Raw genomic sequence first — 56711 nt, forward strand, 5'->3', positions numbered from 1 at the left:
GATTGGGTGTTTGGCGACTTCCAGTCTCTCAAACCCAACCCGGATGAACACCGGATACAACCTATTGGAGCTTCACAACTAGCCGTTGTCCGGTGTCGAGCCTGGCGCCGGATCAGTTGCTTCGGGGGCCCCGCCCCAGAGGCGCTTTCCGCCCGTGTTCAGGTGCTCCAGATACAGGCGAAGGTCGAACTCCAGGCGATGATAGTCCGGCTCCATGTGCCTGCACAGGGCGTAGAACGCCTTGTCGTGCTCGCTCTCCTTCATGTGCGCCAGCTCGTGCACGACGATCATGCGCAGCCATTCGAGCGGCACTTCCCTGAACAGGCTGGCCACCCGGATCTCGCGCTTGGCCTTCAGCTTGCCGCCCTGCACGCGCGACACCGTGGTGTGCGTGCCCAGCGCGTTCTTGATCACGTGGAGCTTGCTGTCGTACATCACCTTGGACAGCGGCTCGGCCTTGCGCATGAAGTCGCTCTTGAGCTCGCTCACGTAGTCGTACAGGGCGCGGTCGGTCTGCACGGCATGGGCGCCGTCCGGGTAGCGGCTGCTCAGCAGCGCGCCCAGCTTGTCCTCTGCCATCAGCTGGCGGACCTGGTCCAGCAGGGTCGCCGGATAGCCCGCCAGGTACTTCATGCGCGGCGCTCGGTGCGGGCCGCGCAGGCCAGGCCGGTGGCCACGCCGCCGAAGAGGTCGCCTTCCACCAGCGTCACGCCTGCGAAGCTCTTGCGCAGGGCGTGCTGGAACGGCCGCAGCGCCGACGAGCCGCCGGTGAGGTAGATGGCGTCGAGGTCGCCGCTGCGCAGGCCCGCGCGCTTGACGCAGGCGTGCGCGCAGGCAATCACGTTCTGCAGCGGCGTGGCCAGCTGCTGCGCCATGTCGGCGGGCGACAGCGAGGCCACGAGCCCGGCTTCGGCGCAGGACAGGTCGATGGACGTTTCGGCGTCGCTCACCGACGCGTCGATCTTGGCCGCTTCCACCGCGCTGGCGATGCGGTGGCCGTGCCGCTCCTCGAGCACGGTCATGAGCCGGTCGTGCAGGCGCAGGTCGCTGTAGCTGGTGCGCAGGTCCTTGGCCTGGCGCACCGCCTTGGCGGCGTAGAGCCAGTTGATCAGGTGCCAGGACGACAGCTCGAAGAACACCTTGCTCGGCACCTCGCGCCCCTGCGGACCGTGGTGGCGAAAGCCGAACTGCGGCATCACGCGCTCCAGGTTCAGGCGCTGGTCGAAGTCGGTGCCGCCGATGTGCACGCCGCTGGTGGCCAGCACGTCGTCGCTGCGGTCGTCGCGCGTAGCGCGCTCGGGGCCCACGCGCACAACGGTGAAGTCGGACGTGCCGCCGCCGATGTCGACGATGAGCACGATCGATTCCCTGGTGATGCGCTGCTCGTAGTCGAAGGCCGCGGCAATGGGCTCGAGCTGGAAGGCGATCTCGCGAAAGCCGGCCGCGCGCGCCGCGACGCGCAGGCTGTCTTCGGCGCGTTCGTCGCGCTTGGCATCGTCGTCCACGAAGTGCACCGGGCGTCCGATGACCACGCGTTCGGGCAGCTGGCCGAGCTCGCGGCTGGCGCGCACGGCGAGCTCGCGCAGGAAGCGCGCGATGATGTCCTCGAAGCTCACGAGGCCGTCGTAGATGGCCGTCTTTTCCTGCATCAGCGCGCTGCCGAGCAGGCTCTTCAGCGAACGCATCAGCCGGCCTTCGGTGCCCGAGAGGTACTGCGCGACGGCGTCGCGGCCGAAATGGGTGCTGCGGTCTTCGGCGTTGAAGAAGATCGCGGTGGGCAGGGTGGTGGCCGCGCCCTCGATGGGGAGCAGGCGGGCCACGCCGTCGACCCGGCAGGCCACGGCGGAGTTGGAGGTGCCGAAGTCGATGCCGATCGTCGGCAACGACGACGGTGACGCCATGCTCAAGATTCCCTGCGCAGCGCGGGGAACAGGATCACGTCGCGGATGCTCGGCGAGTCGGTCAGCAGCATCATCAGGCGGTCGATGCCGATGCCGCAGCCGCCGGTGGGCGGCATGCCGTATTCGAGCGCGCGCACGAAGTCGTGGTCGTAGAACATCGCTTCGTCGTCGCCGCTGTCCTTGGCGGCCACCTGGGCGTTGAAGCGCGCGGCCTGGTCCTCGGCGTCGTTCAGCTCGCTGAAGCCGTTGCCGAACTCACGGCCGGTGATGTAGAGCTCGAAGCGCTCGGTGACCTCGGGGCGTTCGTCGTTGGCGCGCGCCAGCGGCGAGATCTCGGTCGGGTGTTCCATGATGAAGGTCGGCTGCCAGAGCTTCTCTTCCACCGTTTCCTCGAAGTACATCACCTGCAGGCTGGCCAGGCTGCGCTGCGAGAGCTTGTCCTTTTCTTCGCTCAGGCCGATCTTGCGCAGGGCGTTGACGAGCCAGGCGCTGTCGTCCACGCCCTGGGCCACGCCCTCGGCTTCGGTGTACTTCAGGATGGCTTCGCGGATCGTCAGGCGCTGGAAGGGCTGGGTCAGGTCGACCGGCTTGCCGCCGTAGCTGAGCTGCTGGGTGCCCACGGCCTTTTCGGCGATGGTGCGGATCAGCGTTTCGGTGAAGTCCATCAGGTCGCGGTAGTTCCAGTAGGCCGCGTAGAACTCCATCATCGTGAATTCGGGGTTGTGCCGCACCGAGATGCCTTCGTTGCGGTAGCTCCGGTTGATTTCGAACACGCGCTCGAAGCCACCGACGATCAGGCGCTTGAGGTACAGCTCGGGCGCGATGCGCAGAAACATTTCCTGGTCGAGCGCGTTGTGGTGCGTCTTGAACGGCTTGGCGTTCGCACCGCCCGGAATGGGGTGCAGCATGGGCGTCTCGACCTCGAGGAAGTCGTTGGCCACCATGAACTCGCGCAGCGCGCTCACGGCCTTGCTGCGCGCGGTGAAGCGCACGCGGGCCGACTCGTCGGTGATCAGGTCGACGTAGCGCTGGCGGTACTTCTGCTCCTGGTCGGCCATGCCGTAGAAGTCGCCGGGCAGGGGGCGCAGGCTCTTGGTGAGCAGGCGCAGCCGGGTGACCTTGATCGACAGCTCGCCGGTCTTGGTCTTCATCAGCGTGCCTTCGGCACCGAGGATGTCGCCCAGGTCCCAGCGCTTGAATTCGGCATAGGCCTCTTCGCCCACGGCGTCGCGCGTGACGTACAGCTGGATGCGGCCGGTGGCGTCCTGCAGGGTCGCGAAGCTGGCCTTGCCCATCACGCGCTTGAGCATCATGCGGCCCGCCACGCTGACGGCCACGGCCTGCGCCTCGAGCGCCTCGGGCTCGGTGGCGCCGTGCGCCTCGGCGAGCGCCGTCGCGCGGTGGCCCGGCTTGAAGTCGTTGGGGAACGCGACGCCCTTGCCCTCGGCCTGCGCGGTGCGCAGCAGCTTGAGCTTTTCGCGGCGTTCGGCGATGAGCTTGTTGTCGTCGACGGCGGCCACGGTGGCTGCCGGTGCCGCTGCGGGCGTGGGAATGTGGGGGGTCAGGTGATCGGACATGGGAGGCGGGTGGCGCGCATCAGGGAGCGTGCGCGGGGCTGGCATTTTAGCCCATGGCTTTTCGAATAAAAGCTGGCGCCAGCGCCCGCCGATCCTGCGACGTGCGCTACAAAAAACAGAGCGAACTATTCAGTGATGCCCGTGCGTGCGAGCAGATCGCTGACCAGCTCCAGGCGCATCAGCGGGCTGTCGAGCGTCATCAGGCGCTGGCGCAGCTCGCGCTGCATCGGCACCAGCTCGCACCAGCGGTTGGCCACCCAGCCGCAATCGTCCAGGCGGTACGGCTCGCCGATGGGCAGGCGGGCCGTGGCGTCCTGCGCGCGGCGCCGCTCTTCGAGCGTGTCGATCAGCCGCCGCAGCGCGGTGCTGGTGTGCTTCAGGTCGTCGGGAATGTCGAGCGCGACGTCGTCGGGCACGGCCTCCACTTCGGCGACCCACAGGCCGTGCTTCTGCAGCTCGGTCTGGCGGATGCGAAAGCGCTGCGTGCCCACGCACTCGATCTGCAGCAAGCCGCTCTGCGGCGAATCGAACTCGCGGATTTCGGCGAGGGTGCCGATGCTGGAAAAGCGCTCGGCGTCGGAGCCGGCCTTGCGGACCTCGCTGCCGCTGGTGAGGCTCACCACGCCGAAGGGCACGCCGGCCTTGCGGCACTTGCCGATCATGTCGAGGTAGCGCACCTCGAAGATGCGCAAGGGCAGCAGGCCGCCGGGGAACAGGACGGTTCCGAGCGGGAACAATGGCAGTGAATGCAAAAGGGGTTGTGTCGTCATCGAAGAACCTTGCGTGGCTATCATCGCATTCCGCTCACGGCTGCGCCCTCATGCTCTATCAGATCCCCTCTTTCCTCCTCGACGTGATCGTCGGCCTGCTCGGCGGCGCCTGCCTGCTGCGGCTCTACATGCAGTACCACCGGGTGCCGTTCGGCAACCCGCTCGGGCGCTTCATCTTCGCGATCACCGACTGGATCGTGCTGCCGCTGCGGCGCATCGTGCCCTCGGTGAAGCGCTGGGACCTGGCGAGCCTGATCGCGGCGTGGCTGCTGGTGATGCTGAAGTTCCTGCTGCTGTGGCTGCTCATCGGCAACCTGGGGCACATCGTGACCTTGCCGCTGGTGTCGCTGGTCGGGCTGATGCAGCTGGCGGTCTCGGGGCTGACCGCGCTGCTGGTGGTGTACGCGGTGCTGTCGTGGATTCCGGGCGCGTCGCCGATGCTGCTCGACCTGATCTCGCGGCTGGCCGAACCGCTGGTGCGGCCGTTTCGCCGCTTCATTCCATTGATCGGCGGGGTCGATCTGTCGCCGCTGGCGGCCATCGTGGTGCTGCAGATCGTGGCGATCGTGCTGAGCAACCTGCTGGTCTTTGCCTACCAGCTGACGTTCTGACGGTCTGACCTTCCGCCCAGGCGGCAAGCAAAAAGGGCCCGGGTGCGATGCACCCGGGCCCTTTTTTCGTCGTGTCGTGCTTGCTTCAGCTGACCGCGTCGGCCGGCTGGCGCAGCAGCATGGCCAGCGTGCTGGCGATGGTCTTGCGCAGTTCGCGGCGGTCGCTGATGAAATCGATGGCGCCCTTGGTCTGCAGGAACTCGGCGCGCTGGAAGCCTTCAGGCAGCGTCACGCGCACGGTCGACTCGATCACGCGCGGGCCGGCAAAGCCGATCAGCGCCTTGGGCTCGGCAATGACGACGTCGCCCACGAAGGCAAAGCCGGCACTCACGCCGCCCATGGTCGGGTCGGTCAGCACGCTGATGTAGGGCAGGCCCTTCTTCGCCAGGCGGGTGAGCGCGGCGTTGGTCTTGGCCATTTGCATCAGCGAAAGCAGGCCCTCTTGCATGCGCGCGCCGCCGGTGGCGGTGAAGCAGATGAAGGGCACCTTCTGCTCGATGGCGGTTTCCACCCCGCGCACGAAGCGCTCGCCGACCACGCTGCCCATGCTGCCGCCCATGAATTCGAACTCGAAGCAGGCCACGACCACGCTGATGCTGTGGACCGAGCCGCCGAGCACGACCAGCGCGTCGGTCTCGCCGGTGTTCTCCAGGGCTTCCTTCAGGCGCTCGGGGTACTTGCGGCTGTCCTTGAACTTCAGGGCGTCGACCGGCAGCACTTCCTGGCCGAGTTCGTAGCGGCCTTCGGCGTCGAGGAACGCGTCGAGCCGGGCGCGGGCGCCGATGCGGTGGTGATGGCTGCAGCTGGGGCAGACATTCTGGTTGTGCTCGAGGTCGGTCTTGTACAGAACGGTCTCGCAGGCGGGGCACTTGATCCACAGGCCCTCGGGCACCTGGCGGCGCTCCGACGGGTCGGTTTGTGCGATCTTGGCGGGTAGCAGTTTTTCAAGCCAGCTCATGGGCAATCCTTGGTTCTCGCGACAGGCAGGCCTTCGCGACGATTAGCTCCCCTGGGCCGCGTGCGGAACACGGCCCAGGGGACGGAGGCAACCGCGATTATCGGCCAGCCGCGTTCTTGGGGGTAGCCGCCGGCAGCGCGTCGAGCGCTTCGCGGATGCCCGCCAGGAATTCGCGCACCGCCGGCACCACGCGTTCGCGCGGCTGGTCTTCGATGAGCTGGATGATCCTGGTGCCGATCACCACCGCATCGGCGGCCGAGCCGACCGCCTGCGCCGTGCGCGCGTCGCGAATGCCGAAGCCCACGCCCACGGGGATGCTCACGTGCTGGCGAATGCGCGGAATCATCAGGCCGACCGCCTCGGTGTCGAGGTGGCCGGCACCGGTCACGCCCTTGAGCGACACGTAGTACACGTAGCCGCTGGCAATGCGCGCCACCTGGGCCATGCGCTCGTCGGTGCTGGTGGGCGCCAGCAAGAAGATCAGGTCGATGCCGGCTTCCTTCAGCTCGGCGGCGAAGGCCTCGCATTCCTCGGGCGGGTAGTCGACCACCAGCAGGCCGTCGACGCCGGCCGCGGCCGCGTCGCGGATGAAGGCCTTCTTGCCGTGCACCAGGTCGTAGCGCTCGACCGGGTTGGCATAGCCCATCAGCACCACGGGCGTGGTCGTGTCCTTCTGGCGGAAGGCGGCCACGATGGCCAGCACCTGCTTCATGCCGATGCCCAGCGCCAGCGCCGCTTCGCCGGCCTTCTGGATCACGGGGCCGTCGGCCATCGGGTCGGAGAAGGGCACGCCGAGCTCGATCACGTCGGCACCGGCCTCGACCATGCCGTGCATCAGCTCGGGTGTGATGTCGGCGAAGGGGAAGCCCGCGGTGACGTACGGAATGAGGGCGCGGCGGCCGTCTTTTTTCAGCGCGTCGAAGGTGCTTGCAATGCGGCTCATCACTTGCCTCCCTTCACGCTCAGGCCGCGCATGGAAGGGCGGTCGTAGAAGTCGACGCCCGACAGGTCGGCCACGGTGCCGATGTCCTTGTCGCCGCGGCCCGAGAGGTTCACCAATATCGACTGGTCGGGGCGCATGGTCTTCGCGAGTTTCATGGCATAGGCCACGGCGTGGCTCGATTCGAGCGCGGGAATGATGCCCTCGGTGCGGCACAGATAGTGGAAGGCCTCGAGCGCCTCCATGTCGGTGATGCCGACGTACTCGGCACGGCCGATGTCGGCCAGGTACGCGTGCTCGGGGCCCACGCCCGGGTAGTCGAGACCGGCGCTGATGCTGTGCGTCTCGGTGATCTGGCCGTCTTCGTTCTGCAGCAGGTAGGTGCGGTTGCCGTGCAGCACGCCGGGACTGCCGCGCAGGATCGATGCCGAGTGCTTGCCGCTGTCGAGCCCTTCGCCCGCCGCCTCCACGCCGACCAGGCGCGTGCCGTTGAACGGAATGTAGGGGTGGAAGATGCCCATCGCGTTGCTGCCGCCGCCCACGCAGGCCACGACCACGTCGGGCTGCTTGCCCTCGGCTTCGCCGGGGATACCCGCGGCGCCTTGCTGTGCCGCGAGCATGGCCGGCATCTGGTCGATGCACTCGGTGCCGATCACGCTCTGGAAGTCGCGCACCATCGTCGGGTAGGGGTGCGGGCCGGCCACGGTGCCGATGATGTAGAAGGTGTTTTCCACGTTGGTGACCCAGTCGCGCATGGCCTCGTTCAGCGCGTCCTTCAGCGTCTTGCTGCCCGACTCCACCGGCACCACGGTGGCGCCCAGCAGGTTCATGCGGTAGACGTTGGGGCTCTGGCGCTTCACGTCCTGGCTGCCCATGTAGACCACGCATTCGAGGCCGTAGCGCGCGCAGATGGTGGCCGTGGCCACGCCGTGCTGGCCGGCGCCGGTCTCTGCAATGATGCGGGGCTTGCCCATGCGGCGCGCGAGCATCGCCTGGCCGATCACGTTGTTGATCTTGTGCGCGCCGGTGTGGTTCAGGTCTTCGCGCTTCAGGTAGATCTGCGCGCCGCCCATTTCGCGGCTGGTGCGCGCGGCGTGGTAGATCGGCGAGGGGCGACCGACAAAGTGCTTCAGCTCGTAGTGGAATTCGGCCAGAAAGGCCGGGTCGTCCTTGAACCGGGCGTACGCGTCGCGCAGTTCGTTGATCGCGTGGGTGAGTGTTTCGCTCGCGAAGGTGCCGCCGTAGTTGCCGAAATGGCCGGTGGCATCGGGTTGTTGATAGTTGCTTTGCATGATTTCCGATCGATGGGCCGCAGCCCGAATCGATCGGCTGCGGCGGCTAACTGGAGAAGGACGCGTCGGCGGCTCTGACCGCTGCGACGAATTGCCGGATCTTTCCGGCGTCCTTGAGGCCCTTGTTCCCGGGGCCGTCGATTTCGACGCCCGAGCTCACATCAACGGACAGCGACTTGCAGCGCGTCCGCAGGATGCGAATGCCATCGCTCACGTTTGCAGGTGTGAGCCCACCACTCAAGACGAGGTGAGCGTCGACGGCGGGTGGAAGAAGTGACCAATCGAAAGCCTTGCCGCCACCGCCATAACCTTCGACGTGCGCGTCGAGCAGGATGGCCTGGGCGTGGGAGTAATCGGACGCGTATTTTACGAGGTCGAAGCCGATCCCGGCAGCCCCCAGCGGAATGCGGGCGGCGCGCATGTAACGAAAACGCCCCGGGCCGCTGGATTCCTCGCACTGTGCAGGGGTCTCGTCGCCGTGGAATTGCGCGATGGCGCCCTTCACGAGCGAGAGCGCGGCCATGACCTCCTGCGGTGGCTGGTTCACGAACAGCAGCACCGGCGTGATGAAGGGCGGCAGGCGCGAGGCCAGTTCGGCGGCGCGCGCTGGCGTCACGGCGCGAGGGCTCTTCGGGTACAACACGAAGCCGATGGCGTCGGCGCCGGCTTCGACCGCCGCATCGACATCGGCCTCACGCGTGAGGCCACAGATCTTGATGCGGGTGCGGGACAGGGTGCTGGGCAGGGGCGCGGTCATGGCGGGGGATCATACGGAGCCCCGCCGGCCTGCAGCGTGGCCTCGGCCGGCAGACCCCACTTGGCGTCGTACAACGGGCCCACGAAATACAGGCCGTCCGCGGAGAAGGTCGGGGCCGCGACCTTGCGGCTGCGCGCCTCGAGCACCTCGGAGATCCATTCGACCCGCTCGTCGCCGCGGCCGATGCGCACCAGGCAGCCCATCAGGTTGCGGATCATGTGGTGCAGGAAGGCGTCGGCCTCGAACTCGAAATGCCAGCGGCAGCGCTCGCCTTCGCCCACGCGTGTGATCTCGATGCGTCGCAGGTTCTTCACAGGCGACTTGGCCTGGCAGGCGGAGGCGCGGAACGAGCTGAAGTCGTGCGTCCCGATGAGCACGGCGGCGGCCTGGCGCATGGCATCGCCGTCCAGCGCGTGCATCGACCAGCCGACCCGGCCGGCATCGAGGCTGGGCCGCACCGGCGATTGCGAGAGCACGTAGAGATAACGGCGGGCCAGGGCGCTGGCGCGGCAATGAAATTCGTCGGGCACCGGGTGCGCCCACTGCACTGCGATGTCGTCGGGCAGGAAGCGGTTGGTGCCGCGCATCCAGGAGAAGGGGTCGCGCTCGATGAGGGTGTCGAAGTGCACCACCTGCATCAGCCCGTGCACACCGGCGTCGGTGCGCCCGGCGCACAGCGTGCCGATGCTGCCGGGCGGCTGCGCGGTGAACTTGGCGAGGGCCGCCTCGAGCTTGTCCTGTACCGTGCGGCCCGAGCGCTGGCTCTGCCAGCCCTCGTAGGCCTGGCCGTTGTAACGGATACCGAGCGCCAGCCTCAAGACGCCCGCCTCACGAAATCAGTAACCGGAACAACCAATCGCTCAGCGCAACTCGGCGAGCAGTTGGCGGGCTTGCGACTTGAGATCGCCGGCGCTTTCGGCTTCGACTTCCTCGACCAGCGAGCGGGCGCCTTCGACGTCGCCGATGGCTTGCAGCTCGCGTGCGAGCGACAGCTTGACCGCATGCGGGCTTTCGTCGTCGCCCTCGTCGTCATGCGAGAGACCGTTGGGCCGCGTGATGACCTCAGCCTCCGGCGTGCGGGCCGGCAGGCCGGCCAGCGCGCTCATGTCGAACTCGATGAAGCCCGAGTCGGCAGGCAGCGCATTGCGCAGCATGGCGGGACGGGTGTTGTCCACGTCGCTCAGCGAACCGGGCAGCGTGTTGGCGGTCAGCGCGCCGGGGGCGGTGTCGAAGTCGTTTTCGAGATCGACAGGCAGCGAAGCGTGGCCGTTCGACAGCGGCGCGGCGGGGCGTGCTGCGGTCGGAGCGGGCGCGTAGGCGGACTTGGGCAGGCTGGCGCCGACCGGCGCGTGGGTTTGCACCGGGGCGGGCGCCGGCACCGGAGGAGCGGGAGGTGGCGGCGGCGGTGCGGTCAGGTCGAGGTCGAAGTCCAGCGGAGCGACCGAGGGCACGAAAGCCGGCGGTGCGGATGCCGCGGGTGCCGCTGGGGGCGGCGGTGCCGCCGGCTTGGCGGCTGCGGCCAGGGCGCCTGCGAAGGCAGCCGTTTCGGCGGCGCTGGCGCCACCGCTGCGGGGCGCGCCCGATTCATACAGTGGGTTGCCCGGGTCGAGGTCCTTGCCCATGTCGACCACGCGGTTCCAGTCGGAACCGGCGCCGTTCGTCAGCTTGTGCACTTCGGTGGCCAGGCTTTCGTAGGCGCGCACGTCGCGGCGCTTGGCGTGGATTTCGAGCAGCTTCAGGTGAATGGCGGTGCGGTCCGGGTTTAGGCGCAGCGCTTCACGCAGGATTTCCTCGGCCTGCAGGTCGCGGCCATAGGCCAGGTACACGTCGGCTTCGGCAACGGGGTCCACATCGCCCGCGTCGAGTTGGCTCGGCGAGTACGACAGCGACGAAACGGTGGAGTCGCCGCGGTTCTTGGTGTCGACCGATTCGCCGCCGCTGGCGCCGAAGAACGAGTCCTTGGGAATGCGGCTCTCGAGGAACACGCTTTCGCTCATTTCCTCGCGGCGACGGCCCAGCACGCGGTACAGCAGGAAGCCGATCAGCAGCGCGATGAGCGCGCCGCCGGCGAGCATCAGCGGGTTGTCGAGCAGTTCTTCGAGGAAGGTCGGCTCGGGGGGCGGCGGCGGTGCGACAACCTTCTTGGCAGCAGGCTTCGGGGCTGCGGCCGCGGTTACTGCGGCGCTCGCTGCGCCTGCGGCGGGGGCGGCAGCGGCATCGGTGGCCGATGGCGTGGTGGCAGCAGCAACGGCAGCGGCTGGTGCCGTTGCTGGTGCGGCAGTCGCTGCGGTAGCTTCGGGTGTGGGGGCTGCAGGTGCGGGTGTCGGCGCCGCAATAGGCGCTGCCGCGGCCGGCGCGGGAGAAGCAGCCGGTGCCGGTGTGGGCGTTGCGGCCACCGGTGCCGGCGTAGCGGGTGCTGGCGTTGCAGGTGTTGGAGTCGTCGTCGCGGCGGTGGACGGTGCCGGCACCGGGATGCCAGGCGCCGCTGCGGCGGGCGCTGCAGCGGCAGGTGCCGATGCGCCGGTGCCCGTAGCAGCCTTGAGCTTGTTCAGCTCGTTGATGTTCTTCGACAGTTCCGCTACGCGGTTGCTGCTGTCCTGCGCCTGGCGCGCCTGCGCCATTTTTTCGTCGGCGGCGCGGGTGGAGGCGCTGCCTTGCGAGATGGTGAGCTTGTCGGGTGCGCTGGTCGCGGCGTTGCGATCTTCGACGTTGGCTTGCAGCTTGCCCGAGGCATTGCGGCTCGCCGCGGCGACGTTGGCGGTGGGTGCGTTCTCGGCCAGGCGCTGACGGTAGGAGCCGAAGTCGCGGCTTTGCGCGGTGACGGTGCGACGTGCTTCCGCGGGTGTTACCGCGGCCGCTTCGGCGGCGCTGGGCAGGTCGAGCACGGCGCCCGCGCGCATGCGGTTGACGTTGCCGCCGACGAACGCGTCGGGGTTGGCCAGCAGCAGCGCGACCAGCATCTGGTCGAGCGACACGTCGGCGGGCTTGTGCGCGCCTGCGATCTTGCTGGCGGTATCACCGCGCTGCACGGTGACCTGTTCACCGCTGCCGCCGCCACTGGAGCGAGCCGGTGCGGCTGCCGTGACAGGCGCCGGGGCTGGCGCTGCGACGGGTGCCGACGGCGGCGGTGCCACCGCAACGGGGGGCGCGGCGCGCTCGCGGCGTGCGCGTGCTGCCGGGGCAGGGCGCTCGACGGGCGTGGTGATTTGCGGGGCGATGGGCGCAAGCGCGGCGGCCGATGCGCTCGAAGCCGCCTGGCGCGTGGCCGGCGGATCGAGCAGCACGGTGTAGTCGCGCACGATGCGGCCCGAGGCGCCGTTGGCTTCGAGCAGCAGGTCGATGAACGGGTCGTTCAGCGGGCGGTTGCCGCTCAGGCGCACTACATATTGGCCGCCTGCACGGCGTTGCAGCGTCGCCTTGACGTCGCTGAGCGCCGAGTTGTAGGGAACGCCGGCGCTCTTGAAGGCTTCGGCGGTGGCGATGTTGATCTTCAGACCGTCCGCCTCGCTGGCGGCCATTTCGGTCACGTCGATCTCGGCGCGCAAGGGTTCGCCCAGCGCCGACTGCACCTTCAGCTGACCCAGCGTGAAAGCGCTGGCGTCGGTGCTGGCGATGCCCAGGGCAACAGCTGCCGCCGCGCCCAGGATGGAGAGGCGCCAGCCGTTCGATGGCAGAAGCGGGCGAACGGCCGATGGGCTGGCCGCGGGCAACAGATGTCTTGTCATGCTGATAGGGGCGGCTCAGGCCCAGAATTTGTAAGAGGACGTTAGCACCATCGCTGCACACTGACAAGGCAGTGCGCCTGTTCTACCCAGTGCGCGCATACTTACGATGACATTCAGCGTCGCCATTTAGCAACAAATCATGTTTCAAAAGGCGCCGAGCGGACCATATCAGGCTTCAAGCAAGATTCGCAGCATGCGACGCAGCGGTTCGGCGGCGCCCCACAGCAACTGGTCGCCGATGGTGAAGGCGCCCACGTATTCCGGCCCCATGGCCAGCTTGCGGATACGGCCGACCGGAATGTCCATGGTGCCCGTCACCGCCACCGGCGTCAGGTCCTTTACGGTGGCTTCGCGCGTGTTCGGCACCACCTTGGCCCACGGGTTGTCGGCGGCGATCAGCGCTTCGATGTCGGCCAGCGGCACGTTCTTCTTGAGCTTGAAGGTCAGGGCCTGGCTGTGGCAGCGCATGGCGCCGATGCGCACGCAGAAACCGTCGACCGGCGTGGCGGCGGTGCCGAAGCCCGCGCCCTGGCCGAGGATCTTGTTGGTCTCGGCGCCGCCCTTCCACTCTTCCTTGGACATGCCCCACTCGGCGTCGTCCTGGCTCTTGCCCAGGCCCAGGTCCTTGTCGATCCAGGGGATCAGCGAGCCGCCCAGGGGCGCACCGAAGTTGGCCGTTTCGGTAGCGCTCAAGGTCTGCTGCTTGTGCAGCACCTTGCGGTCGATTTCGAGGATGGCCGACTTCGGGTCGTCCAGCAACGCACGCACCTCGGCGTTCAGCGTGCCGAACTGGGTCAGCAGTTCGCGCATGTGCTGCGCGCCGCCGCCCGAGGCTGCCTGGTAGGTCATGCTGGTCATCCACTCGACCAGGCCGGCCTTGTAGAGGGCGCCCACGCCCATGAGCATGCAGCTCACGGTGCAGTTGCCGCCGATCCAGTTCTTGCCGCCCTTGGCGAGCGCGTTCTCGATGACCGGCAGGTTGACGGGGTCGAGCACGATGATCGCGTCGTCCTTCATGCGCAGGGTCGACGCGGCATCGATCCAGTGGCCGTTCCAGCCGGCGGCGCGCAGCTTGGGAAACACCTCGCTGGTGTAGTCGCCGCCCTGGCAGGTGATGACGATGTCGCACGTCTTCAGTGCATCGATGTCGTTCGCATCCTTCAGCGCGGTTTCGTTCTTGGCCATCGCCGGGGCCTTGCCGCCGGCGTTGGAGGTCGAGAAGAAGATCGGCTCGATGAGCCCGAAGTCGCCTTCGGCCTGCATGCGGTCCATCAGGACCGAGCCGACCATGCCGCGCCAGCCTACGAGGCCGACCAGAGGTTGAGATGCGTTCGCCATTTCCATTTGCCCTTTAAAAAAAGAAAAAATCTGTCTTTTCTTGCCCCCGACTCGTCGAGCCGGGGAGGGGCGTGACGAAGCGGGCTGCGGTTAGCCGGTAATCGTCTTTTTGGTGATTGCTGCTACCACCGCGTCGCCCATTTCGCGGGTGCCGACGCGCTTCGTGCCTTCCGACCAGATGTCGCCCGTGCGCAGCCCGGAGGCAAGCACGTGCTTCACCGCCGACTCGATACGGTCGGCAGCCTCGGGTTGGTTGAGTGAGAAGCGGAGCATCATGGCAGCGGACAGGATTGTAGCCAAAGGATTGGCAACCCCTTTGCCTGCAATGTCGGGCGCGCTGCCATGGCTGGGCTCGTACAGGCCCTGGTTGCTCGAATTGAGCGACGCCGAGGGCAGCATGCCGATCGAGCCGGTGAGCATCGCGGCCTCGTCCGAAAGAATGTCGCCGAACATGTTGCCCGTGACCACCACGTCGAACTTCTTGGGCGCCTTCACGAGTTGCATGGCCGCGTTGTCGACGTACATGTGGTCGAGCTCGACGTCCGGATATTCCTTGCCCACCTCGGTGACGATGTCCTTCCAGAACTGGAAGGTCTCCAGCACGTTGGCCTTGTCCACGCTGGTCACGCGCTTGCTGCGCTTGCGGGCGGCCTCGAAGGCCACGCGCGCGATGCGCTCGACCTCGGGGCGCGAGTAGCGCATCGTGTCGAAGGCTTCCTCGGCGCCCGGAAAGTGCCCGTCCGTCGCGGTGCGGCGGCCGCGCGGCTGGCCGAAGTAGATGTCGCCGGTCAGCTCGCGAATGATCAGGATGTCCAGGCCCGCGATCAGCTCAGGCTTCAGGCTCGACGCGTCCACCAGCTGCTCGTAGCAGATGGCGGGGCGGAAGTTGGCGAACAGGCCCAAGTTCTTGCGCAGCCCCAGGATGGCCTGCTCGGGGCGCAGCGGCCGGTCGAGCTTGTCGTACTTCCAGTCGCCGACGGCGCCGAACAGCACCGCGTCCGATTCCTTGGCGAGCTTGAGCGTGGCCTCGGGCAGCGGATGGCCGTGCGCCTCGTAGGCCGCGCCGCCGACCAGCGCCGACTCCAGCTCGAACTTCAGGTCGAGCACGTCGAGCACCTTGACGGCTTCCGCCACGATTTCGGTGCCGATGCCGTCACCCGGGAGAACTGCGATTTTCATTTTTGTCGTGTGTTGAAGAGATGAAAGAGGGGCGTGCTCAGGCGTTGGCGAGCATCGTATGCGCGAGCCATGGCTTCTGCGCCAGGCGCTCGGCCTCGAAGGCCTTGATCTTGTCCTTGTGGCGCAACGTGAGGCCGATGTCGTCCAGCCCGTTGATCAGGCAGTACTTGCGAAACGCCTGCACGTCGAAAGCCAGCTCGCCGCCGTCGGGCTTCACCACCACCTGGCGCTCCAGGTCGATGGTCAGCGAATAGCCCGGAAAGGCGAATGCCTCGTCGAACAGCTGCGCCACCTGCGCCTCGCTCAGCACGATCGGCAGCAGGCCGTTCTTGAAGCTGTTATTGAAGAAGATGTCGGCATAGCTCGGCGCGATGATCGCGCGAAAGCCGTACTGGTCGAGCGCCCACGGCGCGTGTTCGCGCGACGAGCCGCAGCCGAAGTTCTTGCGCGCCAGCAGCACCGAGGCGCCCGCGTAGCGCGGCTGATTCAGCACGAAGTCGGGGTTGGGCTTGCGGCTCTTCGGGTCCTGGCCGGGGAAGCCGGCGTCCAGATAGCGCCACTCGTCGAACAGGTTCACGCCGAAGCCGGTCTTCTTGATCGACTTGAGGAATTGCTTCGGAATGATCGCGTCGGTGTCGACGTTCTCGCGGTCCATGGGGGCCACGAGGCCCTTGTGCACGGTGAATTTCTGCATGTGATGTCTCCAGTTCAGGCCAGATCAGGCAAAGGTACGAACGTCGACGAAGTGGCCGTGCACCGCGGCGGCGGCGGCCATGGCCGGGCTCACGAGATGGGTGCGGCCACCCGCGCCCTGGCGGCCTTCGAAGTTGCGGTTGCTGGTGGATGCGCAGCGCTCGCCGGGCTCCAGCCGGTCGGCGTTCATGGCCAGGCACATCGAGCAGCCGGGTTCGCGCCATTCGAAGCCTGCGGCCTTGAAGATCACGTCCAGGCCTTCGCGCTCGGCCTGTTCCTTCACCACGCCCGAGCCGGGCACCACCATCGCGAGCTTCACGTTCTTGGCCACCTTCTGGCCGAGCTTCTTCACCACGGCAGCAGCTTCGCGCATGTCCTCGATGCGGCTGTTGGTGCACGAGCCGATGAACACCTTGTCGACGAAGATGTCGTTCATGGCCTTGTTGGGCTCCAGGCCCATGTAGACCAGCGCGCGCTCGATGGCGCCGCGCTTGCTCGCGTCCTTTTCCTTGTCGGGGTCGGGCACGCGGCCGTTGATGTCGACCACCATCTCGGGCGAGGTGCCCCAGGTCACCTGCGGGGGAATTTGCGTGGCGTCGAGCTCGACCACGGCGTCGAAGGTCGCGCCCGGGTCCGACTGCAGCGTGCGCCAGTAGGCGGCCGCCTGCTCCCACTCGACGCCGGTGGGCGCCAGCGGGCGGCCCTTGACGTAGGCGATGGTCTTCTCGTCGACCGCCACCAGCCCGGCGCGCGCACCGGCCTCGATGGCCATGTTGCACACCGTCATGCGGCCTTCCATGCTCAGCTCGCGAATCGCCGCGCCGGCGAATTCGATGGTGTAGCCCGTGCCGCCGGCGGTGCCGATCTTGCCGATGATGGCCAGCACGATGTCCTTGGCCGTGCAGCCGAGCGGCAGCTTGCCCTCGACCTTCACGAGCATGTTCTTCGCCTTCTTGCCCAGCAGCGTCTGCGTGGCCATCACGTGCTCGACCTCGCTGGTGCCGATGCCGTGCGCCAGCGCGCCGAACGCGCCGTGCGTGGAGGTGTGCGAATCACCGCACACCACCGTCATGCCCGGCAGCGTCGCGCCGCTCTCGGGGCCGATCACGTGCACGATGCCCTGGCGCTTGCTCAGGAACGGAAAGAACGCGGCGGCGCCGAACTCGGCGATGTTGTGGTCCAGCGTGGTGACCTGCTCCTTGCTGGTCGGGTCGGCGATGCCTTCGTAGCCGCGCTCCCAGCCGGTGGTGGGCGTGTTGTGGTCGGCCGTGGCCACCACCGAGCTGATGCGCCACAGCTTGCGGCCGGCCTCGCGCAGGCCTTCGAAGGCTTGCGGGCTGGTGACTTCATGCACCAGGTGGCGGTCGATGTAGAGGATCGCGGTGCCGTCTTCCTCGGTGTGGACGACGTGTTCGTCCCAGATCTTGTCGTAGAGCGTGCGTGCCATGTCGGTCTCTTGTCTTTCGTGGGGAAATGGATTGTCTTGTCTGTGCGGCGTCGGATCGGTCGAATTCGTTTCAGGCCGCAAGTTGTTCGGTGCCGTCCGCCGCGGCGTGCAGGTGGTTCACCAGCGAGCGCGCGGCCACCGGCAGCGTCGAGAAGTCGCGCGCCACCAGGCGGATTTCGCGCGCCGCCCAGGCGTCGTTCAGCGCCACGCTCACCAGGCCGCGGCCGATGCCGTTGCGCATGAGCTCGAAGGCGCGCTGCGGCATCACGCCGATGCCCAGGCCGTTCTCGATCATCCGGCACATGGCGTCCAGGCCGGTCACGTGGATGCGCAGCTTCACGCTGCGGCCCGCGCTCAGCGCGGCCTCGTGCATCGCGACGTAGATGGAGCTGTTGGTGTGCAGGCCCACGTGGTCGAAGGCGAGCGAGTCGATGAAGTCGATGGCGCCCTGCGCGGCCAGCGCATGGCCCGTGGGCACGATCAGCGCCAGGCGGTCGTGCCGGTACGACAGGCTCTGCAACTCGCCCGCGCCGCCGGCCACATGGCACACGCCGAGGTCGGCCGCGCCTTCCTGCACCGCGCGGATCACCTCGCTGCTCAGGTGCTCTTCCAGGTCGATCTTGATGGCCTCGTGGGCCCGGGTGAACACGCCCAGGTCTTCCGGCAGGAACTGCACGATGGCCGATATGTTCGCGTGCACCCGCACATGGCCGCGCACGCCGTCGGCGTATTCGCTGAGCTCGCCCTGCATCTTTTCCAGGCTGTAGAGCACCGAGCGGGCGTGGTGCAGCAGGCTTTCGCCGGCGGGCGTGAGGTCGACGCCGCGCGCATGGCGATAGAGCAGGGTGGTGCCGAGCGTGGCTTCCAGGTCCGACAGCCGCTTGCTGATGGCCGACGCCGCGATGAACTCGCGCTCCGCCGCGCGGCCGATGCTGCCCAGCTCGCACACGGCCACGAACAGCTGCAGCGACGTGAGGTCGATGCGGCGTGCAAAGTTGCGTTCGGACGTGCTCATGGGGCGGGCTTTGGAAGGCTTGGGCATCGCGTCTGGCGATGAGTTGGCTATTTTCTTCCTGTTTTCATGCCGCTGCCATCGTGATGCGAGATGGCATTGCTGCCCGCCCGCGAAGAGGGGCATGCCGAACGGGCAATAAAAAAGCTGCCCGAAGGCAGCTTTTTTAGGGGCGTGAACCGGTCCTGGAGCAGTTCACCAGTCCACTGGCCGATCAGCGCGCGGTGATCGGCTTCACGTCACGCTTGGGCGAGCCTTCGAACAGCTGGCGCGGGCGGCCGATCTTGTACTCGGGGTCGCCGATCATTTCGTTCAGCTGGGCGATCCAGCCGACCGTGCGGGCCAGCGCGAAGATCGCGGTGAACAGCGGCACCGGGATGCCGATGGCGCGCTGCACGATGCCCGAGTAGAAGTCGACGTTCGGGTACAGCTTGCGCGACACGAAGTATTCGTCTTCCAGGGCGATCTTTTCCAGTTCCTTGGCCAGCTTGAACAGCGGGTCGTTTTCCAGGCCCAGCTCGGTCAGCACTTCGTTGCAGGTTTCCTGCATCAGCTTGGCGCGCGGGTCGTAGTTCTTGTACACGCGGTGGCCGAAGCCCATGAGCTTGACGTTCGAGTTCTTGTCCTTGACCTTCTTGATGAACTCGCCGATCTTCTCCACGCCGCCTTCCTTCTGGATGTCGTAGAGCATGTTCAGCGCCGCTTCGTTGGCGCCGCCGTGGGCAGGGCCCCACAGGCAGGCCACGCCGGCCGCGATGGCCGCGAAGGGGTTCGTGCCCGACGAGCCGCACAGGCGCACGGTCGAGGTCGAAGCGTTCTGCTCGTGGTCCGCGTGCAGGATGAAGATGCGGTCCAGCGCGCGTTCGAGCACCGGGTTCACCTTGTACTCTTCGCACGGCGTGGCGAACATCATGTGCAGGAAGTTGCCTGCGTAGCTCAGGTCGTTCTTCGGGTACATGTACGGCTGGCCGATCGTGTACTTGTACGCCATGGCCACCAGCGTGGGCATCTTCGCGATCAGGCGGATCGCGGCGATCTCGCGGTGCTCCGGATTGTTGATGTCCGTGCTGTCGTGATAGAAGGCCGACAGGGCGCCCACGAGGCCGGTCATGATGGCCATCGGGTGGGCATCGCGGCGGAAGCCACGCAGGAAGAACTGCATCTGCTCGTTCACCATGGTGTGGTTCGTCACGACCTTGGTGAAGTCTTCCTTCTTGGCCTGGTCCGGCAGTTCACCGTACAGCAGCAGGTGGCAGGTCTCGAGGAAGTCGCAGTTGGTCGCGAGCTGCTCGATGGGGTAGCCGCGGTACAGCAGCTCGCCCTTGTCGCCGTCGATGTACGTGATGGCCGACTGGCAGGCGGCGGTCGACATGAAGCCCGGGTCGTACGTGAACATGCCGGTCTGTGCGTACAGCTTGCGGATGTCGATCACGTCGGGGCCCACGGTGCCCTTGTAGATCGGCAGGTCGACGCTGTCGCCGCCGTTGCTGAACGACAGCGTGGCCTTGGTATCGGATGCTTTCATTTCGGTTTACTTTCAGAGGTGGATTCAGGACGACGAAGGAGAGATGGCGGGGCGCTGCGCGCCGTCGGTGCGCATCAGCTGCAGCAATGCGACCACCTCGGCCCCGGCCCATTCGGGCTCAGGCTCCTTTCTTCGCAGAAGGAGGTCGAGGAGGTCGTTGTCCGACAGGTCCATCAGTGTCTCCATCGCTCCCGCTTGACCCACGGTCATGCGGAATTCGTGCCGCTCGAAGAAGCGGGCGATGAACAGGTCGTTCTCGAGCAGTCCGCGCCGGCAGCGCCATTTCAGCTTGCTCAGCGCACGTTCGCTGAGCGGCTGGGTGGAGTCGGCGGCGGTTTGCATGGTGGCGTCTCTTGGCAATGACTCGGAATCAGATGGCGCGACGCACCATCAGTTCCTTGATCTTGCCGATGGCCTTGGTCGGGTTCAGGCTCTTCGGGCACACGTCCACGCAGTTCATGATCGTGTGGCAGCGGAACAGGCGGTACGGGTCTTCCAGGTTGTCCAGGCGCTCGGCGGTGGCTTCGTCGCGGCTGTCGGCGATGAAGCGGTAGGCCTGCAGCAGGCCGGCGGGGCCCACGAACTTGTCGGGGTTCCACCAGAAGCTGGGGCAGCTCGTGGAGCAGCTCGCGCAAAGAATGCACTCGTACAGGCCGTCGAGCTCTTCGCGCTCTTCGGGCGACTGCAGGCGCTCCTTCTCGGGCGGCACGCTGTCGTTCTGCAGGTACGGCTTGATGGAGTTGTACTGCTTGAAGAACTGCGTCATGTCCACGATCAGGTCGCGAATGACCGGCAGGCCCGGCAACGGCTTCAACACGATCGTGCCCTTGAGCGTGAGCATGTTGGTCAGGCAGGCGAGGCCGTTCTTGCCGTTGATGTTCATTGCGTCGGAACCGCAGACGCCTTCGCGGCACGAGCGGCGGAACGACAGCGTCGGGTCTTGCGCCTTGAGTTTCATCAGGGCGTCGAGCAGCATGCGTTCGTGGCCGTCGAGTTCGACCTCGACCGTCTGCATGTAGGGCTTGGCGTCCTTGTCCGGGTCGTAGCGGTAGATCTGGAATGTGCGCTTCATCGTAGTGACCTTGTGAATGCTTTTACTTGGCTGACGTTAGCCGTTGCTTAGAACGTGCGGACCTTCGGCGGAACCGAGGCCACGGTGAGCGGCTGCAGCTTGACCGGCTTGTACGAGAGGCGGTTGTCCTGGCTGTACCAGAGCGTGTGCTTCATCCAGTTGGCGTCGTCGCGGCCCAGCGGTGCGACCGGGTCGTCCGCGGGACGCTCGTAGTCTTCGACCGTGTGCGCGCCGCGGCATTCCTTGCGTGCGGCGGCCGAGACCATGGTGGCCTGCGCCACTTCGATCAGGTTGTCGACTTCCAGCGCCTCGATGCGCGCGGTGTTGAACACCTTGGACTTGTCCTTCAGGCCGATGGCCTTGACGCGCTCGCGCACGGCGGCGATCTTGACCACGCCTTCGTCCATCGAGGCCTGCTTGCGGAACACGGCGGCGTGCTGCTGCATGACGGCGCGGATCTCGCCGGCCACGTCCTGCGCGTACTCGCCGGCGGTGCTGTCTTCGAGCTCGTTCAGGCGTCGCAGCGTGCGGTCGGCGGCGTTGGCCGGCAGCGGCTTGTGTTCCTTAAGCTTGTCGTTGAACTGCACGATGTGGTTGCCGGCCGCGCGGCCGAACACCAGCAGGTCGAGCAGCGAGTTGGTGCCCAGGCGGTTCGCGCCGTGCACGCTCACGCACGAGCATTCGCCCACGGCGTAGAGGCCGTTCACCACGGCGCTGTTGTCTTCACCCTTCTGGATGACGACCTGGCCGTTGATGTTGGTGGGAATGCCGCCCATCTGGTAGTGGATGGTCGGCACCACCGGAATGGGTTCCTTGGTGACGTCGACGTTGGCGAAGTTGATGCCGATCTCGTACACCGACGGCAGCCGCTTGTGGATGGTGTCGGCGCCCAGGTGGTCCAGCTTCATGTGGATGTAGTCCTTGTTGGGACCACAGCCACGGCCTTCCTTGATTTCCTGGTCCATCGAGCGCGAAACGAAGTCGCGCGGTGCCAGGTCCTTCAGGGTGGGCGCATAGCGCTCCATGAAGCGTTCGCCGTTGCTGTTCAGCAGGATGGCGCCTTCGCCGCGGCAGCCTTCGGTCAGCAGCACGCCCGCGCCGGCCACGCCGGTGGGGTGGAACTGCCAGAACTCCATGTCCTGCAGCGGAATGCCCGAGCGCGCGGCCATGCCCAGGCCGTCGCCGGTGTTGATGAACGCGTTGGTCGACGCGCCGAAGATCCGGCCCGCGCCGCCGGTGGCCAGCAGCACGGTCTTGGCCTGCAGGATGTGCAGGTCGCCGGTTTCCATTTCGAGCGCGGTCACGCCGACCACGTCGCCTTCGTCGTCACGGATGAGGTCGAGCGCCATCCATTCGACGAAGAACTGGGTGCGGGCCTCGACGTTCTTCTGGTACAGCGTGTGCAGCATCGCGTGGCCGGTGCGGTCGGCCGCGGCGCAGGCGCGTTGCACGGCCTTTTCGCCGTAGTTGGCGGTGTGGCCGCCGAAGGGGCGCTGGTAGATGGTGCCGTCGGGGTTGCGGTCGAACGGCATGCCGAAGTGCTCGAGCTCGTACACGACCTTCGGTGCTTCGCGGCACATGAACTCGATCGCGTCCTGGTCGCCGAGCCAGTCGGAGCCCTTGATCGTGTCGTAGAAGTGGTAGTGCCAGTTGTCTTCGCTCATGTTGCCCAGCGATGCACCGACGCCGCCCTGGGCAGCCACGGTGTGCGAACGCGTGGGGAACACCTTCGAGAGCACGGCCACGTTGAGGCCGGCGCGAGCGAGTTGCAGCGAGGCGCGCATGCCGGAGCCGCCGGCACCGACGATCACGACGTCGAATCTGCGCTTGGTGATTTGTTCTTTTGTGTAGGTCATGGTGGGGTCAGATCTTCCAAAGCACTTGAATGGCCCAACCCGCACAACCGACAAGCCAGACGATGGTGAAAATTTGCAGCACGAGACGGATGCCGACAGGTTGGACGTAGTCCATCCACACGTCGCGCATGCCGACCCACACGTGATAGAGCAGGGCGACGATGACGGAGAACGTCAGCACCTTCATCCACTGCGCGGCAAAGATGCCGGCCCACAGGTCGTAGCCGATGGGGCCGCGGGAGAAGATCAGCTGTGCAAGCAGGATGATCGTGAAGAGCGCCATCAGGCCGCCCGTGATGCGCTGGCTGAGCCAGTCGCGCAAACCGTAGTGGGCGCCGACGACGACGCGCTTGGAGCCGTAATTCACAGACATGGTTGGCTCCTTCTCAGTACAGGCCGAACAACTTGGCGCCGAGCACCAGGGTGAGCAGGATGCTCAGGGACAGCGTGACCAGGGCGGAGCTGTGACCGAACTCCTTGGTGACCGCTGCGTGGCTCACGTCCATCCAGAGATGGCGCAGGCCGGCGATGAAGTGATGCAGGTAGGCCCAGATCAGCGCGAGCGCGACGAGCTTGAAGAACCAGCCGGGCGCAAAGCCGATGCCGACGTTGAAGGCACCCTTGAATCTGGCGAAGGAGTATTCAGATGACAGCGATGTGTCGAACATCCAGATGATGAACGGCAGCAGCAGGAACATGATCACGCCGCTGACGCGATGCAGGATCGACACGATGCCGGCCGGCGGCAGCCGATAGGTCGTGAGGTCGGTGAATGCGTTGATGTTGCGGAATTCGCGACGCGGCGGCCGGGGGGGAGTTGCAAGCTCTGTCATTGGGGGAAGTGCTTTCGTGGCGTGGAGACTTGTTGGCTTGTTCTGAGAGCGAACGCTTTTGTTTCTTATGCGGAAATGCAAACAACGCAAAATTCTATTGCAATGCACCATCGGGCAGCGGACGCGCACGAGTCAGCGCACCATTGCAGTCGGATGCTCTTGACCCGGTAGCGCCCTGCACGGGTTGTGTGCGCACGCTGGCGCACCGGTATTCGGCCTTCTTCGTCTGCATCATCGGGGTCAGCCCAGCTGGTTTCTGTAGTGGTGCGTGTCGGTGCGATAGAGCCCGCGGCGCAACTCCATCGGCATGTCATGGTAGGTGTGCGCGACGCGTTCCACACTCAGCAGGGGCATCTGCAGCGGCACGTCGAGCAACTGGGCCTGTTCGGCATCGGGGAGCACGGCCCGGATCTTTTCTTCGGCACGCACCATGCGCACCCCGAATTCCGTTTCGAACAGCGCGTACATCGGGCCGGGCCAGGCGCGCAGCCGCTCGGCGGTCAGGCCCTTGAAGGGCGTGCCGGGCAGCCACAGGTCTTCGAGGATGGTTGGAACGCCTGCGTAGGCGAGCACTCGGCGCACCTGCAGCACGGCGTCGCCGGTGCGCAGGCCGAGCGCGCGCGCCACGTCGGCAGAGGCGCGCAGCCGCTTGCAGTCGACGATGGTGCGCACCGCGGGGCCTTCGGTGCTCGGATCGCCGGCGTCGGGCACGAGCTTGAGAAAGCGGTACTGCACGTGCTGCTCGGCATGCGTGGCGACGAAGGTGCCCTTGCCCTGGCGGCGCACCACCAGGTTTTCGGCCGACAGCTCGTCGATGGCCTTGCGTACCGTGCCCTGGCTCACCCGGTAGCGCACCGCCAGGTCCATCTCGCTGGGGATGGGTTCGCCCGGCTTCCACTCGCCCGCCTGCAGGCTCTGCAGGATCAAGGTCTTGATCTGCTGGTAGAGCGGACTGAAGGACGGCGTCGTGGGCTCGTCGAGGGTGGAGGGCGTGTTCATGGCAGCGGTGGGTGCGCCTTGGCGGACCCCGAGAGGATATCTTATATAAGACATAAGACGACCCTCATTGAATCGGCTTAAAATATTGCGGGTCTCGCACTGCGGGAAGGTATTTCGTCCCGCAGGACCCCCTGGCGCCCCACGAGAGCGCCTACACCGTTTTCACTACCTTCTGGAGTCTTCCCATGAGCAAAAAGCCCGTCCGCGTTGCCGTCACCGGTGCCGCCGGTCAAATCGGTTACGCCCTGTTGTTCCGTATCGCCTCCGGTGAAATGCTCGGCAAAGACCAGCCGGTCATCCTGCAACTGCTCGAAATCCCCGACGAGAAGGCCCAGAAGGCGCTCAAGGGCGTGATGATGGAGCTCGACGACTGCGCCTTCCCGCTGCTGGCCGGCATGGAAGCCCACGGCGACCCGATGACCGCCTTCAAGGACGCCGACTACGCACTGCTGGTCGGTTCGCGTCCCCGCGGCCCCGGCATGGAACGTGCCGAACTGCTGGCCGTGAACGGCGCCATCTTCACCGCGCAAGGCAAGGCCCTGAACGCCGTCGCCAGCCGCAACGTGAAGGTGCTGGTGGTCGGTAACCCCGCCAACACCAACGCCTATATCGCCATGAAGAGCGCGCCCGACCTGCCGCGCAAGAACTTCACCGCCATGCTGCGCCTGGACCACAACCGCGCCGCCAGCCAGATCGCCGCCAAGACCGGCAAGGCCGTGGCCGACATCGAGAAGCTCACCGTGTGGGGCAACCACTCGCCCACGATGTACGCCGACTACCGTTTCGCCACCATCAACGGCGAAAGCGTGGCCAAGCTGATCAACGACCAGGAATGGAACGCCAACACCTTCCTGCCGACCGTCGGCAAGCGCGGCGCCGCCATCATCGAGGCCCGTGGCCTGTCGTCGGCCGCCTCGGCTGCCAACGCCGCCATCGACCACATGCGCGACTGGGCCCTGGGCACCAACGGCAAGTGGGTCACCATGGGCATTCCGTCGGACGGCCAGTACGGCATTCCGAAGGACGTGATGTTCGGCTTCCCGGTCACCTGCGAAAATGGTGAGTACAAGCTGGTCGAAGGCCTCGAGATCGACGCATTCAGCCAGGAGCGCATCAACAAGACGCTCGAAGAGCTCGAAGGCGAACGCGCCGGCGTCGCCCACCTGCTCTAAGCCACGCAAGGCAAGCCCGGCATGCTCGACTGGAACCCCGCGCTCTACCGTCGCTACGAGGACGAGCGCACCCGCCCCGCACAGGAACTCCTGGCGCGGGTGCCCCTGGCGGAGGCGGCCCGCGTGGTCGACCTCGGTTGCGGGCCGGGCAATTCCACCGAGCTACTGGTGCAACGGTTCCCGAAGGCGCAAGTCACCGGAACCGACAACTCCGAGGCCATGCTGGTCAGCGCGCGCGAGCGCCTGCCCCAGGCGGCCTTCGAGTTGAGCGACATCGCGACCTGGGCGCCGCGTTCTTCGGAAAAAGCGCCCGACCTCATCTATGCCAATGCGTCCCTGCAATGGGTGCCCGATCACCAGAAGCTGATCCCGCGCCTGTTCGACGCGCTGGCCCCGGGTGGCGTGCTCGCCATCCAGATGCCCGACAACCGCCAAGAGCCCACGCACCGGCTGATGCGCGCCGTGGCCGCCGAAGCCCCCTGGGCCGAGGCCATCGGCGACGCCGACAGGCTGCGCACGCTGCTGCTCGACCTGGGCGGCTACTACGACCTGCTGGCGCCGCGCGCGGCGCACATCGACGTCTGGCACACCATCTACCAGCACCGCATGGCGGATGCCGCTTCCATCGTCGAATGGGTGCGCGGCACGGGGCTCAAGCCCTTCGTCGACCGCCTGGGCGCCGACCTGCAGGCCAGCTATCTTGGCGAGTACCTGCGCCGCGTGGACGCCGCCTACCCGGCGCGCGCCGACGGCAAGCGGCTGCTCGCGTTTCCGCGCATGTTCATCGTGGCGCAAAAGAGCAAGGCATGACCCAATCGGCCCATCCCGGTGAAGTGCTGCTCGGCGCGCAGGCCGGCGCCGTGACGCTGCCCGTGTGCGACCACTACAGCGGCGTCGAAGCGCGAATGAAGAAGAGCCTCGCGCTCCAGGCCGAGATGGCCGAGGAGTTCGGCGCCTGCGTGTTCGACGTCACCCTCGACTGCGAAGACGGCGCCCCCGTGGGCGGCGAGGCCGAGCACGCGGCGCTCGTGACCGAGCTGGCGCTGGCCGCTCGGCCCGGCATGCGCGTCGGCGTGCGCGTGCACCCGGTCGACCATCCGGCGTTCGCCGGCGACGTGATCACCATCGCCGGCCGCGCCGCCGACCGCCTGAGCCACCTGATGGTGCCCAAGGTCGAGTCGCTCGCCGACGTGCTGCAGGCCGTGGCCGCGCTCGACGCGGCCGATGCCGCGGCGCTGCCGCTGCACGTGCTCATCGAATCGCCGCTGGCCGTGCACAACGCCTTCGACATCGCCGCGCATCCGCGCGTGCAGTCGCTGAGCTTCGGCCTGATGGACTTCGTCTCGGCCCACGCCGGCGCCATTCCGGCCGATGGCATGGGCGCGGCGGGGCAGTTCAGCCACCCGCTGGTGGTACGCGCCAAGCTGGCCATCGCGTCGGCCGCGCACGCCTACGGCAAGGTGCCCTCGCACTGCGTGGTCACCGAGTTCAACGACACCGATGCCATGCGCACGGCGGCCCGCAGGGCGGCCACCGAATTCGGCTACACGCGCATGTGGAGCATCCACCCGAACCAGATCCGGCCCATCCTCGAGGCCTTCGCGCCCGACGAGGCCCAGATTCAAATTGCCACAAAAATCCTTGTAAAGGCGGCAACCGCGAATTGGGCGCCGACACAAATTGATGGCACATTGCACGACCGCGCGAGCTACCGCCACTTCTGGCAGGTTCTGACGCGCGCCCACGCAACAGGGCGCGCGTTGCCCCCCGAGGCGAAAGCCTGGTTTGCATTCGCGGCCTCCTGAAACCACCTGTACCCAGCCTCAAGGAAACCCACACATGAAGAAAATTGCCCTGATCGCCGCTGTTGCCCTGGCACTCCCGCTGGCCGCCCTGGCCCAGGACGCTGCCAAGCCGGCGGCCAAGCCCGCCGCCAAGTCCACCACGGCCAAGGCACCCGCCAAGAAGCACCAGGTCACGCGCAAGGCCGCCAAGGCCGTCGAAGAAGTCACGCCCATCAACACCGACACCGACGTGACGCTCAGCGACACCGACCTGGCCGTGGCCCAGCGCGTGTCCGTCGGCAAGGCCCAGTGCGAACTCGGCGCCGACGTGACCGTCACGCCCGACGAGAAGAAGCCCGGCTTCTTCACCGTGACCACCAAGGGCCTGAAGTACCGCATGCACCCGGTCGAAAGCCGCACCGGCGCCATCCGCCTCGAAGACCCGCGTGCCGGCGCCATGTGGCTCCAGCTCGGCAACAAGTCGATGCTGATGAACCAGAAGGCCGGCCTGCGCATTGCCGACGAATGCCAGACCGACGCGCAAGTCGCGTTCGCCGCCGAGATGAAGAAGAACCCGCCCAAGGCCCTGTTCGAGGGTGCCGACGGCGCCAAGTAAGCGTACCGACCACGGGGTGCGGCGCGGCTCTTGCTTGACCGCGGGGGCCGCCTCGCACGCCCGACAGCCCAGTTTCCGGAGAAAAGAAGATGTTGCAAGCCTACGTTGATCATGTTGCCGAACGCGCCGCGCTCGGTATCCCGCCGCTGCCCTTGAGCGCGAAGCAGACCTCTGAAGCCATCGAGCTCCTGAAGAGCGCGAACGCCAAGGACGGTGCCTTCCTGCTCGAGCTGCTCACCTACCGCGTGCCCGCCGGCGTCGACGACGCCGCCAAGGTCAAGGCCAGCTACCTCGCTGCCGTGGCCCACGGCACCGAGAAGAGCGAGTTCATTTCGCGCGCCCGCGCCACCGAACTGCTCGGCACCATGCTCGGCGGCTACAACATCAGCCCCATGATCGACCTGCTGGACGACGCCGAAGTCGGCGCCGTGGCAGCCGAAGGCCTGAAGAAGACCCTGCTGATGTTCGACCAGTTCCACGACGTCAAGGAAAAGGCCGACAAGGGCAACGCCAACGCCAAGGGCGTGCTGCAGAGCTGGGCCGATGCCGAGTGGTTCACCAGCCGCCCCGAAGTGCCCGAGAGCATCACCGTCAGCATCTTCAAGGTGGCTGGCGAAATCAACACCGACGACCTGTCGCCCGCGCCCGACGCCACGACCCGTCCCGACATTCCGATGCACGCCCTGGCGATGCACAAGAACGCCCGCCCCGGCATCGTCCCTGAAGAAGACGGCAAGCGCGGCCCGGTGAAGTTCATCGAAGACCTGCGCGCGCGCGGCCACCTCGTGGCCTACGCCGGCGACGTGGTCGGCACGGGTTCGTCGCGCAAGAGCGCCACCAACTCGGTGCTGTGGTTCACCGGCGAAGACATTCCCTTCGTTCCGAACAAGCGTTTCGGCGGCGTGTGCCTCGGCGGCAAGATCGCTCCCATCTTCTACAACACGATGGAAGACTCGGGCGCTCTGCCCATCGAGCTCGACGTCACGCAGATGAACATGGGCGACGTGGTCGAGCTGCGTCCCTACGAAGGCAAGGCGCTGAAGGACGGCAAGGTCATCGCCGAATTCACCGTCAAGAGCGACGTGCTGTTCGACGAAGTGCGCGCCGGCGGCCGCATTCCGCTGATCATCGGCCGCGGCCTCACCACCAAGGCGCGCGAAGCACTGGGCCTGCCCGTGTCCACGCTGTTCCGCCTGCCGAGCAGCCCGGTCGACACCAAGAAGGGCTTCTCGCTCGCGCAGAAGATGGTCGGGCGTGCCTGCGGCCTGCCCGAAGGCCAGGGCGTTCGCCCGGGCACGTACTGCGAACCCAAGATGACCTCGGTCGGCTCGCAGGACACCACCGGCCCGATGACCCGCGACGAGCTGAAGGACCTGGCCTGCCTGGGCTTCTCGGCCGACCTCGTGATGCAGTCGTTCTGCCACACGGCGGCGTATCCCAAGAAGGTCGACGTCAAGATGCACCACGAACTCCCCGAGTTCATGGCCAACCGCGGCGGCGTCTCGCTGCGTCCGGGCGACGGCGTGATCCACAGCTGGCTCAACCGCCTGCTGACGCCCGACACCGTGGGCACCGGCGGCGACAGCCACACGCGTTTCCCCATCGGCATCAGCTTCCCGGCGGGCTCCGGCCTCGTGGCCTTCGCGGCCGCCACCGGCGTGATGCCGCTGGACATGCCCGAGTCGGTGCTGGTGCGCTTCAAGGGCAAGATGCAGCCCGGCGTCACGCTGCGTGACCTGGTCAACGCCATTCCGCTGTACGCCATCAAGGCCGGCCTGCTGACCGTGGCCAAGCAAGGCAAGAAGAACATCTTCTCGGGCCGCATCCTGGAAATCGAAGGCCTGCCCGACCTGAAGGTGGAACAAGCCTTCGAGCTGAGCGACGCCTCGGCCGAACGCTCGGCCGCCGGCTGCACGGTGCACCTGAACAAGGAACCGATCGCCGAGTACATCAACAGCAACATCACGCTGATGAAGTGGATGATTGCCGAAGGCTACGCCGACGCCCGCACGCTGCAACGCCGCATCGCCGCCCAGGAAGCCTGGCTGGCCGACCAGCAACTGCTCAAGGGCGACGACGACGCCGAGTACGCCGCCGTCATCGAGATCGACCTGGCCGAGATCCACGAACCCATCGTGGCCTGCCCGAACGACCCCGACGACGTGAAGACGCTGAGCGACGTGGCCGGTGCCGTGATCGACGAAGTGTTCATCGGTTCGTGCATGACCAACATCGGTCACTTCCGCGCGGCTTCCAAGCTGCTCGAAGGCAAGCGCGACATCCCGGTCAAGCTGTGGATCGCGCCGCCGACCAAGATGGACGCGCAGCAACTCACCGAGGAAGGCCACTACGGCGTGTTCGGCAATGCCGGCGCGCGCACCGAAATGCCGGGCTGCTCGCTGTGCATGGGCAACCAGGCGCAGGTGCGCGAAGGCGCGACGGTCATGTCGACCAGCACGCGCAACTTCCCGAACCGCCTGGGCAAGAACACCAACGTGTACCTCGGCTCGGCCGAGCTGGCCGCCATCTGCTCGCGCCTGGGCCGCATCCCGACGCGCGAGGAGTACATGGCCGCCACCGGCGTGCTCGATGCTTCCAGCACGCAGATCTACCAGTACCTGAACTTCGACAAGATCGACGACTACAAGGTCGCCGAGACCGCAGCGGCCTGCTGACAGGCCCGGCAACCTTGCCAATGAAAAAGCCCCGCACCGCGGGGTTTTTTTCTTGGGCACTGCAGGCTCAGGCCGGCGGCATGTTGGGTTTCAGGTGCTCCCTGCCGCTGAGCACCATGGCCGCGCCCGCCGGGCCACCGACCGCATGCGGCAGCGAGGTGAGCAGCGAGTTCGCGAAATCGCCCCGGTAGAGCTTGGCGCCCTGGTGCGTGAGGTTGGAGTTGGCGTCGATGTAGATCGACTCGCCCAGCCCCGACCACAGGCGGCAGAAGCCGTAGTCCTCCGACAGATAGCGGCGCGTCTGCGGATCGACCATCACGTCGAAGAAGCGGTAGTGCAGGCCCAGGTCGGGCTCGCCGATGCTGTCGGGCACGTAGTTGAGGTCGGGGTAGCTCGCCATGAGCCGCTCGAACACGCCGCGCGCGATGACCATGAAGCCCGTGGGCGCCTCGGTCATCTTCATGAAGCCGTCGGGCTGGACCTCGAGCTCGACCTGCGCGCTGCGCTCGGACGCCTTGGCGTTGACCGTGTAGCGCGTGAACGTGGCCTCGAACTGCTGGCGCGTGGTGCCCTCGGCCACGCCTTCGGCGGGCCAGTCTTCGCGCTTCAGCGGATACACGCCGGCCGCGATGTCGTAGCCGGACAGCAGCAGCCGGAACGCCGCCTGCGCCGAGAAGCCGATGTCGGCGTCGATCCAGAACAGGTGCGTCCAGTGCGGGTTGGCCAGGAACTGCGCCACGCAGTTGTTGCGCGCCCGCGTGACCAGGCTTTCGCCCTGGTGGAACAGCACCTGCAGCCGCATGCCGGCGCGCTCGGCTTCCACGGTGAAGTTCATCATCGACATGACGTAGTTCTGGAAGAACTTGCCGTCGTGGCTGGGCGTGACGATCACGGGGAAGAACTGCCGGAGTTCGGAGGGGTCGAGCATGGGAGCGGTCCTGTCAGGTCCTGTGGGGCCTTGTTATCTGGCGGGGCGCTGCATCAGTGCGAGCAGCAGGGTGTTGTAGGTGTCGGTGGCCGCGGCGTTGCCGGGCAGGTAGCGCGCGATGAGCCCGCGCTGCCGCTCGCGGTAGGCGAGGGCCTGCGCATCGTGCGTGTCGACGGCCTCGAGCACGCGCGCGCAGCCCGCGGCCACATCGTTGCCTTCGTAGAAGTAGCCCAGGTCGGCGCACAGGTGCGCGTTGTGCACCAGCGGGTAGCCCTGCCAGCAGGTCTCCAGGTAGAAGTAGTTGAGCGGGTTCTCCCACTGGTGCGAGACCACGATGTCGGTGTGCTGCGCCAGGAACGCGGGCGTCTCGTGCCGACCCAGGAACACGGCCTTGTGCTCGCGCACCAGGTCGAGCTGGTTCATGAGCGTGATGAATTCCATGTTGTCCCTGGCCAGCCGCTCGGCGTTCGTGACCTGCAGCAGCGCGATGGCCTCGGGCCGCGCGCGGTACGCCAGCTCGGCGACGAGCACGGGGTACAGGCAGAACTTGACCACGTCGATGTTGGGCTCCATCACGCTGAGCCGGCGCGCGCCGGCGTGCGTCCGGGGCTGGTACATGCCGCCTTCGGGCAGGGCGCGGGCGCGCTCGGCCAGAAACACCGGGCTCCACACGAAGGGCACCGCGCGGGCCTCGGCGCGCCGCAGCACCTCGAAGTACGGCTGGCTGATGTTCGCCACCTGCGGCACCATCCAGATGTCGTCGTAGCGCTGGTTCACGAACAGGTTCTGGCCCCACAGCGGCTTGTTGAACAGCATGGCCTCCATGGCGTGCACGTACTCGAAGCCGCAGCAGTACGACACCAGCCGCGCGCCGCGTTGCTTCAGGTAGTCGGTCTGCGCCGCGTCGATCTGCCCGCCGAGTTCGACCAGCACGTCCACGCTGTCCTTCGCGGCCTCGAAGCTCACCGTGGGCCAGCGCGCCAGGTCCCACGGCAGCGCGGCGGTGATGGCGACGGCCGTGGTGTTCACCAGCACCACCGAGCCGACCGCGGGGCAATGCCCGAGCGCCTCGGCGAGGAACACGGCGTTCTGCTTGATGCCGTTGTTCCACAGCGTTTCGGCCTCATGGTGGAGGCCGATGGTGATGCCGATGCGCAGGCGTGGTGTGGAATTCATGTCATGTGGTTCAAGATCGATCCGGGCGCATGCCTGTTCGAATGGAACGGGGTCGGCTGGCGAACTTCATTGTCTGCCGATGCCCGTGAAAGGGAAGTCTCCGGAAGCGGCAGGAAGCCCGCTCATCGAGTGAAAATTGACGGGCGGGCCGATTTTTTCGGTTCACACTTCGCCCCATGCGAATCGGTATTTCAGTGCTGACCCACGCCGGCCAGAACATCTGGGAAAACGGCATTGGCCAGAACGTGCTGTTCCTGGCGCGCTTGCTCCAGCGCATCGGCTTCGTCGAATCGGTCACGCTGGTCGATGCCGGCGACCAGCAGCAGATGCCCCCGCAGGTCGACCTGGCCGCCATGGGCCTGGGCTTTGGCCGCGCGCGCGAACTGGGCGACGCGCTCGACGTGGTCATCGAGATGGCTGGCGCGCTCGACGTGCAATGGCTCTCCTATTTCCGCGCCTGCGGCGGCCGCGTGGTGTTCCATTGCGTGGGCCAGCCCTTCGTGTCCCTGGCCGAGCCCATCGTGTTCACCGACAAGGGCCACTTCAGCCCACCCGAGCGTTGCGACGAGGTGTGGCTGCTGCCCAAGGACGAGGTGTTCGCGCCGCTGATGCGCACGCTGCACCGCTGCCCGGTGTTCGAGGTGCCCTACCTGTGGTCGCCGCAGTTCCTGGCGCAGCGCGTGGCCGAGGTCGAGGCCGCGGGCTGGCGCTTCGGCTACACGCCGCGCACGGCCGCGCAGCCGGCGTTCCGGGTGGCGATCTTCGAGCCCAACATCTCGGTGGTGAAGTCCAGCAGCGTGCCCATGCTGGTGTGCGACGGCGCTTATCGCGCGCAGCCCGCGGCGGTGGCGTCGATGCAGGTGCTCAACACCCTGCACATCAAGGACCACCCGACCATGCTCTACCTGGCGAACTCGCTGGACCTCGTGCGCGAGCACAAGGCTGTCTTTCATGGGCGCAACGACTTCGCGGGCTTCATGGTGCAGTTCGCCGACGCGGTGGTTTCGCACCAGTGGCAGAACGAGCAGAACTACAGCTACCTCGACGCGCTGCACGGCGACTATCCATTGGTGCACAACTCGCCCTGGCTGCGCGACGCCGGCTACTACTACCCCGACTTCGACATCGCCGAGGGCACGCGGCAGCTGCTGCAGGCCGTGCACACGCACGATGCGCAACTCGACGACTACCGCGCGCGTTCGCGGCGCGTGTTCGCGTCGGTCGACCCCCTGCTGCCCGCGAATGTCGACGCTTATGCGAAGCGACTGCTGCACCTGGTGGGCGGCGATGCTGGCTTTCGCGCCGATGCAACGAACGCCGCGAGACCCGCATGAGCGAAGCGCAACGCACCGCCATGCCCGCCACGCTCAAGGTCGGCGTGTCGATCTTCATCCGCAAGGGCGAGCAGAGCCTGTGGGAGAACGGCGTCTACCAGAACTGCCTGTTCCTGGTGATGCTGCTGCTGCGCTCGCCGCGCGTGCAAAGCGCCGTGCTGGTGGCCGGCGGCGGCGACGGCGGTCCCGCGGACGCCACCGGCTTCCTGGCCGACTCGCCGGTGCCCGTCATCGACATGGCCACCGCCGCGCAGGAGCTCGACCTGATGATCGAGATGAGCGCGCAGCTGGCGCGCGAGTGGTCGGTGGCGTTTCGCGAGAAGGGCGGCAAGATCGTTTCGATGCGCGTGGGCAACGACTACGTGATCGACATCGAACGCATGATCTTCGACAAGCCGCACGGCCTGCTGATTTCCGGCGCGCCGTACGACGAGGTCTGGACCATTCCCGAATACGCCTCGTCGTGCAAGCCGTACTTCGAGAGCACCTTCCGCGCGCCCGTCAGGCTTATGCCGCATCTGTGGAGCCCGATGGTGCTGGAGCGCGCGCTGGCCCGCACGCCCGACAGCCCGCCCTTCGCCTACGTGCCAGGGCGCAGGCAGTGGCGCGTCGCCATCTTCGAGCCCAACATCTGCCTGGTGAAGACCAGCTTCATTCCCATGCTCGGCTGCGAGGTGGCGCACCGCGCGCAGCCGCGGCTGATCGAGAAGATGTGGGTCTACAACAGCTTCCACCTGAAGGACAAGCCGCTGTTCGTCGGCTTCGCGCAGAGCCTGGACATCGTGCGCCACGGGCTGGCCACCTTCGAGGGGCGCTTTCCGGTGTACCAGGTGATGCCCGGCAAGATCGACGCGGTGTTCGCGCACCACTGGGAGAACGCGCAGAACTACGTCTACTACGAGGCGCTGTATGGCGGCTATCCGCTGATTCACAACTCGCACCTTGTCGGCGCCTGCGGCTACCGCTACCACGGCTTCGACTGCGAGGAGGGCGGGCGCGCGCTGCAGCGGGCCTTCGCCGGGCACGACGCCAACCTGGCGGCCTACCGCGACGAGGCGCGCCGCTTCATCGCCACGCTCGACCCCGAGGGCGAGGAGAACGTGCGCGTCTACACGGCGGCGATCGACAACCTTTACCTGTGAGGCCCGCCATGAAACCCATTGCCGCATTGCCGAGACCGTTGGCCGCCGCGCTGGCCGTGTTTGCCGCGTTCGCATGCACCGCCGGCACCGCGTTCGCGCAGGGCGTGCTCGTGCCCCCGGCACCGCCTGCCCCGCCGCAGGACAGCCTCACGCGCGCGGCCACCAGCGTGGGCATCCAGCGCTGCCTGCCGGCCATCTCGCGGCTGTCGTCGCTCACGGTGCAGGGCAGCCGCAGCCACGACGTGCTGCTCGACTGGGACCGCAAGCGCCCCGACGCGGGGCCGATGTTCTCGCTGATCGGCATCCAGTACCCGAACGCTGGTGTGGCGGCGTCGATCACGGCCATTCCCGAGGACAGCGGCGGCTGCACCGTGTCGGCCGAGCGCATCTCGGTGGCGCCCTTCACCTGCGAGAGCGTCGCGCAGCAGGAGCTGGCGGGCTACAGGGTGACCCGGCTGCTGCCCATCTACGCGGTGTATACCGACGACAAGGAGCCCAGCTCGTCGGTGTCGCTGATCGATTCGCCACCCGGCTGCCTGGTGATTCGGCGGTATGTGGAATACGGCTGGAAAGCCGCTGCATCGGCGGCTGGTTCCGCGGCCGCAGCCACTCCCGTGCTGCCTTCAGCCCCCTTGACCGGGCAGATGCCGAAGAAGCGCTGATCGCGCCTGTCCGACACGCAAGGTGGCGCTTGACCGGCCCGCGCCGGGCATTGCGGGCCGCAAGAATGGCGTCGAGCCGCGATCACCCTCGCGGCAGGAGACAACCATGCCTCTGGCGAAACTCATCGGTCGATGGGCCATGCATCCGTTTTCCAAGGCGCTACCGCCGCTGGGAGACACCGAGCGCGCCGCGCTCGAGGCCGGCACCGTCGGCTTCGAGGGGCAGCTCTTTGCGGGCAACCCCGACTTCGACGTGCTGTCCGGCGTCGGCCCCAACCGGCTCAGCGAGAGCGAGCAGGCGTTCCTGGAGCGCGAGGTGCGCGAGCTGTGCCGCCTGCTCGACGACCACGCCATCGACCAGGCGCGCGACCTGCCGCCCGAGGTGTGGCGCTACCTGCGCGAGAAGCGCTTCTTCGGAATGATCATTCCCGAGGAATTCGGCGGCCTGGGCTTCAGCCACTTCGCGCACGCCACCGTGGTGACGCGCATTGCTACCGTCAACGTGGCCACCGCCGTCACGGTGATGGTGCCCAACTCGCTGGGGCCGGCCGAGTTGCTGTTGCGCTACGGCACCGACAGCCAGAAAGACCACTACCTGCCGCGCCTGGCCGACGGCCGCGAGCTGCCGTGCTTCGGCCTGACCTCGCCCTACGCCGGCTCCGACGCGGCATCGATCCCCGACCGCGGGGTGGTGGTGGAGCGCGAGTTCAACGGGCGCATGACGCGCGGCTTCCTGGTCGACTTCGACAAGCGCTACATCACGCTGGCGCCGGTGGCCACCGTGGTGGGCCTGGCCTTTCATGCGGTGGACGAGAGCAGGCCCGAGGGCGAGCGCGAGCTCGGCATTACCTGCGCGCTGATTCCGGTGCCGCACGAGGGCATGGACATCGGCCGGCGCCACCGCCCGATGGACAGCGCCTTCATGAACGGCCCGATCCACGGACGCCAGGTGTTCGTGCCGATGGACTGGATCATCGGCGGCGAGAAGCAGGTGGGCCAGGGCTGGCGCATGCTGATGGAATGCCTGGCCGCGGGCCGCGCCATTTCGCTGCCCGCGCTGGGCTCGGCCATGCAGCAGACCGCGCTGTACGTGAGCAACGGCTACGGCCAGATCCGCGAGCAGTTCGGCATGCCGGTGGGCAAGTTCCACGCCATTGCGGGGCTGGTGGCGCAGATGTCGGCCGAGCTCTATGCCAGCGACGCCGCCCGGCGCTTTACCGCCGCCGCGCTCGACAAGGGCGAGCGCCCCAGCGTGGCCAGCGCCATCCTCAAGGTGCAGCTGACCGAGGCGGGCCGCCGCGCGGTGAACCACGGCATGGACATCCTCGGGGGCAAGGGCATCATCTCGGGCCCCTCGAATCTGCTGGGCGTGTCGTACCGGCAGGCGCCCATCGCCATCACGGTGGAGGGCGCGAACATCCTCACGCGCGCGCTCATCGTGTTCGGCCAGGGGGCGGTGCGCTGCCATCCGCACGTGCTCGACGAAATGGCCGCGGTGCAGGCGCATGACGAAACCGCGCTGGGCAAGGCGCTCATCGCGCACGGCAAGCACGTGGCGGCCAACCTGTGGCACAGCGTGTTCGGCGCGCCGGTGCTGGGCGAGCCGCCCGAAGACCTGATGCACGAGGCGCGGCTGCTGGCGCGCATGAGCGCCAAGTACGCCCTCACGGCCGACCTGGCCATGGGCATGCTGGGCGGCAAGCTCAAGCGCATGGAACTGCTCTCGGCGCGCCTGGGCGACGTGCTGGCCCACCTGTACCTGGCCAGCGCGTGCATCTGGCGTTATCGCGTCGATGCGGCGCCCGAGCTGCTGCCGTTCGCGCGCGCGGCCATCCGGCTGCAGCTGGACGAGGCCGGCCGCATCCTGCGCGACCTGTATGCCAACCTGCCGACCTCCGGGCGCCGCCTGATCGGCGCGCTGGTGCTGCGCCGCACCGCGCACCTGGCGCCGCTGCGCGATGTGCAGCTGCTTGAACTGGCCGAGCTGTTGCGCAGCGACCCGCGCATCGTCGAGCGGCTGGCGCCCGACCTGAGCGAGCCCGCCGCCGGCGGCCTGCGCGACCTGATGCATGCGATGGAGCTGGGCGCGCAGCTCGGCGACACCGCCGCGCTCAACAAGGTGCTGCGGCGCACGAATTCGCTGGAGGAAGCGGCGCGTTCGTCGCCCCACCCGGAACTGGCGCTGGCCTACCTGAAGGCGGCCGACAAGGTGATCCAGGTGGACGACTTCGACGGGCCGCCACGAACATCGGCCGCCGGCACCGTCCCGGGCGGCGACCTCAGCCGGCCGAGCGCGACATTTGCGCCGCCAGTGCCACCAGCGCCGCCGCTGTCTGCTCGTCGGCCGGAAAGAACGACTCCACCGCCAGTTCCTGCAATGTGACGTCCACCGGCGTGCCGAAGATGGTGATGGTGCTGATGAAGCTCAGCACGCCGCTCGGCATCACCACCTGGAAGGGCACGGCCACGGCGGACAGCGCGGTGTCGAGCGCGGGCGCGTCGTGGCTCACCTTGGGCGCGGGGTAGCCCGCCAGTTCGTCGTGCAGGGCCTGCAGCGTGGCGTCGCCGGTGGCGGCGATCTGCTGCTGCAGCCGTTCGAGCAGGTGGGTGCGCCATTGCGCCAGGTTGGCGATGCGCGGGGCCACGCCCTCGGGGTGCAGGCTCAGGCGTAGCACGTTGATGGGCGGCTTCAGCAGCTCGGGCGCGGCGCCTTCCATCAGCAGGGGCACCAGCGCGTTGTGCGCCACCAGGTTCCAGTGGCGGTCCACGGCCAGCGCGGGAAAGGGCTCGTGGCCCTTGAGCACCAAATCGACGGCGCGCCTTGCCGCCGCCATGGCCGGGTCGTCGAGCGAGCGCTGGCGGTACATGGGCGCGAAGCCGGCCGCCACCAGCAGCGCGTTGCGTTCGCGCAGCGGCACCTCCAGCCGCTCGGCCAGGCGCAGCACCATCTCGCGGCTGGGCGCGGCGCGGCCGGTTTCCACGTAGCTCAGGTGGCGGGTCGACACCTCGGCCTCCTGCGCCAGGTCGAGCTGGCTCAGCCGGCGGTGGGTGCGCCAGTGGCGCAGGTGCGCGCCGAAGGGATCGCGCGCGCCGGGCTGGCCGGCCTTGCCAGGTTTGCCAGTCTTGCCAGGCTTGGTGGGGTGGGCGGCGTGGGTGGCTTGGGCGGTAGGGGTGTCCATGGAGCCGCATTCTGGCGCGGCGGCGGCGCGGCGCCATGACCTGCGAGGTCATCGACGCCATGCCCGGCGGGCGGAACCATTGGCTCCAGCGCGGCCGGACAGGCCTGCCGCGCCGATCCATCCACCCCGACCCTGAAGGAGTACCCCATGTCCGTCTTCGCATCCCCCCGTTTCCTGCCCCGCGTGATGTGGGCCGACGCCGCCTCCTGCGCCGCCACCGGCGCGCTGCAGGTGGCCTTCACCGGCGCGCTGGCCGCGCTCACCGGGCTTCCGGCGCCGCTGCTCGTGGGCACGGGCATTTTCCTGCTGGCGTACGCGGCCGCCGCCGCGCTGATGGCCATGCGCCGCACGCCGCCGCGCACGCTCATCGGGTTGGTCGTGCTCGGCAATTTCGGCTGGGCCGTCGCCTGCGTCGCGCTGCTGGTGAGCGGCATGTTCCCGGTCACGGCGGTGGGCATCGCCTGGGTGCTGGCGCAGGCGGTGTGCGTCGTGGTGCTGGCCGAGTTGCAATGGACCGGCCTGCGCCGCACGCGCGGGGCCGGCCGGATGGCGATGGCCTGACGGCCCGGGCGGACGGGCGAGTGCGGAGGGACGCCCCGTTCCCGTCATTTTTCGCCATGAGGAACCAGACACCCGAAAGAGGGCACGCAAGAGAAGGCCGACTACAACGGTTGACATTGTTCCCAGATATCCTTGAGAGGCTTCCACGAACACACAGGAGTCTCTCTATGGCCAAAGCACCGGCACACGCCTTTGCGTCCACCCTCAAGACCTTCAAGACCGCATCGGGCAAGTCCGGCAAGTACTGGTCCCTGAAAGAGCTGGCCAAGCAATACCCGACCATCGAACGCCTGCCGGTTTCCATCCGCATCGTGCTCGAGTCGGTGCTGCGCAATTGCGACGGCCAGAAGGTTTCGGCCAAGCACGTCGAGGAGCTGGCCCACTGGGCGCCCAACGCCGAGCGCGTCGACGAAATTCCATTCGTCGTCACCCGCGTGGTGCTGCAGGACTTCACCGGCGTGCCGCTGCTGGCCGACCTGGCCGCCATGCGCAGCGTGGCCGAAAAGCTGGGCAAGTCGCCCAAGACCATCGAGCCGCTGGTGCCCGTCGACCTGGTGGTCGACCACTCGGTGATGGTCGACTACTACGGCACGCCCAAGGCGCTCGACCTGAACATGAAGCTGGAGTTCCAGCGCAACAACGAGCGCTACCAGTTCATGAAGTGGGGCATGCAGGCCTTCGACACTTTCCGCGTGGTGCCCCCGGGCTTCGGCATCGTGCACCAGGTGAACCTCGAGTACTTTGCGCGCGGCGTGTACACCAGCCCGAACGACAAGGCCGACGTGCCCACCTACTACCCCGACTCGCTGGTGGGCACAGACAGCCACACCACCATGATCAACGGCGTGGGCGTGGTCGGCTGGGGCGTGGGCGGCATCGAGGCCGAGGCGGCCATGCTGGGCCAGCCCGTGTACATGCTGACGCCCGACGTGGTCGGCTTCGAGCTCACCGGCAAGCTGCGCGAAGGCGTCACGGCCACCGACCTGGTGCTGTACGTCACGGCCATCCTGCGCGCCGAGAAGGTGGTGGGCAAGTTCGTCGAGTTCTTCGGCCCGGGCGCCGCGTCCATCGCCGTGCCCGACCGCGCCACCATCGGCAACATGGCGCCCGAGTACGGCGCGACCATGGGCTTCTTCCCGGTCGACGACATGACGGTGGCCTACTTCGAAGGCACCGGCCGCACCAAGGAAGAGGTCGAGCGTTTCGCCGCTTACTACAAGGCGCAGGGCCTGTACGGCATGCCCGCGCCCGGCGACATCGACTACACCAAGATCGTGCGCCTCGACCTGGGCACCGTGTCGCCCAGCCTGGCCGGCCCGAAGCGCCCGCAGGACCGCATCGACCTGGGCCACCTGTCGACCAAGTTCTCGGAGCTCTACAGCAAGCCCAACGACGCCAACGGCTTCAACCAGCCGGCCGACAGGCTCAAGCTGCGCTACCCGCTGGTCACGGCCGCGCAGGGCAGCGACGACGAAGCCGCCGCGCCGCCCGCAGGCTCGCCGCGCGACGTGGTCGAGATGGTGGCCAACCGCTCGACCAAGGCCGCCGCGCACACCAGCGCCACGGCACCCACCGCGCCCAAGGGCGAAGTCACCATCGGCAACGGCGACGTGCTCATCGCGGCCATCACCTCGTGCACCAACACCTCCAACCCCAGCGTGATGCTGGCGGCCGGCCTGCTGGCCAAGAAGGCGGTGGAGGCGGGGCTCACGGTCAAGCCGCACATCAAGACCTCGCTGGCGCCGGGCTCGCGCATCGTCACCGAATACCTCGAGAAGGCCGGCCTGCTGCCCTACCTGGAAAAGCTGGGCTTCTACCTGGCCGGCTACGGCTGCACCACCTGCATCGGCAACGCCGGCGACCTGACGCCCGAGATCAACGAGGCCATCACCAAGAACGACCTGATCGGCGCGGCCGTGCTCTCGGGCAACCGCAACTTCGAGGCGCGCATCCACCCGAACCTGAAGGCCAACTTCCTGGCCTCGCCGCCGCTGGTGGTGGCCTTTGCCATTGCCGGCAACGTCATGACCGACCTGATGACCCAGCCCGTGGGCAAGGGCAAGGGCGGCAAGGACGTGTACCTGGGCGACATCTGGCCCACGCCGAAAGAGATTGACGACAACCTGCGCTACGCCATGAACGCCAAGTCGTTCCGCGCGAACTACGACAAGGTCAAGACCGACCCGGGCAAGTTCTGGAGCAGCATCAAGGGCACCAACGGCCAGGTCTACGACTGGCCGAAGTCGACCTACATCGCCGAGCCGCCGTTCTTCGAGGGCTTCAAGATGAAGCCGCACGCGGCCGACGCGGGCTTCAAGAGCGCGCGCATCATGGCGCTGTTCGGTGACTCGATCACCACCGACCACATCTCGCCGGCCGGCTCCATCAAGGAAAGCTCGCCCGCGGGCATCTGGCTGAAGGCGCACGGCGTGCCCAAGGCCGACTTCAACAGCTACGGCTCGCGCCGCGGCAACCATGACGTGATGATGCGCGGCACCTTCGCCAACGTGCGCATCAAGAACCTCATGATTCCGCCGGACGCCAACGGCACGCAGGAAGAGGGCGGCGTCACGCTGTTCCAGCCCGGCAACCAGAAGATGTTCATCTACGACGCCGCCATGAAGTACATGGAAGAGGGCACCCCCACGGTGGTGTTCGGCGGCGAGGAATACGGCACCGGCTCGTCGCGCGATTGGGCCGCCAAGGGCACGCAGCTGCTGGGCATCAAGGCCGTGGTGGCGCGCAGCTTCGAGCGCATCCACCGCGCCAACCTGGTGGGCATGGGCGTGCTGCCGCTGCAGTTCCGCGGCGCCGACTCGTGGCAGACGCTGGGCCTCACGGGCGACGAGAAGATCGACGTGGTCATCGGCAGCGAGCTGAAGCCGCAGATGGACGTGAAGCTGGTGGTGCACCGCCCCGACGGCACGCACCAGGAGGTAACGGTGCGCCTGCGCATCGACACGCCGATCGAGGTCGACTACTACAAGCACGGCGGCATCCTGCCGTTCGTGCTGCGGCAGTTGCTGGCGGCTTGACGCCGTCGATGCCTTGATCCGCGTCGGGCTCATCTCCGACACCCACGGCCTGCTGCGCCCGCAGGCCGTGGAAGCCCTGCGGGGCAGCGACTTCATCGTGCACGGCGGGGACATCGGCAACGCCGGCATCCTCGAAGCGCTGCGCGCGATGGCGCCGCTGACGGTGGTTCGCGGCAACAACGACCGCGAGCCCTGGGCCGACGGCATCGCCGAGACCGAATGCGTAGCGTTCGGCGGCATTGGCCTCTACGCCATCCACGATCTCTCGCAGCTCGACATCGATCCGGTCGCCGACGGCGTGCGCGTGGTGGTCTCGGGCCATTCGCACAAGCCGAAGGTGGAAGAGCGCGACGGCGTGCTCTACGTGAACCCGGGCAGCGCGGGGCCGCGGCGCTTCAGCCTGCCCATCGCGGTGGCCGAGCTGACGATCGACGGCGACGCCGTCAGCGCGCGCATCGTCGAACTCGCCGTGTAAGCGTTCAGCGCCCAGCGGTCCGGTCAGGGAGCAATCATTACCATTCGGTAAGTTAAAGCCCCTAGATGAGAATGTCTCTTATTTGATGGGTTATGCTCGTTCGCTCCTCCGAGGGGCCAACGCCAAGCGCTGCTGACCGTGCCGGCTCCGGGGGCTCCTCCTGCCCTGAATTGCGAAGCCGATGCTCATCCCCTTTCTCATCATGCTGCGCGAAGGCATCGAAGCCGCGCTGATCGTCGGCATCGTCGCCAGCTACCTCAAGCAAAGCGGACGCGGCGCGCTGATGCCCGCGGTGTGGGTCGGCGTGCTGCTGGCCACCGCGCTGTCGCTGTTCGCGGGGGCCGGCCTGCAACTGCTGGCGGCGGAGTTTCCGCAGAAGCAGCAGGAGCTGTTCGAAGGCGTGGTCGGGCTCATCGCCGTGGTCATGCTGACCTCGATGGTGTTCTGGATGCGCAAGGCCGCGCGCTCCATCAAGGGCGAGCTGCAGGCCTCCATCGACAAGGCGCTGACCCGGGGCGCGGACGGCCAGGGCTGGGCGCTCATCGGCATGGTGTTTCTCGCCGTGGCGCGCGAAGGGCTGGAGTCGGTGTTCTTCCTGCTGGCGGTGTTCCAGCAGAGCAGCGGCTGGGAGGCACCCGTGGGCGCGCTGGCCGGCATCGCGGTGTCGGTGGCGATCGGCTGGGGCCTGTACTCGGGCGGCGTGCGGCTCGACCTGCGCCGCTTCTTCCGCTACACGGGCCTGTTCATTCTCCTGGTGGCCGCGGGCCTGCTGGCCGGCGTGCTGCGCAAGCTGCATGAAGGCGGCGTGTGGAACCACCTGCAGACGGTGGTGTTCGACATGAGCGACACGCTGCCCATGGACAGCCCCGTGGGCGCCGTGCTCTCGGGCCTGCTGGGCTACCAGGCCGCGCCCGTGGTGGGCGAGGTGGTCGTGTACCTGGCCTTCCTGGCCGTGGCCCTGTTCTTCTTCCTGCGCTCGGCCTCCACGCCGTCGGCGCCACGCGCGGCCGCGGCCGGCTGAAAACCTTCGATGCCTTCCTCTCCTTCTCCTTCTTCTTCCCCGTCCCCCGACACCAAAGCCGCCTCGTCCACCCTGATGCGCGTGGCGGTGGCCGCGTCGGCGCTGCTGGTGGTCGCCGGGCTCGCGGCCTTCTGGTACGCCTCCAAAGAGGCCCAGAAGGCGCCGGCCAAGGCGGCCGACAATGCCGTGACCGTCACCATCCAGGGCAACGCCTGCGAGCCCAACGAGATCACCGTGCCCGCGGGGCGCACCACCTTCACCATCGTCAACAAGTCGAACCGCGCGCTGGAGTGGGAAATTCTCGACGGCGTCATGGTGGTGGAAGAGCGCGAGAACATCGCGCCGGGCTTCTCGCAGACCATGACGGTGAAGCTGCAGCCGGGTGAATTCGCCATCACCTGCGGCCTGCTGAGCAACCCGCGCGGCACGCTGCGCGTGACGCCCTCGGCCGCTTCCGACGCCGAGGCGGCGCGGCCGTCGCTGGTCAACTACGTGGGTGCGCTGGCCGAGTACCAGGTGTTCCTGCGCCTGGAGGCCGGCTCGCTCGACGACGCGGTGCACGCGCTGGCCGACGCCGTGAAGGCCGGCGACCTGCAGCAGGCTAGGGCGCTCTACGCCCCCGCGCACCAGGCCTACAAGCGCATCGAGCCGATGGCCGAGCTGTTCGCCGACCTGGACACCCGCATCAACGCGCGCGCCGACTACTTCGAGAAGCGCGAGGCCGACGCCGGCTTCACCGGCTTCCACCGCATCGAGTACGCGCTGTACAGCCAGAACGACGTGAAGTCGCTCGGGCCGGTGGTCGCGCAGCTCACGGCCGACATCGGCGTGCTCAAGGAGCGCCTGCGCGCGCTGAACATGCCGCCCGAGCGGCTGGCCGGTTCGGCCTCGAAGCTGCTGCGCCGCGTGGCCGACAACCTGCCCGCGGGCGGCGAAGACCACTACGGGCATGCCGAACTGGTGAACCTGCAGGGCACCTACGAAGGCACGAAGAAGATCGCGGAGCTGCTGCAGCCGCTGCTGGTGAAGGCCGCGCCGGCGCTGCAGCAGCGCGTGGACGAACGCTTCGCCGCCTTCGACGCCGCGCTGGCGCCGTACCGCGACAGCAAAGGCGACGGCGAGGGCTTCAAGCCGGCGCCGCTGGACGAAGCACAGCGCAAGGCGCTGGCCGAGCCGGTGCGCGCGCTGGCCGAAGCGCTGGGCCAGGTGAACGCCGCGCTCGGCCTGGAATGAGCCGAGCGCACAGCAACAGCGAGAACATCTCCATGGACAAGCCGAAGAACGACACCGCCGTCCCCGCCGAGGGGCAACCCGCATCCCCGCACCGCCGCCGCATGCTCGGCGCCGCGGGCGTGGCATTCGCCGGGCTCGCGGCCTCCGCGCATGCGGCCGCACCTTCGGGCGCGGCCAAGGCGCTCGACAGCGGCGCCCAGGTCACCGACGCCCCTGAGAGCACCCACACGCAAGACCGCGTGCCCTTCCGCGGCAAGCACCAGGCGGGCATCGTCACGCCGCGCCCGACGGCCGGCATGATCGCCTCGTTCTTCGTGCTGGCCGAGAACCGCGCCGACCTGGAGCGGCTTTTCAAGACGCTCACCGAGCGCATCGCCTTTCTCACGCAGGGCGGCCCGCAGACCGACCCCGACCCCAAGCTGCCGCCCGCGGGCTCCGGCATCCTCGGGCCGGTGGTGCGGCCCGACGGGCTCACGGTGACGGTGTCGGTCGGCACCTCGCTGTTCGACGAGCGCTTCGGCCTGGCCAAAAGGAAGCCGGTGCGCCTGAACCAGATGCAGCGCCACCCGAACGACGCGCTGGACGCCGCGCTGTGCCATGGCGACCTGTCGATCCAGTTCTGCGCGAACACGCCCGACACCAACATCCATGCGCTGCGCGACATCATCAAGAACACGCCCGACCTGCTGGTGCTGCACTGGAAGCAGGAAGGCACCGTGCCGCCGATTGCGGCGGTGCCCGGCAAGCCCTCGGAAAGCGCGCGCAACTTCCTCGGCTTCAGGGACGGCTCGGCCAACCCCGACTCGGCCGACAACACGCTCATGGACACCATCGTGTGGGTGCAGCCCGCCAGCGACGAGCCGGCCTGGGCCGTGGGCGGCAGCTACCAGGCGGTGCGCATCATCCGCAACTTCGTGGAGCGCTGGGACCGCACGCCGCTGCAGGAGCAGGAGGCCATCATGGGCCGGCTGAAGCCCACCGGCGCGCCCATGGACGGCGGCAAGACCGAGCACGACGTGCCCGACTACACGAAAGACCCCGAAGGCAAGCGCACGCCGATGGACGCGCACATCCGCCTGGCCAACCCGCGCACCCGGGCCTCCGACAAGAACCTGATGCTGCGCCGGCCCTTCAACTACTCCAACGGCGTCACCAAATCGGGCCAGCTGGAGATGGGGCTGTTGTTCATCTGCTACCAGGCCAACCTGGAGAACGGCTTCATCGCCGTGCAGACGCGCCTGGACGGCGAGCCGCTCGAGGAATACATCAAGCCCATCGGCGGCGGCTTCTTCTTCACGCTGCCGGGCGTGCAGGACGAGCGCGACTGGCTGGGGCGCAGCCTGATGGCCGGCTGATCGCGGCCTGAATCACGGCCTGAATCACGGCTTTGTCGCGGTCTGAATCCGCGTCGCCACACACAAGTTTTTTTCACCACCGCCAGAACCAGGAGTTCCATGACCGTGCAGTTCCGCCGCCACTTCCTCGCCACCTTCGTCGCAGGCTTCGCCGGGCTCTATGCCGTGGGCGCGCAGGCCGCCGTGTCGCCGCTCGAGCTGGTCGGCCCGATTTCCGACTACAAGATCTACGTCGCCGAGAACGTGCGCAAGCTGGCCGCGGACACGCGCACCTTCACCGCCGCGGTGAAGGCCGGCGACATCGAGAAGGCGAAGAAGCTGTACGCGCCCACGCGCACGAGCTACGAGCGCATCGAGCCGGTGGCCGAACTGTTCAACGACCTGGACAAGGCCATCGACTCACGCGCCGACGACCACGAGAAGGCCGAGAAGGACCCGGCCTTCGGCGGCTTCCACCGCATCGAGTACGGCCTGTGGACGCAAAAGAGCACCAAAGACCTGAACCCGGTGGCCGACAAGCTGCTGGCCGACGTGCTCGAGCTGCAGAAGCGCCTGGTCGCGCTGACCTTCCCGCCCGAGAAGGTGGTGGGCGGCGCCGCCGTGCTGATGGAAGAGGTGGCCGCCACCAAGATATCGGGCGAGGAAAACCGCTACAGCCACACCGACCTGTGGGACTTCCAGTCGAACTTCGAGGGCGCCTTCAAGATCGTGGAGCTGCTGCGCCCGCTGGTGGTGAAGGAAAACAAGGCCTTCTCGGACAAGACCGACGCCAACTTCAAGGTGGTGTTCGACACGCTGGCCAAGTACAAGACGGCCGACGGCGGCTTCGAAACCTATTCGAAACTCACCGAGCGCGACCGCAAGCTGCTGGCCGGGCGGGTGAACACGCTGGCCGAAGACCTGTCGAAACTGCGCGGCATGCTCGGGCTGAACTGATCGAAAACCCCGATTCGCCGGGGCTCGGACGCCTTTGAAGGGGTTTGGTCAGGCTTTCGCGAGTGAGAATTGCTAGCATCCGGGTATTGCTTACTGGCGCGCCCGATATTCCTGGCGCCCCCTCACCGTGCACACCAAAGACAACGGCGCAGCGCCGGCACCCGCCGTCCTGCACCTCGACCAGCTTCCGAACAACCAATGGGCCACCGTGCTCGACGTGGCCCGCCCCGAGAGCGCGGACGACCGCGAGCTCGTGCTGCGCCTGACCGAGATCGGCTTCGTGCCCGGCGAGGCGGTGCGCATCGTGGCCAGCGGGCTGCCGGGCCGCGAGCCGCTGGCGGTTCGCCTGGGCCACACCACCTTCGCATTGCGCCGCCACGAGGCCGCGCTGATCCATGTCGTGCCGGGAGCCGCCCACCATGGTTGAAGCCGTCATCCAGGGCCCGGGGCGCCTCGCCGCCACCGCGCAGCCGGGCCGCATCGCGTTGCTGGGCAACCCCAACTGCGGCAAGACCGCGCTGTTCAACCTGCTGACCGGCAGCCGCCAGAAGGTGGCCAACTACGCCGGCGTGACCGTCGAGCGCAAGGAAGGCACGCTGCGCACCGCCTCGGGCCGCCGCGTGTTCGTGCTCGACCTGCCGGGCGCCTACAGCCTGAACGCGCTGAGCGCCGACGAGGCCGTCACGCGCGACATCGTCACCGGCCAGAGCAAGGAAGCCTTGCCCGACCTGCTGGTGTGCGTCACCGACGCCACCAACCTGCGGCTGAACCTGCGCCTGGTGCTCGAGGCCAGGCGGCTCGGCCTGCCGATGGTGATGGCGCTGAACATGACCGACATGGCCAAGAAGCAGGGCATCGTGGTCGACACGGCCGTGCTCTCGCGCGAGCTCGGCCTGCCGGTCATCGAGACCGTCGGCGTGCACACGGGCGGCGCGCAGGGCCTGCTCGAAGCGCTGGACACGCCCGTGGCCGCCGCCGCGCCGCAGCCGTGGCAGGCGCCCGGACTCGACGACGTGCTGGCCACGCAGCGCGAGGTGCGCCGCATTCTGGGGCTGGCGGTGAAGGAGCCCGTGGGCAGCCTGGCCACCAGCGACCGCATCGACCGCGTGGTGCTGCACCCCGTGTGGGGCATGCTGGTGCTGGCCGTGACCATGTTCCTGATGTTCCAGGCCGTGTTCAGCTGGGCCAACGTGCCCATGGACGCCATCAAGGCCGGCACCGAGGCGCTGGGCGGGCTGCTGAAGACGGCCATGCCCGAGGGCATGCTGCAGAGCCTGCTGGTCGACGGCGTGATCGCGGGCGTGGGCGGCGTCATCGTCTTCCTGCCGCAGATCCTGATTCTTTTCCTCTTCATCCTGGCGCTGGAAGACTCGGGCTACCTGCCGCGCGCGGCCTTCCTGCTCGACCGCGTGATGGGCACCGTGGGGCTGTCGGGGCGCTCGTTCATTCCGCTGCTGTCGAGCTTTGCCTGCGCCATTCCGGGCGTGATGGCCACGCGCACCATCAGCAACTGGCGCGACCGCATCACGACCATCATGATCGCGCCGCTCATGACGTGTTCGGCGCGGCTGCCGGTGTATGCGCTGCTGATCGCGGCCTTCATTCCGGCGCGCACGGTGGGCGGCGTGTTCAACCTGCAGGGCGTGGTGCTGTTCGCGCTGTATGTGTTCGGCATCGTCTCGGCCATGGCCGTGGCCTGGGTGATGAAGCGCTTTCGCGACAACACCGCGCATTCGCCGCTCTTGATGGAGCTGCCGGCCTACCGCTGGCCCAATCCGCGCAATCTGGCGCTGGGCCTGTACGAGCGGGCGTGGATCTTCATCCAGCGCGTGGGCACCATCATCCTCACGCTGACCATCCTGCTGTGGTTTCTGTCGACCTTTCCGTCGCCGCCCGAAGGCGCGACCGGCCCCGCCATCCAGTACAGCCTGGCCGGCATGATCGGCCGCGGGCTGGAGCACATCTTCGCGCCCATCGGCTTCAACTGGCAGATCTCCATCGCGCTGGTGCCGGGCATGGCCGCGCGCGAGGTGGCGGTGGGCGCGCTGGGCACGGTGTATGCGCTGTCGTCCACCGGTGACGACGTGGCGGGCGCGCTGGAGCCGCTCATTGCGGGCAGCTGGTCGCTGGCCACCGCGCTGTCGCTGCTGGTCTGGTACGTGTTCGCGCCGCAGTGCATCTCGACGCTCGCCGCCGTCAAGCGCGAGACCGGTTCGTGGAAGTACGTGTGGATCATGGCGGGCTACCTGTTCGCGCTGGCCTACGCCGCCTGCTTCATCACCTACCGCGTTGCAGTGGCACTCGGAGCAGGTTAAAACCGAGCTCGACGCTGAAAGGTTTGAAGAAGAAATGGCACAGCAACTGATCGTCGGATTGATCGTCGCGGCGGCCGCGTTCTACGCGGTGTGGCGCTGGATGCCCGCGGGGTGGCGCCGCGGCGCCGCGCAGAAGCTCGCCGCCGGCACGCACCGCGCGGGCTGGGTCGACGAAGCGCGCGCGAAGGAGCTGGCCGCCTCGCTGGCCAAGACCTCGGGCTGCGGCTCGTGCGACACCTGCGGCAGCTGCGCGCCCAAGGCCCAGGCGCCGCTGAAGCAACCCGAAGCCGACCAGGCCATCCTTCACAAGCCCAGCACGCCCAGCACGCTGTCCTCCACGCACAGCCGCTGAGCCCGATGCCCGCGCACATCCTCGTCGCCGGCGGCGGCATCGGGGGGCTTGCCGCCGCGCTGGCGCTGTCCCGCCGAGGCCACCGCGCCGACGTGTTCGAGCAGGCCGCGGCCTTCGCGGAAATCGGCGCCGGCGTGCAGCTGGGCCCCAACGTCACGCGGCGTCTTCGACAGCTCGACCTGGACATGGGGCTCGCGGCCATTGCCGCGCGGCCCGATGCGCTGGTGGTGCACAGCGCCGAGAGCGGTGCCGAACTGGCCCGCATGCCGCTCGGCGACACCATGCAGCAGCGCTACGGCGCTCCCTACGTCTGCGTGCACCGCGCCGACCTGCACGGCCTGCTGCTCGACGCCGTGCGCGCGCGCGGCAACGGCACGCTGGTCACGGCAGCGCGCATACAGCAGGTGGAGACCAGTGACGACCTGGTCTGCCTGTCGAGCACCGACGCGCGCGCCTGGGAGGGCGAAGCCATCGTCGGGGCCGACGGCCTGTGGAGCATCGTGCGCCGCCAACTCGATACCCCGCTGGCCGACGAGCCGCCCCGCGTGACCGGCCACACGGCCTGGCGCGCCATGGCCGAGCAGGCCCACCTGCCTGCGGCCTTGCGCCGCACGCAGGTGCACGTGTGGCTGGGCCCGAGGCTGCATGCGGTGGCGTACCCGGTGCGCGGCGGCAACTGGCTCAACGTGGTGGTGATCGCTGAATCGGCTCCGGCAGGCGATGCGCGGGATGCGCGAGATTGGGATCAGTCAGGCAGCATCGCCGCGTTGAAGCAGGCCATGGGCCGCAGTTGCGCGGGCCTGCAGGCGCTGCTGGACGCGATGCCCGCCTGGCGCGCATGGTCGCTGGGCGACCGCGCGCCCATGACCTCCGCCGCAGACATGGCCCACGAGCGCGTGGCGCTGGTGGGCGACGCCGCGCACCCGATGGTCCCGTACCTGGCGCAGGGCGCAGGCATGGCGATAGAAGACGCGGTGGCGTTGGCCGATACCCTCGGCGACGGCAGCGCGGTCGATGTGCCCGCCGCCTTCGCGCGCTATGCCGAAGCACGCTGGCCGCGCAATGCGCAGGTGCAGGCGAGGGCGCGGCGCAACGGCGAGATCTTTCATGCGACGGGCGCTGTGCGCTTGGGGCGCGACATGGCGATGCGCGTGCTGGGCGCCAGGTTGCTCGACCAGCCCTGGCTTTACGGCGGTTGAGCTCCGGGCCTTGGAGCTTCTTCTTGGGTCGGTGAACAGCGCACTCGACGCGAACCGCAACGCCTCAGAGCCGAAACGCCTGCAGGTGCTCGATGCGCTCCGCGATGCCTTCCTGCCCGAGGTAGTGGCCGTAGGCACCGCCCTGCATCCGGGCCAGGGTGTCTTCCAGATCGAGCAACATCGCATCGCGCTCGTCGATGAACGCGGGCGGCACGTCGATGCCCGCCTTGGCGCAGGCTTCCGCGATCAGGTGCGCGCTCGCGGGCGCGCCGCAGGCCGCGCATTTCACGATGGCCGACACGTTGGGCTCCGCGCCGTTGTCTAGCAATGCCTGCGTGAGCTCGGGCGAGATCTGTCCGTCGATGTTGCGCAGCGCGTCGGCCGCCACGGGCGCGCCCGCGCGCACCAGCGCAGCGGCCGCGGCATAGGCGCCATGGCTCACCGCGACATCGGTGGCGAGCGCGCTGCCCTGCATCGGCCCGTCGAAGCCCACGCCCGCGGCGGCGAGCGATGCGACCAGCTCGGCGTCGTCCGCGCCCGTTGCGTGGAGCAGCGCCGCGCGCGCGAGCGACGGATGGTGGCGCAGCGTGCCTTCGGCCAGCGGCGTGCGCCAGTCGACCACTGCGCGGCTGTAGAAGGCCACCAGCTTGTCCATCAGGTCGAGGTCGAGCCCGTGGTCTTCGTGGCGGTCGTCGAGGTATTCGATCAGCGTCTGGCCCGAGAAATAGTCGCTCGTGGGCGCCAGCGGATCTTCGTCGAGGTGCAGGGCCGCGAACGCGCCGTGCAGGTCGGTGGCGACGGTGTTCACGCTGTCTTCGTGCAACGCGTGCGTCCAGGCCGGCGGCAGGCCCTTCTTCCAGGCCACGACCTGGCCTTGCTCGGCGCCGGGCTCCACCACGGCGTAGATGCGGTCGGTGTACTCGAAGCCGCCGATGGGCAGGTGCGTGAGCTTGCCGCTCCAGGGCGTGCCGCTTTCCTTCGCGGCTTCCTGTGCGGCTTCTTGCGCCAGTTCGAGCTCGTGCGCGATCCAGCCCTGCAGGTCGTGGTAGCCGTCGCTGCCGTTCCAGAACAGCTCGCTCCAGCTGATGGCCTCGAGGTTGCCGTTCATGTCGAGCGACAGGTCGTAGTCGAGCCGCCCGCCCGCCGTGGTTTGCCACAGCGTGCGCAGCGCCTCGGGGAGCGCGCCTGCGCACTGCGCCTGCACGGCGTCGATCTGCTGCTGCGGCATGGGCGGCTGCGCATCGAAGATCACGCGGTCCGCGAACAGCACGATGCCATGTTCGCGCAGGGTGGAGAGCTCGTCGGGAGTGAACCGGATGTCGTTCATGGCAGGGTCTCCGTTGTTTGCAAAACTGTAGCGTGTTGCGTCAACGGGGCAATCGGTGCCACCCCAGCTTCATGAGGGGGTTGGGGTTGCGCGCGGCCCCCACAGCCCCCTCAAAGATCCGTACGAATCTTCCAGATCTCAGGGAACAGCACCACGTCGAGCATCTTGCGCAGATAGCTCACCCCGCCGGTGCCACCGGTTCCGCGCTTGAAGCCGATCACGCGTTCGACCGTCGTCACATGGCGAAAGCGCCAGAGGCGGAAGGCGTCTTCCAGGTCGGTGAGCTTCTCTCCGAGCTGGTACAGGTCCCAGTGCGCATGCGGGTCGCGGTACACCGTGAGCCACGCGGCCTCCACGCCGTCGCTCGACTCATAGGGCTGGGTCCAGTCGCGCTCCAGGCGGTCGGCCGGCACCGGCACGCCGTGGCGTGCGAGCAAGCGCAGCGACTCGTCGTACAGCGACGGCGCGCGGTACGCCTCCTCGACCTGCGCGAGCAGGTCGGCGCGGTGCTGGTGCGGCTTGAGCATGGCGGCGTTCTTGTTGCCCAGCGCGAACTCGATGCAGCGGTACTGCGCGCTCTGGAAACCGCTGGAGCTCGCAAGGTAGGGGCGCATGGCCGTGTACTCGGGCGGCGTCATGGTCGACAGCACGGTCCATGCGCTCACGAGCTGTTCCATGATGCGGCTCACGCGCGCGAGCATCTTGAAGGCGTCGGCCAGTTTCTCTTCGGCGATGCACCGGGTGGCGGCGCGCAGCTCGTGCAGCATGAGCTTCATCCACAGCTCGCTGGTCTGGTGCTGCACGATGAACAGCAGCTCGTCGTGCGCGGGCGACAGCGGATGCTGCGCGCTGAGGATCTGGTCGAGGTGCAGGTAGTCGCCGTAGCTCATGGACTTGCTGAAGTCCAGCTGCGCCTTCTCTTCGTGGACGATGTGCCCGGGTGTCTTGTCGGTGGTCATGATGTTGGCTGGCGGGTCATCGCCAGACCACGGCGGTGTAGGAAGGCAGGCCCATGCCGGCGTCTTTCTTCGGGTACACGAAGCGCACGGCCTCGCTCTTGCGCTTGAACTGCTGGTAGGTCTCGCCGCCCGGGATGCGGCCTTTTTCTGCCGGCACATAGCCGGTGTCGCGCGCTTCCTTCACGAGCTTGTCGAAGGCGGCCTTGTCGGTGGTCGAGAGCTGCACGCTGTTCTCGTCGGCGCGGTTTTCCACGTAGGTGGACTTCATCAGGTTGGTGGTCTGGCCGTCGACGAATTTCTCGTACTCGAGCATGCTGATTTCCTCGGTCACGGTCTTGTCGCGGTACGAGAAGCCCTGGCGCTTGATTTCCTGGCGGAAGGCGTCGGGCGTGAGGGCCGCGAAGGCCTTCAGCTGCGGCAGGGTGAAGGTCGGCTGCTGCTGCGCGAACGCGAGCGCAGGCGCGCTCAGCAGCAGCAACGGGGCCAGGGCGGCGAACAGCCGGCGTGTGATGTGCGTCATGAAAAAGGGTGAAGAAAAGGGGAGCGCGCGGCTCAGGTGACTGCGTTCTTGCGGTTGAACTCTTCGCGCTTCCACTCGCCCGACTCGAGCACCTGCACCAGGTGCTCGACCGAGTTCCACACGTCCTCGAAGCCGATGTACAGCGGCGTGAAGCCGAAGCGCAGGATGTCGGGCATCTGCGAATCGCCGGCGCGGTAGTCGCCGATGACGCCGCGTGCAATCAGCGCCTGCACGATGGCGTAGGCGCCCGAGCCGCCTTGCGGATCGTCCGGGTTCTCGCGGCTCAGGCACACCTGCGAACCGCGCTGTGCGTGCTCGCGCGGCGTGACGAGCGACAGGCCTTGCCCGGCGCAGCGTTCTTCTACCAGCTGGATGAACAGGTCGGTCAGCGCGAGCGACTTGGTGCGCAGCGCGGCCATGGCGCCGTTCGTGCCGTTGAAGGCTTCGGCGGCCAGCACGGTGTCGAGCCCGCACTCCAGGCCGGCCAGCGCGATGATGGGTTGCGTGCCGCACAGGTAGCGGCCCACGCCCGGGGCAGGGCGGTAGTGCGGCGTGAACTCGAAGGGCGCGGCGTGGCCCCACCAGCCGGACAGCGGCTGCTCGAACTCGCCCGCGTGCCGGGTGTTGACCCAGGCGAAAGCCGGCGCGCCGGGGCCGCCGTTCAGGTACTTGTAGCCGCAGCCGATGGCGTAGTCGGCATTGCTGTCGTTCAAGGCAACCGGCACGGCGCCGGCGCTGTGCGCCAGGTCCCACACCGTGAGCGCGCCCACCGCGTGCGCCGCGGCGGTGATGGCCTTCATGTCGTGCATGGCGCCGGTGCGGTAGTTGACGTGCGTCAGCATGAGCACGGCGACTTCATCGGTCAGCACCGAACCCGGGCCTTGCAGCTCGGCCGCGTCGATCAGCTTGAGCGTGAAGCCGCGCTCGCGGCACAGCGACTCGGCGATGTAGAGGTCGGTCGGGAAGTTGCTGCGCTCGCTCACCACCAGCTTGCGGCCGCTGTCCTTCTGTTGCGACAGCGCCGCGAACAGCACCTTGTAGAGATTGACCGAGGTGCTGTCGGTGCACACCACTTCGCCGGGCGCGGCGCCGATCACGCGGGCCACCTTGTCGCCCAGGCGCTGCGGCAGGTCGAACCAGCTGGCGGTGTTCCACGAGCGGATCAGGCCTTCGCCCCATTCCTTGGTGACGACTTCGGCGATGCGCGCGGGCGCGGCCTTGGGCATCACGCCGAGCGAGTTGCCGTCGAGGTAGAGCACGCCCTCGGGCACGGTGAATTGGTCGCGCAGGGCGCGCAGCGGGTCTTGCGCGTCGAGTGCGCGGCAGTCTGCAAGTGTCGTCATAGGGCAGGTTTCAGCGATGGAGTTCGCAGCACGGCGCGAACGGGGGAGGCATCGGCGCTGACCAGCTTCAGCGGCAGCGCGATGAGTTCGTAGTCGCCCTCGGGCACGTCGTCGAGCACGAGGTTCTCGAGCACGCGCAGGTCGAGGCGGCGAATGCGTTGGTGGCTTTCCAGCGTCTTGCTGTCGGCCGGGTCGATGCTGGCGGTGTCGATGCCGATGAGCTTCACGCCCATGGCCGCGAGGCGCTCGACCGTTTGCGGCGCGTAGGCCGCCAGCTGCGGGTCCCAGCGGTCGATCGGCATGGTGGCGTAGGTGCGCACCAGCACGCGCGGCGGCAGCCGGCTGTCGACGGCGTGGGCAATGTGCTCCCACTCGATGAGCGGGCCCTTGTCGATCGCATGGATCACGCGGCAGGGGCCGAGGAAGGGCGCGAGATCGACATGGCCGATGGCCTGGCCTTCGGGGTCGTAGTGCAGCGGCGCGTCGGCGTGCGCGCCGACGTGGGGCGACAGCCTGATCTCGCTGACGTTCACCGGGCAGCCCGGCGAAATGGTCGCGGCCCAGCGCTGCTGGTAGGGCGTGTCGCCAGGAAACACCGGCGTGCCTTCATGCACGGGCGGCGAAATGTCCCAGATGCGTTGCGGGTGTGAGGAAGCCATGGCGCGAAGTTAGCGCCGGCCGAGGGGTCGTGGTGTCGGTTATTTCCAACACAGCACGTGACGAGTTGATCGGGTCAGTGCAGCGGGGACGGCAGGGACACCGAGGACAGCGGAGGTAGCCCGTGGCGCGCGCGGGCGCGTTCGCAGGCGTCGCTGCCGGACTGCAGCTCGTGGCAGGGGTTGGGGCGCCATTCGTAGATGCCGCAGCCCACGGACTGGCCGATCTTGCCGGTGAGGGCGGCGCAGCGCATGGGCGTGTGGTCGGTGC

53 protein-coding genes (1 of these 53 running past the window's edge) are annotated in these 56711 nt (G+C 67.6%); 22 read left to right on the top strand and 31 right to left on the bottom strand.

What is annotated here, in order from left to right; genetic code table 11:
• Window positions 1-78 precede the first annotated feature (78 nt).
• The 4 genes from AB6807_RS00005 to AB6807_RS00020 all read right to left on the bottom strand — a co-directional run bounded on the left by AB6807_RS00005 (window position 79) and on the right by AB6807_RS00020 (window position 4248).
• Complete coding sequence (locus tag AB6807_RS00005; protein ID WP_371083056.1) at window positions 79-633, bottom strand: YgjP-like metallopeptidase domain-containing protein; 555 nt, start codon at window positions 631-633, stop codon at window positions 79-81.
• Window positions 630-1901 carry an Hsp70 family protein gene (locus AB6807_RS00010; RefSeq protein ID WP_116908257.1) on the bottom strand — a complete coding sequence of 424 codons (1272 nt, stop codon included), beginning with the start codon at window positions 1899-1901 and terminating at the stop codon, window positions 630-632. The genes AB6807_RS00005 and AB6807_RS00010 overlap by 4 nt, the downstream gene beginning before the upstream one ends.
• Before the next feature lie 2 nt (window positions 1902-1903).
• Window positions 1904-3478 (bottom strand): lysine--tRNA ligase, encoded by a 1575-nt coding sequence (gene lysS / locus AB6807_RS00015; protein WP_371083057.1) that lies wholly within the window; start codon window positions 3476-3478, stop codon window positions 1904-1906.
• A 125-nt stretch (window positions 3479-3603) separates the two neighbouring features.
• Complete coding sequence (locus tag AB6807_RS00020; RefSeq protein WP_371083058.1) at window positions 3604-4248, bottom strand: LON peptidase substrate-binding domain-containing protein; 645 nt, start codon at window positions 4246-4248, stop codon at window positions 3604-3606.
• Between the two features lie 50 nt (window positions 4249-4298).
• Between AB6807_RS00020 and AB6807_RS00025 the strand changes: the two genes are divergently transcribed.
• Window positions 4299-4859, top strand: a complete 561-nt coding sequence (locus AB6807_RS00025) for a YggT family protein (protein WP_116908255.1) — start codon at window positions 4299-4301, stop codon at window positions 4857-4859.
• An 85-nt stretch (window positions 4860-4944) separates the two neighbouring features.
• Here AB6807_RS00025 and accD read toward each other — a convergent pair whose 3' ends face one another.
• From accD to AB6807_RS00115, 18 genes are all read right to left on the bottom strand, one after another.
• Window positions 4945-5817, bottom strand: coding sequence for an acetyl-CoA carboxylase, carboxyltransferase subunit beta (gene accD, locus AB6807_RS00030; RefSeq protein WP_116908254.1), 873 nt, complete (start codon window positions 5815-5817; stop codon window positions 4945-4947).
• Between the two features lie 97 nt (window positions 5818-5914).
• Window positions 5915-6760 (bottom strand): tryptophan synthase subunit alpha, encoded by an 846-nt coding sequence (trpA, locus tag AB6807_RS00035; protein WP_371083059.1) that lies wholly within the window; start codon window positions 6758-6760, stop codon window positions 5915-5917.
• Window positions 6760-8049, bottom strand: coding sequence for a tryptophan synthase subunit beta (trpB, locus tag AB6807_RS00040; protein ID WP_371083060.1), 1290 nt, complete (start codon window positions 8047-8049; stop codon window positions 6760-6762). Before trpB ends, trpA begins: the two co-directional genes overlap by 1 nt.
• A gap of 46 nt (window positions 8050-8095) precedes the next feature.
• Window positions 8096-8806 (bottom strand): phosphoribosylanthranilate isomerase, encoded by a 711-nt coding sequence (locus AB6807_RS00045; RefSeq protein WP_371083061.1) that lies wholly within the window; start codon window positions 8804-8806, stop codon window positions 8096-8098.
• Window positions 8803-9624 (bottom strand): tRNA pseudouridine(38-40) synthase TruA, encoded by an 822-nt coding sequence (truA, locus tag AB6807_RS00050; protein ID WP_116908250.1) that lies wholly within the window; start codon window positions 9622-9624, stop codon window positions 8803-8805. The genes AB6807_RS00045 and truA overlap by 4 nt, the downstream gene beginning before the upstream one ends.
• Window positions 9625-9666: 42 nt before the next feature.
• Window positions 9667-12531 carry a FimV/HubP family polar landmark protein gene (locus AB6807_RS00055; protein WP_371083062.1) on the bottom strand — a complete coding sequence of 955 codons (2865 nt, stop codon included), beginning with the start codon at window positions 12529-12531 and terminating at the stop codon, window positions 9667-9669.
• A 168-nt stretch (window positions 12532-12699) separates the two neighbouring features.
• Entirely contained in the window at window positions 12700-13869 is a 1170-nt protein-coding gene (asd, locus tag AB6807_RS00060) for an aspartate-semialdehyde dehydrogenase (protein ID WP_371083063.1), read from the bottom strand.
• Window positions 13870-13959: 90 nt separating this feature from the next.
• A complete protein-coding gene (leuB, locus tag AB6807_RS00065) occupies window positions 13960-15048 on the bottom strand; it encodes a 3-isopropylmalate dehydrogenase (RefSeq protein WP_286512940.1) in 1089 nt (362 codons plus the stop codon).
• Between the two features lie 37 nt (window positions 15049-15085).
• Window positions 15086-15742, bottom strand: coding sequence for a 3-isopropylmalate dehydratase small subunit (gene leuD, locus AB6807_RS00070; protein WP_116908247.1), 657 nt, complete (start codon window positions 15740-15742; stop codon window positions 15086-15088).
• A 24-nt stretch (window positions 15743-15766) separates the two neighbouring features.
• On the bottom strand, window positions 15767-17188 hold the full coding sequence (gene leuC, locus AB6807_RS00075) for a 3-isopropylmalate dehydratase large subunit (protein ID WP_371083064.1): 1422 nt from the start codon (window positions 17186-17188) through the stop codon (window positions 15767-15769).
• Between the two features lie 70 nt (window positions 17189-17258).
• A complete protein-coding gene (locus AB6807_RS00080; RefSeq protein WP_116908245.1) occupies window positions 17259-18203 on the bottom strand; it encodes a LysR substrate-binding domain-containing protein in 945 nt (314 codons plus the stop codon).
• 211 nt (window positions 18204-18414) lie between these two features.
• Complete coding sequence (gltA, locus tag AB6807_RS00085) at window positions 18415-19725, bottom strand: citrate synthase (RefSeq protein WP_116908244.1); 1311 nt, start codon at window positions 19723-19725, stop codon at window positions 18415-18417.
• 24 nt (window positions 19726-19749) lie between these two features.
• Window positions 19750-20067 carry a succinate dehydrogenase assembly factor 2 gene (locus tag AB6807_RS00090; protein WP_116908243.1) on the bottom strand — a complete coding sequence of 106 codons (318 nt, stop codon included), beginning with the start codon at window positions 20065-20067 and terminating at the stop codon, window positions 19750-19752.
• A 28-nt stretch (window positions 20068-20095) separates the two neighbouring features.
• Entirely contained in the window at window positions 20096-20797 is a 702-nt protein-coding gene (locus tag AB6807_RS00095; RefSeq protein ID WP_108137843.1) for a succinate dehydrogenase iron-sulfur subunit, read from the bottom strand.
• Window positions 20798-20844: 47 nt separating this feature from the next.
• The gene (sdhA, locus tag AB6807_RS00100) at window positions 20845-22653 is read right to left on the bottom strand and encodes a succinate dehydrogenase flavoprotein subunit (protein ID WP_371083065.1); all 1809 of its coding nucleotides are present in this window, start codon (window positions 22651-22653) and stop codon (window positions 20845-20847) included.
• Between the two features lie 7 nt (window positions 22654-22660).
• A complete protein-coding gene (gene sdhD, locus AB6807_RS00105) occupies window positions 22661-23026 on the bottom strand; it encodes a succinate dehydrogenase, hydrophobic membrane anchor protein (RefSeq protein ID WP_116908241.1) in 366 nt (121 codons plus the stop codon).
• A gap of 13 nt (window positions 23027-23039) precedes the next feature.
• Window positions 23040-23486 (bottom strand): succinate dehydrogenase, cytochrome b556 subunit, encoded by a 447-nt coding sequence (gene sdhC / locus AB6807_RS00110; protein WP_116908240.1) that lies wholly within the window; start codon window positions 23484-23486, stop codon window positions 23040-23042.
• Window positions 23487-23726: 240 nt separating this feature from the next.
• Entirely contained in the window at window positions 23727-24485 is a 759-nt protein-coding gene (locus AB6807_RS00115; protein ID WP_371083066.1) for a GntR family transcriptional regulator, read from the bottom strand.
• 185 nt (window positions 24486-24670) lie between these two features.
• Between AB6807_RS00115 and AB6807_RS00120 the strand changes: the two genes are divergently transcribed.
• The 5 genes from AB6807_RS00120 to AB6807_RS00140 all read left to right on the top strand — a co-directional run bounded on the left by AB6807_RS00120 (window position 24671) and on the right by AB6807_RS00140 (window position 30732).
• Entirely contained in the window at window positions 24671-25657 is a 987-nt protein-coding gene (locus tag AB6807_RS00120; RefSeq protein ID WP_116908238.1) for a malate dehydrogenase, read from the top strand.
• Window positions 25658-25678: 21 nt separating this feature from the next.
• The gene (tam, locus tag AB6807_RS00125) at window positions 25679-26467 is read left to right on the top strand and encodes a trans-aconitate 2-methyltransferase (RefSeq protein WP_371083067.1); all 789 of its coding nucleotides are present in this window, start codon (window positions 25679-25681) and stop codon (window positions 26465-26467) included.
• Window positions 26464-27462 carry a CoA ester lyase gene (locus AB6807_RS00130; RefSeq protein WP_371083068.1) on the top strand — a complete coding sequence of 333 codons (999 nt, stop codon included), beginning with the start codon at window positions 26464-26466 and terminating at the stop codon, window positions 27460-27462. Before tam ends, AB6807_RS00130 begins: the two co-directional genes overlap by 4 nt.
• 34 nt (window positions 27463-27496) lie before the next feature.
• Window positions 27497-28057, top strand: coding sequence for a hypothetical protein (locus AB6807_RS00135; protein ID WP_116908235.1), 561 nt, complete (start codon window positions 27497-27499; stop codon window positions 28055-28057).
• 89 nt (window positions 28058-28146) lie between these two features.
• The gene (locus AB6807_RS00140) at window positions 28147-30732 is read left to right on the top strand and encodes a bifunctional aconitate hydratase 2/2-methylisocitrate dehydratase (RefSeq protein ID WP_371083069.1); all 2586 of its coding nucleotides are present in this window, start codon (window positions 28147-28149) and stop codon (window positions 30730-30732) included.
• Window positions 30733-30799: 67 nt separating this feature from the next.
• Here AB6807_RS00140 and AB6807_RS00145 read toward each other — a convergent pair whose 3' ends face one another.
• Together AB6807_RS00145 and AB6807_RS00150 are read right to left on the bottom strand one after the other, a co-directional pair.
• Window positions 30800-31660, bottom strand: a complete 861-nt coding sequence (locus tag AB6807_RS00145) for a hypothetical protein (protein WP_116908233.1) — start codon at window positions 31658-31660, stop codon at window positions 30800-30802.
• Window positions 31661-31693: 33 nt separating this feature from the next.
• Window positions 31694-32836 (bottom strand): DUF2827 domain-containing protein, encoded by a 1143-nt coding sequence (locus AB6807_RS00150; protein WP_371083070.1) that lies wholly within the window; start codon window positions 32834-32836, stop codon window positions 31694-31696.
• 3 nt (window positions 32837-32839) lie between these two features.
• On the opposite strand from AB6807_RS00150, the gene AB6807_RS00155 reads away from it, so the two are divergent.
• The 5 genes from AB6807_RS00155 (at window position 32840) to AB6807_RS00175 (ending at window position 38357) form a co-directional block, all read left to right on the top strand.
• A complete protein-coding gene (locus AB6807_RS00155) occupies window positions 32840-33037 on the top strand; it encodes a hypothetical protein (RefSeq protein WP_371084164.1) in 198 nt (65 codons plus the stop codon).
• On the top strand, window positions 33013-34170 hold the full coding sequence (locus tag AB6807_RS00160; RefSeq protein WP_371083071.1) for a DUF2827 domain-containing protein: 1158 nt from the start codon (window positions 33013-33015) through the stop codon (window positions 34168-34170). The genes AB6807_RS00155 and AB6807_RS00160 overlap by 25 nt, the downstream gene beginning before the upstream one ends.
• Window positions 34167-35312: a DUF2827 domain-containing protein gene (locus tag AB6807_RS00165; protein ID WP_371083072.1), complete on the top strand. Its 1146-nt coding sequence runs from the start codon at window positions 34167-34169 to the stop codon at window positions 35310-35312. Before AB6807_RS00160 ends, AB6807_RS00165 begins: the two co-directional genes overlap by 4 nt.
• 8 nt (window positions 35313-35320) lie before the next feature.
• Entirely contained in the window at window positions 35321-35974 is a 654-nt protein-coding gene (locus AB6807_RS00170) for a hypothetical protein (protein WP_371083073.1), read from the top strand.
• 106 nt (window positions 35975-36080) lie between these two features.
• Window positions 36081-38357, top strand: a complete 2277-nt coding sequence (locus AB6807_RS00175; RefSeq protein WP_371083074.1) for an acyl-CoA dehydrogenase — start codon at window positions 36081-36083, stop codon at window positions 38355-38357.
• Here AB6807_RS00175 and AB6807_RS00180 read toward each other — a convergent pair.
• Window positions 38254-39153 carry a helix-turn-helix domain-containing protein gene (locus AB6807_RS00180; RefSeq protein WP_371083075.1) on the bottom strand — a complete coding sequence of 300 codons (900 nt, stop codon included), beginning with the start codon at window positions 39151-39153 and terminating at the stop codon, window positions 38254-38256. The two genes, AB6807_RS00175 and AB6807_RS00180, sit on opposite strands and share 104 nt — an antisense overlap.
• A 147-nt stretch (window positions 39154-39300) precedes the next feature.
• Between AB6807_RS00180 and AB6807_RS00185 the strand changes: the two genes are divergently transcribed.
• The 11 genes from AB6807_RS00185 (at window position 39301) to AB6807_RS00235 (ending at window position 51635) form a co-directional block, all read left to right on the top strand.
• Window positions 39301-39714, top strand: a complete 414-nt coding sequence (locus tag AB6807_RS00185; RefSeq protein ID WP_371083076.1) for a hypothetical protein — start codon at window positions 39301-39303, stop codon at window positions 39712-39714.
• A gap of 167 nt (window positions 39715-39881) precedes the next feature.
• Window positions 39882-42749, top strand: coding sequence for an aconitate hydratase (locus AB6807_RS00190; RefSeq protein ID WP_116908226.1), 2868 nt, complete (start codon window positions 39882-39884; stop codon window positions 42747-42749).
• A 13-nt stretch (window positions 42750-42762) separates the two neighbouring features.
• Entirely contained in the window at window positions 42763-43224 is a 462-nt protein-coding gene (locus AB6807_RS00195; protein WP_371083077.1) for a metallophosphoesterase family protein, read from the top strand.
• Between the two features lie 181 nt (window positions 43225-43405).
• A complete protein-coding gene (gene efeU / locus AB6807_RS00200) occupies window positions 43406-44245 on the top strand; it encodes an iron uptake transporter permease EfeU (RefSeq protein ID WP_371083078.1) in 840 nt (279 codons plus the stop codon).
• Window positions 44246-44254: 9 nt separating this feature from the next.
• A complete protein-coding gene (gene efeO / locus AB6807_RS00205; protein ID WP_371083079.1) occupies window positions 44255-45478 on the top strand; it encodes an iron uptake system protein EfeO in 1224 nt (407 codons plus the stop codon).
• A 32-nt stretch (window positions 45479-45510) separates the two neighbouring features.
• Window positions 45511-46833 (top strand): iron uptake transporter deferrochelatase/peroxidase subunit, encoded by a 1323-nt coding sequence (efeB, locus tag AB6807_RS00210; RefSeq protein WP_371083080.1) that lies wholly within the window; start codon window positions 45511-45513, stop codon window positions 46831-46833.
• A gap of 99 nt (window positions 46834-46932) precedes the next feature.
• Complete coding sequence (gene efeO / locus AB6807_RS00215; protein ID WP_116908222.1) at window positions 46933-47769, top strand: iron uptake system protein EfeO; 837 nt, start codon at window positions 46933-46935, stop codon at window positions 47767-47769.
• A 127-nt stretch (window positions 47770-47896) separates the two neighbouring features.
• A complete protein-coding gene (locus AB6807_RS00220; RefSeq protein WP_116908221.1) occupies window positions 47897-48196 on the top strand; it encodes a FeoA family protein in 300 nt (99 codons plus the stop codon).
• Entirely contained in the window at window positions 48189-50084 is a 1896-nt protein-coding gene (locus AB6807_RS00225; RefSeq protein WP_116908220.1) for a ferrous iron transporter B, read from the top strand. The genes AB6807_RS00220 and AB6807_RS00225 overlap by 8 nt, the downstream gene beginning before the upstream one ends.
• A gap of 34 nt (window positions 50085-50118) precedes the next feature.
• Window positions 50119-50436 carry a DUF6587 family protein gene (locus tag AB6807_RS00230; protein ID WP_371083081.1) on the top strand — a complete coding sequence of 106 codons (318 nt, stop codon included), beginning with the start codon at window positions 50119-50121 and terminating at the stop codon, window positions 50434-50436.
• Window positions 50437-50441: 5 nt separating this feature from the next.
• A complete protein-coding gene (locus tag AB6807_RS00235; protein ID WP_371083082.1) occupies window positions 50442-51635 on the top strand; it encodes an FAD-dependent monooxygenase in 1194 nt (397 codons plus the stop codon).
• 64 nt (window positions 51636-51699) lie between these two features.
• On the opposite strand, the gene AB6807_RS00240 is transcribed toward AB6807_RS00235, so the two are convergent.
• From AB6807_RS00240 to AB6807_RS00265, 6 genes are all read right to left on the bottom strand, one after another.
• Window positions 51700-52962 (bottom strand): SMI1/KNR4 family protein, encoded by a 1263-nt coding sequence (locus AB6807_RS00240; RefSeq protein WP_371083083.1) that lies wholly within the window; start codon window positions 52960-52962, stop codon window positions 51700-51702.
• Between the two features lie 110 nt (window positions 52963-53072).
• Window positions 53073-53921, bottom strand: coding sequence for a tryptophan 2,3-dioxygenase (gene kynA / locus AB6807_RS00245; RefSeq protein ID WP_371083084.1), 849 nt, complete (start codon window positions 53919-53921; stop codon window positions 53073-53075).
• A gap of 16 nt (window positions 53922-53937) precedes the next feature.
• The gene (locus tag AB6807_RS00250; RefSeq protein WP_371083085.1) at window positions 53938-54441 is read right to left on the bottom strand and encodes a hypothetical protein; all 504 of its coding nucleotides are present in this window, start codon (window positions 54439-54441) and stop codon (window positions 53938-53940) included.
• Between the two features lie 32 nt (window positions 54442-54473).
• A complete protein-coding gene (gene kynU, locus AB6807_RS00255) occupies window positions 54474-55784 on the bottom strand; it encodes a kynureninase (RefSeq protein ID WP_371083086.1) in 1311 nt (436 codons plus the stop codon).
• Window positions 55781-56443 carry an arylformamidase gene (gene kynB, locus AB6807_RS00260; protein WP_371083087.1) on the bottom strand — a complete coding sequence of 221 codons (663 nt, stop codon included), beginning with the start codon at window positions 56441-56443 and terminating at the stop codon, window positions 55781-55783. Before kynB ends, kynU begins: the two co-directional genes overlap by 4 nt.
• A gap of 74 nt (window positions 56444-56517) precedes the next feature.
• Window positions 56518-56711: the 3' portion of a YkgJ family cysteine cluster protein gene (locus tag AB6807_RS00265; RefSeq protein WP_371083088.1), read on the bottom strand. Its footprint extends 139 nt past the window's final position; the window shows 194 of its 333 coding nt (coding positions 140-333); its start codon lies off the right edge, out of view; it ends in the stop codon at window positions 56518-56520.

This window comes from Variovorax sp. RCC_210, from assembly GCF_041355175.1.
In the GTDB taxonomy this organism is placed as follows: Bacteria; Pseudomonadota; Gammaproteobacteria; order Burkholderiales; family Burkholderiaceae_C; genus Variovorax.

Coding starts and splice junctions, on each gene's coding strand:
- AB6807_RS00005 (WP_371083056.1), bottom strand. CDS start 633: ATGAAGTACCTGGCGGGCTATCCGGCGACCCTGCTGGACCAGGTCCGC.
- AB6807_RS00010 (WP_116908257.1), bottom strand. CDS start 1,901: ATGGCGTCACCGTCGTCGTTGCCGACGATCGGCATCGACTTCGGCACC.
- lysS (WP_371083057.1), bottom strand. CDS start 3,478: ATGTCCGATCACCTGACCCCCCACATTCCCACGCCCGCAGCGGCACCG.
- AB6807_RS00020 (WP_371083058.1), bottom strand. CDS start 4,248: ATGACGACACAACCCCTTTTGCATTCACTGCCATTGTTCCCGCTCGGA.
- AB6807_RS00025 (WP_116908255.1), top strand. CDS start 4,299: ATGCTCTATCAGATCCCCTCTTTCCTCCTCGACGTGATCGTCGGCCTG.
- accD (WP_116908254.1), bottom strand. CDS start 5,817: ATGAGCTGGCTTGAAAAACTGCTACCCGCCAAGATCGCACAAACCGAC.
- trpA (WP_371083059.1), bottom strand. CDS start 6,760: ATGAGCCGCATTGCAAGCACCTTCGACGCGCTGAAAAAAGACGGCCGC.
- trpB (WP_371083060.1), bottom strand. CDS start 8,049: ATGCAAAGCAACTATCAACAACCCGATGCCACCGGCCATTTCGGCAAC.
- AB6807_RS00045 (WP_371083061.1), bottom strand. CDS start 8,806: ATGACCGCGCCCCTGCCCAGCACCCTGTCCCGCACCCGCATCAAGATC.
- AB6807_RS00055 (WP_371083062.1), bottom strand. CDS start 12,531: ATGACAAGACATCTGTTGCCCGCGGCCAGCCCATCGGCCGTTCGCCCG.
- asd (WP_371083063.1), bottom strand. CDS start 13,869: ATGGCGAACGCATCTCAACCTCTGGTCGGCCTCGTAGGCTGGCGCGGC.
- leuB (WP_286512940.1), bottom strand. CDS start 15,048: ATGAAAATCGCAGTTCTCCCGGGTGACGGCATCGGCACCGAAATCGTG.
- leuD (WP_116908247.1), bottom strand. CDS start 15,742: ATGCAGAAATTCACCGTGCACAAGGGCCTCGTGGCCCCCATGGACCGC.
- leuC (WP_371083064.1), bottom strand. CDS start 17,188: ATGGCACGCACGCTCTACGACAAGATCTGGGACGAACACGTCGTCCAC.
- AB6807_RS00080 (WP_116908245.1), bottom strand. CDS start 18,203: ATGAGCACGTCCGAACGCAACTTTGCACGCCGCATCGACCTCACGTCG.
- gltA (WP_116908244.1), bottom strand. CDS start 19,725: ATGAAAGCATCCGATACCAAGGCCACGCTGTCGTTCAGCAACGGCGGC.
- AB6807_RS00090 (WP_116908243.1), bottom strand. CDS start 20,067: ATGCAAACCGCCGCCGACTCCACCCAGCCGCTCAGCGAACGTGCGCTG.
- AB6807_RS00095 (WP_108137843.1), bottom strand. CDS start 20,797: ATGAAGCGCACATTCCAGATCTACCGCTACGACCCGGACAAGGACGCC.
- sdhA (WP_371083065.1), bottom strand. CDS start 22,653: ATGACCTACACAAAAGAACAAATCACCAAGCGCAGATTCGACGTCGTG.
- sdhD (WP_116908241.1), bottom strand. CDS start 23,026: ATGTCTGTGAATTACGGCTCCAAGCGCGTCGTCGTCGGCGCCCACTAC.
- sdhC (WP_116908240.1), bottom strand. CDS start 23,486: ATGACAGAGCTTGCAACTCCCCCCCGGCCGCCGCGTCGCGAATTCCGC.
- AB6807_RS00115 (WP_371083066.1), bottom strand. CDS start 24,485: ATGAACACGCCCTCCACCCTCGACGAGCCCACGACGCCGTCCTTCAGT.
- AB6807_RS00120 (WP_116908238.1), top strand. CDS start 24,671: ATGAGCAAAAAGCCCGTCCGCGTTGCCGTCACCGGTGCCGCCGGTCAA.
- tam (WP_371083067.1), top strand. CDS start 25,679: ATGCTCGACTGGAACCCCGCGCTCTACCGTCGCTACGAGGACGAGCGC.
- AB6807_RS00130 (WP_371083068.1), top strand. CDS start 26,464: ATGACCCAATCGGCCCATCCCGGTGAAGTGCTGCTCGGCGCGCAGGCC.
- AB6807_RS00135 (WP_116908235.1), top strand. CDS start 27,497: ATGAAGAAAATTGCCCTGATCGCCGCTGTTGCCCTGGCACTCCCGCTG.
- AB6807_RS00140 (WP_371083069.1), top strand. CDS start 28,147: ATGTTGCAAGCCTACGTTGATCATGTTGCCGAACGCGCCGCGCTCGGT.
- AB6807_RS00145 (WP_116908233.1), bottom strand. CDS start 31,660: ATGCTCGACCCCTCCGAACTCCGGCAGTTCTTCCCCGTGATCGTCACG.
- AB6807_RS00150 (WP_371083070.1), bottom strand. CDS start 32,836: ATGAATTCCACACCACGCCTGCGCATCGGCATCACCATCGGCCTCCAC.
- AB6807_RS00155 (WP_371084164.1), top strand. CDS start 32,840: ATGTGGTTCAAGATCGATCCGGGCGCATGCCTGTTCGAATGGAACGGG.
- AB6807_RS00160 (WP_371083071.1), top strand. CDS start 33,013: ATGCGAATCGGTATTTCAGTGCTGACCCACGCCGGCCAGAACATCTGG.
- AB6807_RS00165 (WP_371083072.1), top strand. CDS start 34,167: ATGAGCGAAGCGCAACGCACCGCCATGCCCGCCACGCTCAAGGTCGGC.
- AB6807_RS00170 (WP_371083073.1), top strand. CDS start 35,321: ATGAAACCCATTGCCGCATTGCCGAGACCGTTGGCCGCCGCGCTGGCC.
- AB6807_RS00175 (WP_371083074.1), top strand. CDS start 36,081: ATGCCTCTGGCGAAACTCATCGGTCGATGGGCCATGCATCCGTTTTCC.
- AB6807_RS00180 (WP_371083075.1), bottom strand. CDS start 39,153: ATGGACACCCCTACCGCCCAAGCCACCCACGCCGCCCACCCCACCAAG.
- AB6807_RS00185 (WP_371083076.1), top strand. CDS start 39,301: ATGTCCGTCTTCGCATCCCCCCGTTTCCTGCCCCGCGTGATGTGGGCC.
- AB6807_RS00190 (WP_116908226.1), top strand. CDS start 39,882: ATGGCCAAAGCACCGGCACACGCCTTTGCGTCCACCCTCAAGACCTTC.
- efeU (WP_371083078.1), top strand. CDS start 43,406: ATGCTCATCCCCTTTCTCATCATGCTGCGCGAAGGCATCGAAGCCGCG.
- efeO (WP_371083079.1), top strand. CDS start 44,255: ATGCCTTCCTCTCCTTCTCCTTCTTCTTCCCCGTCCCCCGACACCAAA.
- efeB (WP_371083080.1), top strand. CDS start 45,511: ATGGACAAGCCGAAGAACGACACCGCCGTCCCCGCCGAGGGGCAACCC.
- efeO (WP_116908222.1), top strand. CDS start 46,933: ATGACCGTGCAGTTCCGCCGCCACTTCCTCGCCACCTTCGTCGCAGGC.
- AB6807_RS00225 (WP_116908220.1), top strand. CDS start 48,189: ATGGTTGAAGCCGTCATCCAGGGCCCGGGGCGCCTCGCCGCCACCGCG.
- AB6807_RS00230 (WP_371083081.1), top strand. CDS start 50,119: ATGGCACAGCAACTGATCGTCGGATTGATCGTCGCGGCGGCCGCGTTC.
- AB6807_RS00235 (WP_371083082.1), top strand. CDS start 50,442: ATGCCCGCGCACATCCTCGTCGCCGGCGGCGGCATCGGGGGGCTTGCC.
- AB6807_RS00240 (WP_371083083.1), bottom strand. CDS start 52,962: ATGAACGACATCCGGTTCACTCCCGACGAGCTCTCCACCCTGCGCGAA.
- kynA (WP_371083084.1), bottom strand. CDS start 53,921: ATGACCACCGACAAGACACCCGGGCACATCGTCCACGAAGAGAAGGCG.
- AB6807_RS00250 (WP_371083085.1), bottom strand. CDS start 54,441: ATGACGCACATCACACGCCGGCTGTTCGCCGCCCTGGCCCCGTTGCTG.
- kynU (WP_371083086.1), bottom strand. CDS start 55,784: ATGACGACACTTGCAGACTGCCGCGCACTCGACGCGCAAGACCCGCTG.
- kynB (WP_371083087.1), bottom strand. CDS start 56,443: ATGGCTTCCTCACACCCGCAACGCATCTGGGACATTTCGCCGCCCGTG.